A 57,412-nucleotide genomic window follows, 5' to 3' on the forward strand; every position below is an offset into this window, starting at 1 on the left:
GCTTTGTTAAGTTTCTCAAGGCTGACCTTTCCCACTCCAGGTATCTTACCAAGTTCGAGATCATCAACAACCTGTTGTACTTTATCGGGTGGAATCACAAACTGACCATTTGGCTTATTCATGTCTGAAGCGATTTTGGCGAGAAACTTCAATGGTGCGACGCCTGCTGAAGCCGTGAGTTGTAATTCATCCCAGATGTCTTTGCGAATCGCTTCCGCAATCAGAGTTGCAGAGTTTTGACAGTGTGGAGAATCGGTAACGTCTAAATAAGCTTCGTCCAGAGACAGTGGCTCAATCAACGAAGTATAACGAGAGAATATCTCTCGAATCTTAATTGAGGTCTCTTTATAAATCTGCATACGTCCAGGGACTAGCAACAAATTGGGACAAAGCTTAAGCGCTTGTGCAGTTGGCATAGCTGAACGAACCCCAAACTTTCGAGCTTCATAATTGCATGTGCTTATTACGCCTCTCTGGCGCTCGCTGCCACCAACCGCTAGTGCCTTACCGCGATAGTGAGGATTATCTCGCATTTCCACTGCGGCGTAGAAGCAATCCATATCGACATGGATGAATTTTCGTATTTTGTCAGACACCGCCACTCACAACTGTTTATTTATACAGTTCAATTATACGACGAGTTTTCAGGTAATCAAAACAAAAAGACCAGAGCACTACTCTGGTCTTTCATAAAGTATTAAGGTTGACGCAATTATCAAAACCGCAGCAAACCAGATTGAACGCTTACGCAATACGGTCCTTTTCCCACGCTGCTAGCTTCTCAGCACGCGCTTGCTCACGTGCTTCACGCTTCTTACGTGCGTCACATGGCTCTGGGCAGTTACAAACTTTGTCAATACCTACGGCACCTAGTCCACCGCAGCTACCTTTTACTACTTTCTTCTGGATAATATAGCCAATCGACATGGCAGCAATAACCGCTAAGAAAACACCAAACGTAATTAAAAATGTATTCATGTGATTGACCTATTACTTGTTCAGATAAGGTTTAAACGCTTCTGATGCAAACTCTTCAAAACCGTCTTCTGTTTTAACTATGATAAAGGCTGGGATATTGTTTTGATCAGCGATCTCTAGTGCTTTCTCTTCACCCAAAACCATCAGTCCTGTCGCAAGTCCATCCGCTGTCATGGATGACTTATCCAAAATCGTCACCGACACCACTTTATTATGAATCGGCTTACCTGTCGAAGGATCAATGATGTGAGAATAGCGCACACCATCCTTCTCAAAGTAGTTACGATAGTCACCTGACGTGGCAATCGCCATATCTCCAGGTTCAATAATTTCTTGTACATTGCGCTCGTCTACGGTTGGCTTTTCAATCGCAATACGCCATTTCACGCTGTCACGATTAATCCCTTTCAGACGCATTTCACCACCCACTTCAACCATGTAATCTTGAATACCGATACTTTCAAGGTAGTTAGCTAAAACATCAACGCCCCAACCTTTTGCAATAGTAGATAGATCTACATACAGACTACGAAGGTCTTTTCTTAACGTTGTATCGGTTGCAGACAAATGCTTGATGCCAGTTTGCGCCTTACGAGACGCCAGTTCTTCATCACTCGGGACTACTTCTGGACGAGCTTCTGGTCCAAAACCCCACAAGTTAACCAACGGACCTACTGTCACATCAAGTGCGCCTTGTGTCAGTTCATTCAAACGAATAGCTTCGTTAACTACGATAGCGGTTTGTCGTGAAACAGGGAATGGTTCCGTACCATAGTAACGATTGAAGCGACTCAGTTCAGAGTCTTGACGATACGTCGACATCTGATCGTTTACTTCTTCAAGTAATCGATTGATTTCAGCTTGAATGATTTCCGGTTTAGGGGACGTATCAGTCACAATGTACTTAACATTGTAGATTGTGCCCATTGTTGGTCCACTCAAATGAACCTGCTCACGCTGATTACCGCAACCCGACAAAATTACAGTCGCAAACAATACAACCAAAATTAGCTTAAGATGTTTAGCTAGATGAAACATACCTTTACTCACCTACTTTCAAAAGTATTTACGTTTGCCCAAAAAATAAATTTCTAGACAAACGTGAATAGTTTCAGAAACTTAGAAACAGGAAATGTGTTGTCCCTGAAAATACAAATGGCTGACTCACATGAGCCAGCCATGTCGATGCTTCAACGAAGATTAACCACCGAAGTCATCTAGAAGAATGTTTTCATCTTCTACACCAAGATCTTTCAGCATGCCGATAACAGCCGCATTCATCATTGGTGGACCACACATGTAGTATTCACAATCTTCTGGTGCTTCGTGATCTTTGAGGTAGTTCTCATAGATTACGTTGTGGATGAAGCCTGTGTAACCATCCCAGTTATCTTCTGGCATTGGGTCAGATAGAGCAACGTGCCACTGGAAGTTATCGTTCTCAGCCTGTAGGCCGTCGAAATCTTCTACATAGAACATTTCACGTACAGAACGAGCACCATACCAGAAAGACATCTTACGCTTAGACTTCAGACGCTTAAGTTGGTCAAAGATGTGCGAGCGCATTGGAGCCATACCAGCACCGCCACCGATGAATACCATTTCGTTGTCTGTTTCTTTCGCGAAGAACTCACCGAACGGACCTGAAATCGTACACTTGTCACCTTCTTTAAGTGACCAGATGAACGATGACATGATACCCGGTGGTACATCAGGATTATTAGGCGGCGGCGTAGCGATACGCACGTTTAGCATAATAATGCCTTCTTCTTCTGGGTAGTTAGCCATTGAGTATGCACGGATGCATTCTTCATTAACCACTGACTCATAGCGGAACAGGTTAAACTTGTCCCAGTCTTCACGATACTCTTCAGGTACGTCGAAGTCAGAGTACTTAACATGGTGAGCAGGTGCTTCGATCTGGATGTAACCACCAGCACGGAAAGGTACTGATTCGCCATCTGGAATCTGAAGCTTAAGCTCTTTGATGAAGGTTGCTTTGTTATCGTTTGAAATAACACTACATTCCCACTTCTTAACACCGAAGATTTCTTCTGGAAGCTCGATGTCCATGTCCGTCTTCATGTTAACCTGACATGCTAGACGCTCACCTTCACGTGCTTCACCTTTAGTAATATGGTCAAGCTCAGTAGGCAGAATGTCGCCACCACCAGTTTTCACTTTCACGCGGCACTGACCACAAGAGCCACCACCACCACAAGCAGAAGACACGAATACGCCAGCACCAGCTAGAGCACCCAGAAGCTTACCGCCTGGTTGAGTTACGATTGCCTTTTCAGGATCGCCGTTTACAGAGATCGTGATGTCGCCTGTTGGTACTAGCTTAGATTTAGCGAACAAAATCACTAAAACTAGGGCTAGAACAATCAGCGTAAACATCACTACACCAAGAATAATGTCCATTGACTATTCCTTATACCTTACAGTTGAACACCAGAGAAAGACATGAAGCCTAGTGCCATCAGACCTACTGTGATGAACGTGATACCAAGACCACGAAGACCAGGAGGTACATCAGAGTACTTCATCTTCTCACGGATACCCGCTAGCGCAACGATAGCTAGCATCCAACCCACACCAGAACCAAAGCCGTAAACGACTGATTCAGCAAAGTTGTAATCACGCTGTACCATAAATGATACGCCACCAAAGATTGCACAGTTCACCGTGATTAGCGGTAGGAAGATACCTAGTGCGTTATACAAAGGTGGGAAGAAGCGGTCTAGTACCATCTCCAGGATTTGTACTAGTGCTGCGATTACACCGATAAAGGTAATAAAGTTCAAAAAGCTAAGGTCGACACCTGCAACTAGCGCATTTTCTTTTAGAACTAGGTTATACAGTAGATTGTTTACAGGTACTGCGACTGTAAGTACAACGATTACTGCGACACCAAGACCGAAAGAAGTTTTAACTTTCTTTGAAACCGCTAGGAATGTACACATACCCAAGAAGAAAGAAAGCGCCAAGTTTTCGATGAAAATCGACTTAACTAATAAGCTAATATAATGTTCCATGACGCCGTTACTCCTTCGCTTCTACTTGTTCTGGCTTAATAATACGAATTACCCAGATCAGGAAGCCGATAAGGAAGAACGCTGAAGGCGCTAGAAGCATCATACCGTTAGGTTGATACCAACCACCGTTGCTTACCAGCGGTAGAACTTCCATACCGAACAGCTTGCCTGAACCAAATAGTTCACGGAAGAAGCCAACAGTGATTAGAACGAAGCCATAGCCAAGACCGTTACCAATACCGTCGATTAATGATGGGATTGGCTCAGACTTCATAGCGAATGCTTCCGCACGACCCATTACAATACAGTTGGTAATGATAAGGCCAACGAAAACTGAAAGCTGTTTAGATATATCGTAAAGATACGCTTTCAAAATTTGGTCTACCACGATTACCAATGATGCGATGATCGCCATCTGAACGATGATACGTACGCTATTTGGAATATGGTTTCGAATCAGAGATACAAAGAAGTTAGACAGTGCAGTAACGAAAATTACTGCTAAAGTCATTACAAATGCTGTCTCTAACTTAGTGGTTACTGCTAGAGCAGAACACACACCTAGAACTTGAAGTGCAATCGGGTTGTTATCCAACACCGGTGCCATCAGGCTCTTTTTCACATCTTTAGCACTAGACATTAGTTCAGACCTCCGTCACGAACTTTTGCTAGGAATGGACCAAAGCCCATATCACCCAACCAGAAGTCAAACGTACCTTGAACGCCGTTACCTGTCAGTGTTGCGCCAGATAGACCGTCAACACCGTGTTCAGAGCCTTCAGGTGCGCCACCTTTTACGATTTCGATCGCTGGCTTGAAGTTTTCATCAAACAGTTTCTTACCAACAAACTGTGCACGCCAAGACGGGTTCTCAATCTCACCACCCAATCCTGGAGTTTCACCTTGCTCGTAATATGTAATACCGTTCACAGTATTACCATCTGTCTGAACTGCCACGAACGCGTACATCATAGACCATAAACCCGTACCATGTACTGGTAGGATAACGCTGCTCACTTTGCCATTTTGCTTAACTAGATAAACAGTACCTACGTTAGCACGACGAATGATTTTTGCTTGGTCTTGTTCAGCTGTTAGGCGAATTGACTCCGAAGGGTCTTTCGCCGCTTTACGCTGATCGTAGTTGTTTGCATCGCTACCATCTGGAGCTGTATCAACAAACTCACCAGTATCAAAGTTCACAAGACGAGGTTCGATGTACTGACTATAAAGTTCAGCGACTGTGCCATTCTCTTTAATGCCAGCGACTTCGATAATTTTTGACTGTTTGTCTAGTAACGCGTTCGCTCTTTGCTTGTCACGCAGACCAACTGCTGCAAGCGATACAACGATTGAGCACACTAAGCTCAACGCGATAACAACAAACAGCGTCTTTTTAATGCTATCGTTATTACTTGCCATAGCGTGCTTCTCTCCGTTTAACGTTCTTCTCGATCACAAAGTGGTCGAATAGCGGTGCGAACAAGTTAGCAAATAGAATTGCTAGCATCATACCTTCTGGGTATGCAGGGTTCACAACACGGATCATGACACACATAGCGCCAATCAAAATACCGTAAGCCCACTTACCTTTATTAGTGAACGAAGCCGATACTGGATCCGTTGCCATAAAGAACATACCGAATGCAAAACCACCTAGCACTAGGTGCCAATGCCAAGGCATTGCAAACATTGCATTAGTATCTGAGCCAACAACGTTGAATAGCGTCGCCACAGCAACCATACCAACCATAACACCTGCGATAATGCGCCATGAAGCAATGCCCATGTAAACAATCATCGCTGCACCGATCATAAGTGCAAGTGTCGATACTTCACCAATTGAGCCAGGGATGTTACCAATAAACGCGTCCATCCAAGTGATCGTTTGGCCAGTAATGTTGTTGATAAGTGCGCCTTCGCCGCCTTGTGCCCATTGGCTTAGAGCCGTCGCGCCAGAGAAGCCATCTGCTGCAACCCATACCACGTCACCCGAAATTTGTGCTGGATACGCAAAGAATAGGAAAGCACGGCCAGCTAGAGCTGGGTTAAGGAAGTTACGACCTGTACCACCAAAGATCTCTTTTGCAACAACAACACCGAAGGTAATACCTAGAGCAGCTTGCCAAAGAGGAAGAGTTGGTGGAACAATCAGTGCGAACAGAATAGAAGTTACAAAGAAACCTTCGTTAACTTCGTGCTTGCGCACCATACAGAACAAGACTTCCCAGAAACCACCGACAATGAATACTGTCGCGTAGATTGGTAGGAAGTAAGTTGCACCAAGTAGCATCTTGCTGCCCCAACCCGCATCAGTCCCTAGCGTTCCGCCAAGGCCTTGGGTTAGCCAGTAGTGCCAGTTGCCATCGATAACGCTCGCAAGCTCAGCGCCAGCGTAAAGATGGTTAAGTGCCATAATTGCTTGGTTACCCGCGTTGTACATACCCCAGAACATTGCTGGGAATACTGCGAACCAAACCATGATCATGATGCGTTTTAGGTCAACGCTATCACGGACATGCGAGCTGCGCTTCGTGACCAGACCTGGCGTGTAGAATAGCGTTGCCGCTGCTTCGTACAGTGCAAACCACTTTTCATGTTTGCCGCCTGGTTCGAAATGATGCTCGATATCCTCAATGAATTTCTTAAGCATGGATTACCCTTCCTTCTCAATATTGTCTAGGCACTCACGTAGGAGTTGACCATATTCGTACTTACCTGGACAAACAAAGGTGCATAGCGCCAAATCTTCTTCATCTAGTTCAAGAGCACCAAGACGCTGAGCGCTGTCCTGATCACCTGCACATAGATCACGAAGTAATAACGTTGGCTCCATATCTAGAGGCATTACTTTCTCGTAGTTGCCGATTGGAACCATTGCACGATCACTACCGTTAGTCGTAGTTGTCATGTTGAACAACTGACCTTTGAATAGGTGACCTAGGAACGAACGAGTAATTGAGAACTTGTTCTTACCTGGTGTCGCCCAACCAAACAGTTCTTTATCACGACCTTCGCGCAATACAGACACTTGTTGATGGTAACGACCTAGATAAGCGTGTGGACCAGAAGCTTGAGTACCAGACAGTACTGAACCAGAAATGATTCGTACTTCACCAGGCATCAGCTCGTTGTTAGTGACATCATCTAGGCTTGCACCTAGTTGAGTTCTAACTAAACGAGGGTTATTAACTACTGGACCAGCAAGTGAAATCACACGATCTGTATAGATTTCGCCAGTGGTGAAGAGCTTACCGAATGCAATCACATCTTGATAATTAATGCTCCAAGCAACGTTATTCACGCTAACTGGATATAGGAAATGCATGTGAGTGCCAACAAGACCAGCTGGGTGTGGACCATTGAAAACATGCTCTTCGACATTGGATTGATTTGAGCGAGGTAGACTCGTTCCTTTTTTGCAGACGTAAACTTTGCCTTCTGTCAATTTAGACAGAATATCAAGACCTGCAACGAACGCTTCTTTTTGCTCATTGATAACCAATTCAGGCTCAGCCGCAAGTGGATTAGTATCCATTGCAGTTACGAAAATCGCTTGAGTCGTTGAATCGATCGCCGGTACCTTGCTAAACGGACGAGTACGCAACGCAGTCCACATACCTGATTCAACCAGTTGAGTTTTGATCACTTCGCGATCAAGACCTGCTAGTTGGTCAGCTGTGTAGCTATCGAAAGTAACTTGCTCGTCACCTGCCACTTCAATCACAACAGATTGTAGGACACGCTTCGCGCCACGGTTAACTTCAATAACCTTACCGCTTGCTGGAGAAGTGAACTTAACACCAGGATTCTTTTTATCTTCAAAAAGAACCTGACCTTTTTTCACTTCATCACCCACGCGAGCATGCATTGTTGGACGCATACCCACGTACTCTTCGCCAAGCAAGGCGACTTTAGTGATGGACTTACCATCATTAATCACCTGGGATGGAGTTCCTGCGATAGGAAGATCCAAGCCCTTCTTTATTGTAATCATACGCACTTGCACTACTTTTATCGGGAAAAAGATTCTTTAAAATTGCGTAACATATAGACACGACATTGAGTGTCTAACCTTGGTTTTATTAGCACCAAGGCAGCAACATCACTTTAACAATCTCGTCATAGAATCACTGCGAGATTTTTCTGGTGCGGTAGTTTAGCATCATTTGCAAAGGGGATGCCATGATGAATCCCTGCAAAGGGGTCATTATTTCGAAACTTTTGCTATCTCTAGGGTTGCGAATATGTATAACTTTGACCAATCGCACAAAGTCTTATTAACCCTTTTGAAAATAAGCAATTGCCCCATTCATATCCTGAAACATTCTTCACTAACAAAAACACATAACATTATATGTTGACACGCTGTTAATGATTTACCACCAAAGTGGTAGTAAATCCATCAAACACTTACGCAAAAATAACTAAGGTTTATCGTTGACGTGTGTGATTGTTACTGAAGCGCTATGACCTGCACCAAAACTAGAAAGAGTATAGAGCTATTTACCGCCGCCTGCGCAATTAGGACTGTTTGGGGCTAGTTGATTCTCTTTTGTCCACTCTTCTGGTGTATAAGTATGGATTGCTAAGGCATGAACAGGGCCTGCCAATTCATCTGCTAAGACCGTGTTTATTTTTCGGTGCCTTGCAATAAGACGCTCGCCATTAAAGCAATCGCTGACAACAATTACTTTAAAATGACTCTCTGACCCTGGAGGGACATTATGCATATTGCTTTCGTTGCGAACGTCTAAGAATGTGGGGTTGAAAGTCTGATGGAGCTTTTGCTCGATGGTTTGTTGAATCATCTTACTTCCTTGGGCTGTAACTATTTATTTTTATTTAGACGGTAAAGTATATACTTTACTTAATCAAGAATCTTCCCTTAAATCATATTCGCCTTGGCGAAAGTTCCGAGATTTTGTCAAAATACAACCATTGTCACCAAATCACAGCATTATGAAGACTGAATTAAACCTATTTGAGCGCTCATATTCACTATTTCGTTTCCCTAAACTCAACAATGAACAACTTCAAGCTTGGGATGCTGGAGACGAATACCTGATTCAAAATTTTGAAGAGCTAAAACTGCCTACTGGCTCTAACATTCTGATTCTTAACGACAGTTTTGGTGCCCTAAGTTGCTGGTTTTCAGAACAGCATAAGGTGACTACAATCAGTGATTCTTTTATCTCTCATCAGGGCATTAAGCATAATTTAGAGCTTAACCATTGCAAACCCATCGATCTTCGAGCCTCAACCGATGAATGGCCGCAACAGGTAGATATCGTGTTGATGCAGATTCCCCGTAACAATCGTTACTTGACATGGCAACTCAACCAAATCGCCTTAAAGTACAGAGATAACTGCTCGCTCATTGCCGTGAACAAAGCAAAAGAGATCCATAGTTCTACTCTCAAGATTTTTGAAAAATATGCGGGACACACCACAACTTCACTCGCTTGGAAAAAGCATCGTTTGGTGTTTTCAGATCTGAATAGCGTGCATCAAGAGAGTATTGACCCTTATACAACTTGGCCAGTATCAGAGCATAAATTGGTACTTTCTAACTTACCAAATGTATACTCCGGGGAAAGTCTTGATTTGGGTGCGCGGTTTATCCTAGAACATCTTAAGAGCAACACCAAATATCAAGATATCGTGGATTTGGGGTGCGGTAATGGCGTATTGACACTGAAGCTAAAGCAACTCAATCCTCAAGCAAATATCACAGCTATCGACGAAAGCTTTATGGCCGTGAAGTCAGCTCATCACAACCTAACTTTAAACAACCTCGCTCTCGATGGTTGTGAGTTTGTGGCTAATAATTGTTTAGACGGTTTCCAGGCAAATAGTCAAGATTTGGTAGTTTGCAACCCACCTTTCCATCAACAACAAGCGGTGACCGATCACATTGCGTGGCAAATGTTCTGTGATGCTAAGCAAGTTCTTCGAGATACAGGGGAGTTAATGGTTATCGGCAATCGTCATCTAGGCTACGATAAAAAACTAGCACGACTCTTTGGCAAACACAATGTAAAACTTGTCGCATCTAACGCCAAATTTGTTATTTTACAGGCAACTAAGTAAAGTTTGAGTCATTGTTGCTGCTAATAGTCATATAGCTTAACAATAATCGGATAATATTCATCATGAAGCCCAAGCGGACTTCATAACTTTACTCGTCATTTTGAAGAGTGTGAAAAGGAATAATCAATGAGAAAGCTCGTTCTGGCTGCTTCAGTCGTTTTACTTGCTGCATGTGCAAGTCCTCAAAAAGAACAGATTAATTTTGCGCCTACCGCGGCAACCAGCGCTGCCAAGATCGTTGAAGGTAAGGCGATGTCCATCTCTAGCCAAGATGTCCGTACTGCGCAATACGTAGCTTTACTGGATAATGGTCGAGCGAACATCACCCCAGTGCATGCTAGACAGAATGTTCGCATTGGTATCGAGAACGCCCTAGTCAACCAATTCTCTTCAGAGGGTTATCAGGTTACCGTAAACAGCAAAAACACACTAAAAGTTGAGATCCAAGAAGCATTAGTCTCAGTCAAGCACACTGTGATGGAGAATGATATGAACGCAACGGTCATTCTCGAGCTAACAGCAGAGAATGAGCAGGGTAAATTGGTGAAGACCTACACTGGTACCGCAAAGCGCTCTGGGTTAATGAGTGCTTCTAACGAAGAGATCGAAACCGTACTTAACGACACCGTAAACCTTGTTTTAAAAGAAATTTCTAACGATACTGAGCTACAAGATTACATGAAGGAACGTTTCTAATGATTAAAACACTTGTCGCTTCCCTAGCACTGATCGCTACGAGCGTTTTTGCGGGACCAAAAGTAGAAGTCGAAACAAATTTGGGTTCATTCATCGTAGAACTAAACCAAGAGAAGGCACCTATTACGGTAGAAAACTTCTTAACCTATGTTGAAGATGGCAGTTACGTGAACAGTCAATTTCACCGCGTAATTCCGGGATTTATGGCACAAGGTGGTGGTTTTGACAGCAAGTTTAACCGCTTACCTGTTAACGCCCCAATCAAAAATGAAGCCTCAAACGGACTGGATAATGACGCAGCAACCATTGCAATGGCCAGAACTCAAGATCCAAACTCAGCAACACGTCAGTTCTTCATTAACTTCGTTGATAATGATTTCTTGAATTACAGCGTGACAAATCCAGGTTACGCAGTATTTGGCCAAGTTATTGAAGGCTTTGACGTCGTCCAGAAAATGGCACAGAAACCCACACGCAGTGTTCGTGGAATGCGAGATGTTCCTTTAGAGCCTATCGTCATTACAAAAATACAACGTATTACTGAATAATACGCAAAAATGAGAGAGGATTTCCTCTCTCATTTTCCTATCAGCTCACCCCCTAGCAAGGAGCGTACTTGTGGAACATAAAATGACGTGGTTAGACACGGTCAAAAGCTATTGGGACAAACGACTGCTTTGGGTCTTTATGTTGGGGTGCTCAAGTGGCTTTCCATGGGTTCTAATTGGTTCAAATATGTCCGGATGGCTTAAAGATGCAGGTTTAACTCGTGCTGCCATCGGATATTTTGGTTCTGTTTTTGCTGTCTATGCAATCAACTTTTTGTGGGCTCCATTAGTCGACAGGGTAAAGTTACCTGTCTTGCACTCAGCCCTCGGTCAACGTCGTAGTTGGATATTCTTGTGTCAGAGCTCCATTCTGGTTGCTACCTTATTCATTGCAGGTGTTAACCCCGCCAATGACTTGATGTTTACGTCAATGCTCGCTTTGTGTATCGCTATTTCATCGGCAACGCAAGATATTGCAATCGACGCATTTCGTATCGACACCTTCCCAAAATCTGAGTCGAACAAGCTACCACAAGCATCAGCTATGGCTGTGATTGGTTGGTGGACAGGCTACTCGTTACCTGGCTACCTCGCGTTTATCAATGCTGACTCAATGGGATGGAATGGCGTCTACTATGGCATGGCCGGAATCGTTGCTATTTTGATGCTATTTACCCTTCTCGTAGGAGAACCAAAAACCGCACGGGATAAACTGCAAGCTGAAGCCGAGAAGCGCCATGAGAAAGTGGTTGGCAATCCAGTAATTAGCTGGCTATCAGTTACTGTTATTGAGCCTTTTCTCGACTTCTTCCGCCGTAATGGTGTTCAAGTCGCGATTACCCTACTGTTGTTTGTTTTCTTGTTTAAAATCGGCGAGGCCTTCTTAGGTAGAATGTCAATTCCGTTCTACAAAGAGATCGGTTTTAGTAACGAGCAAATCGGCTACTATTCCAAACTCATTGGCTGGGGCGCAACCATCTTATTTACACTATTAGGCAGCATGTTCAATGTGCGTTTTGGTATTGTAAAAGGGTTGATGATTGGTGGTATCGCGATGAGTGCCAGTAACTTGATGTTTGCATGGATCGCGAAGGTTGGTCCGAGTGAGCACCTGTTCTTAGCAACCATTCTAGTGGACAACTTTACCACCGCCTTCTCCACTGTCGCTTTCGTTTCGTTCCTTACCGTACTGACAGGTCAGGCTTTCTCGGCTACACAATACGCCTTGTTGGCTTCTTTGGGTAACTTCGGTAGAACTACCCTGGCTTCATTTAGTGGGGAACTGGTTGATGCGCTAAATGACTGGGCTCTCTTCTTTGTCATTACGTCGTTAATGGTCATTCCAAGTCTTATTATGCTCTATTCATTAAGGCACTATTTTACAGATCTCTTGGATAAAGCACGTAAAAGAGACCAAGAAGAAATTAAAGACGATAAGCTCGTTGAATAGATACATCGTTGAAATAAAAAGAGCCTCAGGATTAATTTGAGGCTCTTTTCTCTGCGTCTTTGTCGGACCTTGAGGCTTAAGGATACATTCCCTTACCAAACATATTAAATACTCTTGCTACGCCCTGGGTGAAAATCATTGGCTCGGTTAGGATCGATAGACACAAACAATCTTGTCCTTCAACGGTCTGAGGCGCATGCTTGGTTTCACCGTCTTCACGAATGAAATCTCCGACATGATATTCGCCGTTTTCATCTTTAAAACTACCGTGTAACACAAGTGTCGATTCGAACCCTTTATGGGTGTGCTGAGGCACCTGAACGCCTTGGTTTATGTAGAGGAGACTTACTCTACATTCCTCGTCCACATCGATTGTTGACGTAAACACCTTGCCGCCGTAGCTACGCCATTCACTCATCCTCTCTACGAGAGGAGCTATCGTTGCCGGTACAGTAAATTCTTTGCCATCTACTTGCACCTTGCCGGGTTTTCTCACCTTGGGCTTCGAGTAGTCAGCATCAAGGGTCATAATATCGTCGAGCATATTAGAAAAAACCAGCTCCAGATCTTTTGAAGATTTTTCATCCTTCGAACTTAAGGACATCATCGCTTCGCCAGCTTCTGTTTCAAACCTCGTCACTTTAGCGCGACATTCTGAGCAAGACTCAATATGTGAGGCGATTGCTGCACCGTGCGCAGAATCTATCTCACCCGTCGCATATAGCTTTAGTAATTCTGAATTAGGGTGGTGACTCATATCAATTTGCCTCCATTGAATGTCGAAGTTTCTCCACTGCTAACCTCAACCTCGATTTAACGGTTCCCAGCGGAATATTGAACATCTCAGCGACTTGTTGGTGCGGTAACTCTTCCAAATAGACTGCTTGCACTACTTCCCTCTGAGCCTTGGGCAACTCATCCAAAAACTTAATTATTTGCTCTTTCAAACGATCAGTTTCCGGAGAATAGTGTTCTACAAAGTCAGGTGGACAATAATCTGTAGGCCAAATGTCATCGGCGTGGACGTGAAGCTCTTTACCTTTTTGCTTGCGGAGCATGTCGAAGCATAAGTTACGAGCAATAGTATAAATCCAAGTCGATAACGAACTTTTCGAGCCGTCAAATAAGTGAGCTTTTTGCCATACTGTCGCCATGGTTTCTTGGACCATTTCAATGGCCACTTGCTCATTACCCATGTGCTTAAAGGTGAATTGCTTCAACCTAGGAGTGAAATAGTTAAACAGGTTAGCGAAGGCACTTTTGTCCCTTTGCTTGACCCGTTCCATACATTCTGCCCATTCTTGCTTACTAAGGGCTTGGGGACTGTCTAATGTCATGCCATGTATCCCTAGAGTTCCAGATAATCCGTCTTTCTACCTAAATACTTACGACAAATTTACAACAATGATCACTACGATTGCACAAATATTTAGTGTCGAGTTACATTATCAACGTCGTCGCTGCGAAACGCTTCTCCCAAAAATGACAAAGTAGCTGAGCAATCCTGCTGTGTTACAAGATGTTCAAAATGATGACATTCGAGTGGTAATACTTCCAGCCACCTCTGGCTTACCCACGTCGCATCATCAAAAAAGCGGTGAAGGTACAGATCGCCAATTTGAGGAAACTTTTCGTAGACATGTTGGAGCCTCTCACCAAGAAATTGGTCTTCATCACTTAAATCGGTTGGAGGCCAACTTTCTATCCAACTGACCTGAGCTTGACGCAAACCGTCTTCTTCAGATTCAACATGTTGAATCTGAAACTTGCGTATCCCAGAAACGGTAACGCCAAGCATTCCATCTTCAAGGCTCTCGAAATCTACAATGCTGACGTAGGTGCCTATAGATGAAACGTTACTAGGGATAGCTCCCGCAGATGCACTGATCAAACAGACGCCAAACCCTGTTTCGTTTTTAAGACACTCCGTTACCATGCGCTTATAACGAGGTTCAAAGATTCTGAGCCTCATTTTTCCCTCGGGTAACACCACGGAGCGCAATGGAAACAACTTTATCTGCGTCATCATAGTTCCTTTTAGTTTTCGATACCCTTTCTACGTTAACTCACTAAATACGATCAGAACCAAAATATGTTAACAACTATCGAAATTTTGTTATCACACAGATCGACAATATTGATTAAATTGTAGGCTATTTATAAAAGTTCCCATCCACCGTTAGTATTTGTGACTACTCTCACAAACTTTAGTAAACGTTTGCGATGTTGCACATTTACTTTGAGATATAAATCGCTATCATGCCCACCCATCGGATGAGTTCGCATGGATTCGCGGCTAATTTCAGTACAACTTAAAGAGTAGTTAACACTATGCGTAAATCACTTTTAGCTCTTGGCGTTGTTGCAGCGGTAGCTTCTGTACCAGCTTCAGCAGAATATCTATACGGTTTTGGTGGCGTTTATCTTGATCATCAGAGCTGGGATCACGGTCCTAACTCTATCCAAGATGGTAACAACGGTAACGGTCGTAACCAGTTTGTTCTTGGTATTGAAGGTGGTGCAGGTTTCACTTGGGGTGAACTGTACGGTTTCTACGATCGCGAAAGTGTTGAAAAAAGTGCCTCTGAGCAAAAGAACTCATTCAAAGGTACTGCGCACGTTTACTTAGGTGATACAGGCGTCTCGCTATACGGTCAGGTTTACCACCACGACAACCCATCACAAAGTGAAACCAACCGTGTTTTAGGTCTTGGTTATACGGCTCTACAAGGTGATAACTGGTTCTTCAAACCGTGGATTGGTGTTCATGACATCACATCTTGGGATGATTTTGGAGTCAACAAAAATGTTAACGGTCGAAATGGCTACATGGCAGGTTGGACAGCGCGCTACGGTTTCGAAGCGTTTGGCCAAAACTTCTCGTTCGTTAACTGGAACGAAATCGAATTTGACCGTAACGATGCGTATGCAGAAAACCAAGGCGGCAAAAACGGCCTTAACGGTGCATTGCTATTCAACTGGCACGCAACAGAGCACCTAACTGCAGCTATCCAATACCGTTACTTCAACAACAAGCTTGGTGTTTACGGTTCTTCTGGTGCAAATCAACAGCACTACGGTGATGCAATCATCTACCGTCTACAATACAACTTCTAATTCTTCGAAGTTAGATAAAATGGCGCTGCGGCGCCATTTTTTGTATCACCAACTCGCTAACATAGCTTTCGAAAACCACAGCTAAATTTGCTATTCTTCTACCCTCTCTTTCCACGATTACATAGCTATTGTGAATATTACTATTTTAGGCCCCGGCGCCATTGGCTCTTTGTACGCTTATAAGCTTCATCAGGCAGGGCATCGAGCTTCGGTTTGGGGGCGTTCACCTCAAGATACCGTAGTCATCGAGCTAGATGGTGGTAGTGCTATCCACTTACCCAATTGCGATGTCACCTCACTTCAAGCGAGTGATCTTGTTATCGTTACATTGAAAGCATGGCAAGTGGAATTGGCTTTAAAGCCACTACTTAAACATTTAAATAGCGATACCATTTTACTCTTTCTTCACAATGGTATGGGCACCGTTGAGCACTTAGAAACCGCCATTAATCACCACCCAGTGTTACTTGGTACTTCTACTCACGGCGCGCTTAAACTATCAAGTTCACAAGTACGCCATACCGGCCTTGGCCAGACCTTTATTGGGGCCTGGAATGACAAAGGTTCACGTTGTTCCTTTATCGCCGACGTTCTCGACCATGCTTTTAAACCAGTAGTTTGGAATTCTGAAATTCAAACTGCACTATGGAGCAAACTTGTTATTAACTGCGCCATAAACCCATTAACAGCTATCAACAACTGTCAAAATGGTGGACTGGCTCATAAAGATTATCAGCAACAGATCGCCATGGTAGTGCGCGAAGCAACTGAGTGTGCAAACAAAGTGGGAGTGACTCTTAAAGCAGAAGAGATGTTGGATACCGTCTACAAAGTCATCCATGCCACTGCGCAAAACTACTCATCCATGCATCAAGACATTTATAATAAAAGACAAAGCGAAATTGATTATATTACCGGCTATGTGGTCTCTATTTCAAAGCGATACGGTATTGCTGTTCCCACCAACCTAGCCCTGTATCATCAAATTAAACAGATCGAATCAAGTTGGAATCAACATGACTAAGAAAATCCTTGTTCCCATAGCGCCAGGCACCGAAGAGATGGAAGCGATTACCATCATTGACATTATGGTGCGTGCAGGTTTCAACGTGACCGTCGCTAGCGCGGCATTTGATGGCGCGCTGACGATGAAAGCGTCACGTGGTGTCACCCTGACTGCGGATTGCAGGCTGGTCGATGTCGCCGATGAAGAGTTCGATGTTATCGCCTTACCAGGCGGTGTAGGCGGCGCCGAAACATTTCGAGACAGCACATTATTAGTCGAAATGGTTCGCCAACACCAATACGACGGCAAACTGGTTGGTGCTATCTGCGCAGCTCCTGCATTGGTTCTGCAACATCATCAGCTTTACCCGAATGCGCTGATGACAGGCCACCCAAGTTTTCAATCACATATCCCAGAAAACCGCTGGCGCAGTAAACGAGTAACAATTGATATCAACCACAACCTTATCACAAGCCAAGGCCCAGGAACCGCCCTCGAATTTGCGATTGAAATTATCATCGCCTTATGTGGTAAAGAAAAAGCCTGGCAAGTGGCTGAGCCAATGATCACCAACCCGACTCTTCACTACCATAAAATGGGTAAATACGATGAGTGAGTTACTCAACATTCGGGCCCAGTTCCCAGCTATTGATGGCGATTTGGTTTATCTGGACAGTGCGGCAACGACACAAAAACCGCAAGCTGTAATCGACTGTATCACTCAGTACTATGGTAACCAAAACGCCAACGTCCATCGTGGTTCCCATTCACTCACCGCGGTTGCAACCGAGCGCTTTGAAGCAGCGAGAGAAACCGTGGCACGCTTTATTAATGCGTCTTCTAGTAAAGAGATCATCTGGACACGAGGAGCAACCGAAGCACTCAATCTTATCGCACAGACTTACGCTCGAAGCACCCTACAACCAGGGGACGAGATTCTGGTTTCTGAGATGGAACATCATGCAAATATTGTCCCGTGGCAAATCGTTGCTGAGCAAACTGGCGCGAAGGTTGTTAAGATTCCAATAACACCAAAATGTCACTTTGATCTTAATGCGTTTGAGGCGCTACTCAGCCCGAGAACGAAAATTGTCGCCACTACGCAAGTCACTAATGTTACTGGAACTGCTCTACCGCTGGATAAGATTGTAACGCTAACCCGGGCTAACACCGATGCCATTATCATAGTCGACGGTGCGCAAGGTATTGTTCATCAGCAAACGGATGTACAAGCGTTGGATGCTGATTTCTACGTCTTTTCAGGACATAAACTGTATGCACCAGCTGGTATTGGGGTGCTGTATGGCAAGCTAGCTCTACTAGAAGCTATGCCGCCTTGGCATGGTGGTGGCAAGATGGTGGAAAAAGTGTCCTTTGAAGGCACCACATTTAGTCAACTACCCGGAAAGTTTGAAGCTGGGACTCCGAATGTGGCAGGAGCCTTAGCACTAGCTTGTGCCATAGACTGGCTATCAAGCTATGACCGCCAACTACTAGAGAGTCACATCAGTGACCTACAACACCAAGCTTTTCAGGGTTTGAGCGCCTTGGAGGATATTCGCATCATCGGTTACCAACCTGGTGCAAGCGTCATCACTTTTGTGATGGATGGCGTTCATCATCAAGATATCGCCACACTGTTAGACCAACAGAACATTGCATTAAGAGCTGGTCATCACTGTGCTCACCCATTAATGGATGCGCTTGGTGTAAAGGGAACAGTTCGAGCATCTTTTGCTATTTACAACACAAAAGAAGATGTAGAGAGATTTCTTACCGCACTAACCAAAGCGGTGGATATGCTGTAGCGATTACGCCCTAAGCTTCAATAACATAGCTTCAATAACATCGCTTCAATAATAAGGTCGACTAACGAATGTGAGTCGACCTTATTTATAATCAATTACTCTGACGCTTTAGACTTAATGACATCAACAATGGCTTTCAAGCCATTACCGCGAGATGGACTAAGATGATTGATGAGGTTTAACTGTGCGAAATACTCATCCAAGTCGAACGCCAATATTTGCTCCGATGTTTTACCATTGAAAGCTGCCAAAACGATAGCGATCAAGCCACGAACGATTCGCGCATCAGAATCTGCCTGAATCTGCCATTTGCCTTCTTGCTGTGTCAGTACTAACCATACTGAGCTTTCGCAGCCAGCAACTAGAACCTGATCCTGCTTGAGAGATTCATCCAATACTGGCAACTTCTTACCCCACTGAATAACCTGTCGATAGCGGTCTTCCCAACCTTTCAATTGAGCCATGGCGTCAACAACATCTTGTGCGTTGATTTCCAATCCAAATGGGTTGTTGTTATCTGATGACATAAGCTGCCTCTATTTCTGCGCGTATTTCTGAATAAGCTTCTCAACGATACGAGACACCGCAACAAAGCCAAATGTCGCTGTCACTACCGTAGCCGCGCCAAAACCACTTGCACAATCCATACGTTTTGGCCCTTCCGCCGTGGACTTCACTCCACAGACAGAACCATCAGCTTGAGGGTATTTAAGCTGCTCCGTAGAAAATACGCAGTCAATGCCAAACTTACGTGCAGGGTTCTTACTAAAGTTGTGATGACGACGCAAAGTGTCTTTGAGTTTCTTAGCTAACGGGTCTTGAATCGTTTTTGTCAGATCCGCCACCATAATTTGTGTTGGATCGGTCTGTCCACCAGCTCCACCAGTGGTCACCACTTTGATTTTGTTGCTACGACAGTAGGCCAATAGCGCTGCCTTAGGTTTAATGCTGTCAATGGCATCCAGTACATAGTCAAAGTCTTTACTGATGTATTCCGAGACATTGTCTGCTGTAATAAAGTCATCAATCAAATTAACTTTGCATTCGGGGTTAATCAATTTTACCCGCTCAGCCATAACTTCAATTTTGCTCTGACCAACAGTACCTGACATCGCATGGATTTGGCGGTTAATGTTGGTCACACAAACGTCATCCATATCGATAAGAGTCAGCTCACCCACGCCAGTTCTTGCAAGCGCTTCAACCGCCCATGAACCCACACCACCAATTCCTACCACACAAATATGCGCCGCACGTAAGATCTCGACCTCACTGTTGCCGTATAGTCTGCGCGTGCCGCCAAATCTTTGATTGTAGCTATCAGAAGCTGGTTGGTTAAGTTCTCGCATGGGTTACCTAACTTGTCTCGGAGAAAAAAGAAAGAGTGCGATTTATACGCACTCTTAGTAAAAAGGTCAACTATGTACGAAACACGCTCTTACTATTTTCTCAATGTTACTTTTTCTCAGGTGGCAATGCCCATGGACTCTCTGTCGCCGAGTTTTCTAGGCCAAGCTTCCAAACTCGACCAAAGTGCTTATAGTGACCAGCCTGTGTACCTGCAAAATCACCCATCCCATGATATAGGTCGAAGTGGTTTCCTTTTACCGCCCCACCGGTATCAAGCACAATCAATAGACGTAATTCATGGGCACCGCTCCACGTACCATCCGCATTCAACAGCGGTACTTCTGCGAGGATTGGTGTTCCCATTGGAAATGCTGAGCGATCACCCGCTACCGACGCCATTGGCAATAATGGAATGCCAGCCGTACCCGTCACCGGTGCGGCATCTTGAGGCTGGAAGAACACATACGAGGTATTTTGCTCTAGTAGCTCTTGCACGGTCTGCTCATCTTGCTGCATCACCCAATCTTTGATGGCTTTAAGCGACATCTTTTCTTTTGGTACTTCACCGCGTTCAATAAGCACACGTCCGATACTCACGTATGCCTTGTTGTTTTTGCCGGCGTAGGCGAAATATTCGAGCGTGTCATCATCTTCAAAATGAACAAAGCCACTACCCTGCACTTCCATAATGAATGGATCAATCAAGTTGCTTGCATAGCCAAGTTCTAAACCTTGACCATTAAGCGCACCACCGTAGATTTCAGCTCGAGTTGGGCAGTCTTGCGAACAATCTGGTAAGGCATAGACCGGATAGCGGAAGGTTTCATCTGGCTTGTGACGCAGTTCCATCACTGGCGAAAAATAGCCTGTAAATAACACATTACCTTTGTTATCGCCGCCACCTAATTGGGCCGCTTGCACACCAAAATTTGCCAGTTGCGCTGGATCGCCACTTTGGATCGCCCACGCCTCTAGTTGCTCATACAAAGGCTGATAGATTTTAGCCATCGACGGCGATTTCTTAATCACTTCATCTGCCTGACTTGCAAAAGAGTTGAAGTTTCTAGGTTGGTTCGACTCGATAACTTCGGTCTTGTTAAGCAGTTTGGTAAATTCGCCATCTTGATATTGCTGAGCGCGGTCAGTTTGTGCGCAGCCAAATACGAGCAATACAGAGGCGAGAGGCAGAATACGTTTGATCAAGTTAGTCATCCCTTATTTGTGGTGCATTCAGGATGGCAAACTCTTTAAAAAAGCGCAATAAAACCGAACGTTATAGTAGGTTGTTTTTGTGTTTTCCTGACAAAACAAAGATGGGATTGTAATGAGTCGGTGATAATTGCCTCAATTCCGTTTTAGCTTCATTAAGAATGTGATAACGATACAAGGTAGGACCAACATAGAATGACAATTCATCACGAGTAAGCTCAAAGTCTGTCGCAACTACTCGGTTATCGATAACCACTTTATCAGGAGTAAGCTCGAAGGAATCTCTAGCAAAAGGAGCCGCATCTCTTTCGTACCAAACACCGTACACGGCCTGTTTTGGATTCGCATGAGATTGATAACGATCATACAAGTCTTGATATAATCCCAATACTGCTAAGCTACCGACTAACGCCAGCACGATTAAGGTTCGTTCCAACCACTTATTGGTTTTTAGTCTAGCTGCCGGTATTGCTTTGATTCCGACTACACCGCTTTGCTTACCGCTACTCATACCAAGCCTTACCATTTATCGACAGCGACATATTGTCACTGCAAATCCAATCATGCAACTCATCACCTAAACTGCGCAAATTAAACCTTGCGCAAAACTGAATAAAAAGTCATTATTTCAACATAAATAAACCAAGAGTAAGCCGCGTGAAGATTCGTAGTACCGCCTTAGTAAAAGGATTTAGGCAGTCCACACCTTATGTTAATGCACACCGTAACAAGACCATGGTCATTATGTTAGGTGGCGAAGCATTTTCCGATAAAAACTTCACCAATATCGTCAGCGACATTGCCTTACTGCACAGTCTCGGTGTCAAACTGGTTCTCGTCCACGGCGCGAGACCACAGATAAACCAATTACTGGAGCAAAATGATTGCCATTGTCCTTACCACAAGGGAACACGTGTTACGACGGAAAAATGTCTCGATTACGTGATGCAAGCGACGGGAAGATTGCAACTCGACATCACCGCTCGCCTGTCTATGAGCCTTAATAATACTCCTATGGCAGGCAATCAACTTAACGTCATCAGTGGCAACTTCGTTATCGCGCAACCTCTTGGAGTCGATAATGGCATCGACTACTGCCACAGTGGACGAGTCCGTCGTATCGATATCCAAGGAATCAACCAAGTACTCGATCAAGGTTCTATTGTACTTCTTGGCCCGGTTGCCGGCTCTGTCACAGGCGAAACTTTTAACCTTCTCTCAGAAGAAGTGGCGACCCAAGTCGCAATAAAATTAAATGCCGATAAATTAATTGGTTTTTGTTCCGAGCAAGGCGTGTTGGATGAAAATGGAAATGCTATTGCAGAACTATTCCCTGCCGAGGTCAATCAACTTATTGAGCAGTTCGAGGATAAAGAACGCGTTAACGAGGGTGAAAGCAGCGGTACGCTACGTTTTTTACGTGGCGCTCAGTCGGCTTGTCGCGCGGGCGTTCCTCGTTGTCACCTTATCAGCTATAAAATTGATGGCGCATTGATACAAGAGCTATTCTCTCTTGACGGTATCGGAACGCAGATAGTCATGGCCAGTGCCGAACAAGTTCGACAGGCAGATATTGATGATATTGGCGGTATTTTTGATTTGATTCGCCCGCTTGAAGAAAAAGGTATTTTAGTTCGTCGTTCGCGCGAGCAACTTGAGCAGGAAATCCATCAGTTTACCATCATAGAAAAAGATGGGTTGATCATTGGCTGTGCGGCACTTTATCCATATCTACATGAAAAGATGGCGGAAATGGCCTGTGTCGCTATTCATCCCGATTATCGTGATGGCAACCGTGGCGTGTTATTACTCAATCACATGAAACAACAATCAAAGATGAAAGGGATAGAGCAGATTTTTGTGCTAACCACTCATAGCTTGCACTGGTTTAGAGAACAAGGATTCTTAGAGATCGGTGTAGAGTCCTTGCCAATGGCAAAACAAGATTTGTACAACCTACAGCGCAAATCAAAGATATTGTCTGTAGCAGTTTAATAATAGCTCGATAGCCGTCGATTTTATGAAATCGATTGCTATCAATAAAATTCACAAATTATTTTACTTCTCAAAGATTACTGTCTAAAATTCGCTCAAATCACAGGCATTTTTGTGATGGGACTCCCAAATACATAGCGCTTTTTGGGGAATGCAAGGATAGCTAGGTGTGCCACGACAACTTTAAGAGTGACATCTATGCGTACAGTTATTTGCAATTCCATTCAGAGCTTCTGGGATATGGCTGAAAACCAGTTCTTAGAAGGACACAATGTCCATTGCGTGTTTCCGGTAACTGACAAGGTAAAATCTCTAATGAAGATTTACCAACAACAGTATCGAATCAACCAAATCACGTATTCAGAAGTCTTTAACTAAAGGCTTTGGGCATCTACCGCCATGGATGGTGGAAAACCACTCACTGTATCCCCTCATTCTATTCTCACGCTTTAGTTCGCTAACCGCTTCGCTAAACCACTATGTCGTAAAGTTTTATGGCGAATACCTCGATTCACGACTCGTTGATCAGCCACCAAGGTGAACTGTTTTTTCGCTCGGGTAATGCCAGTATAGATAAGCTCTTTAGTCAACAAGGGCGAGAAGTCGGCTGGTAAAATCATAAACGTATGAGAAAACTCACTGCCTTGAGACTTATGAATCGTCATCGCATAAGCTGTCTCATGCTCAGGCATACGGCTCGGCAGCACAGACTTAATACTACCATCAGGCAATTCAAAAAATACTTTCAGCCTTGGTGTCTCAGCGCAATGGTCCCACATACAAATGCCTATATCACCGTTAAATAAGCCAAGACCATGAGCATTTCTCGTCACCATCACAGGACGGCCGATATACCACGCCTCGTCACCGCGAGAAATTAGCCCGCGTTGCTTTAGACGTTTTTCGATTCGCTGATTAAGCCCTGAAACTCCAAAATCGCCTTCACGAACCGCACACAACAACCGGCTTTGGGCAAAACTGGAGAGCACCTCTCTCGCCAAACGCTGCTGCCAATATGACAACGTTTCAGCACTTTGCAGTTCTTCTCCTTGCGGATTGGCGCGCACCAATAGCGTCAGGTAATCTTTGTAAGTACGTACTAGCTTATCAACTAACTGTTGATAGCTATCCGCACTTAAGGCTAGCCATTCAATATCATCAAATGTTTTGTTCCAGACCTGATCAAAACCGTAGCTATTTGCCGAGTTAACTTGCTTAGCCAGTTGACCTATGCCAGACCTTGCATCAAAACGATAACTTTTTTGTAGCACGCACAAACTATCAACCAATGCAGAGGCGGATTTTGAGGATTCCACTTTGCCAGCTAATCGGCAATCAAACTGTGTTAACGCTTGAATCAAATCATTTTGCTGACTGCTGTAACCAAACTGAGCAAAGTCACAAATGTCCGACAACACTGCTCCGGCTTCCACTGAGGCTAGCTGGTCTTTGTCTCCAAGAAGAATAAGTCGAGCATGCGCCGGTAACGCATCCAATAGACGATGCATCATCGGCAGATCCACCATAGACGCTTCATCGAGAACCAACACATCTAAATGCAATGGGTTAGCGTTGTTATGTCGAAACTCAACGCGACCGGGGATTGCACCGAGTAAGCGATGTAGCGTGCTCGACTCCGTTGGAATTTGCTGCTTAATTTCTGGCTCCACAGTTAACGAGTCTACCGCTTTACCTATGGATTCCGTCAAACGAGCTGCCGCCTTCCCCGTTGGCGCCACCAGCTTAATTGAAGGTGATTCACCGGCTTGATTCGCCTGATGTACCATCGCAGCTAACAACTTAGTTACCGTCGTAGTTTTGCCAGTACCAGGTCCGCCTGATATCACAGCGAAGCGACGTGTAAGCGCAACTGCGGCTGCCACTTTTTGCCAGTTTAAACACAGAGATAATGGAATAGCATCATCCAAACCTTGAAGTGCTTTTACGTTTGTCGCTTGCGTGACTATATCGTCAACATATTGCCAATCGATAGATTCCGGCTTAACCACATCGAGAAAATCGCAGATAACTTGCTGGCGCATAACCTGATTATTCTGCTCTGCGGGTAGAGCAGACAAAGCGGAATAAAGATAGTGGTACTCACGCGTGAATAGGCGATCTAACATCTTTGCGACGCTTTGCAGCGCATCTCTCCCAATGGAAATCGGTTCAGCCATGGCATGGAGGCGAGTAGCGATCGTCTGTTCAAAGTAGTAATAACGCTGTAGATATAATCTATTTTGCTGCCAAACCAATGGCGTGACCGCCGATGTCATAATGTCGTTTGGAGACAAACAGGTAACCGTAGACGCCTCCGTCATTACCTTTTGCCAATCGACTTGAGTCACCATGCACTCTAGCGACTCAGCAGCTTCACCGTACAAACCGATCAAGCTTGGCATCGGCAGAGAGACTTGCTCATCTGCATCAAGGTTGACGCAAATATGCCCTTGACCTAATTGGTAGCTTGTAACCGCAGCTAACCACATCAACGGATCTCGATGCTGTTGCTCAATGGAAGAGATAAACTTCGCAAACTGAAAATCCAGCGGTCTCAAGACATTTTTTTCCGCTAGATACGTGACCCATTCGGAGAAGTTTTTTAATACCATTGCCATCAGAATCCTAACCCCATTTGCTCATTTGTCTCATCTAATTGCAAAGACTCTCCTGAAATAAGCCCATCTAATGCTTCTATCATGGCTTTGTCGGGCCTAGCACTAAAAATACCGGAGTCAGAGTCGGGCCTAACACCACGTAAAAAGAGATAAAACACGCCGCCAAAATGCTGGTCATAATCGTAATCAGAGATACGGGTTTTCAAGAACCGATGCAGCGCTAGTGCATAAATTTGGTACTGGAGATCATAGCGATGATCAACCATAGCGTTATCGAGTTGATGTTTTTGATAACGCTCTGCTTCATCACCTAAATGGTTAGATTTCCAGTCGAGCACATAGTACTTACCTTGATGTTCGAACACTAAGTCAATAAAACCTTTAAGCATGCCTTTAACGGTGTAAAAGCCCAGTTCGTTCGCCTTAGCGGATAACGCATCGTAGCGTTGTATAACACGGTTTAATGACACCGCATCAAGCACTTCAATCGGCAACAGAAACTCCATTTCCACCAAACGTTGCGTAGAGTCCTTATCCCTTAAGTACAGCGCTTCACCATCTAACGCCGTATTCATGACCTGATCGACAAGTTGCTGAATCACCGGTAACCATTCTGCATCGTATTGCTCTCGCTCGAGAAGCTGTCGAATAACCTCGCTATTTTGTAGTGATGTCGCGGGCTCGGTAAATTCGATTTCTTCAAACACGGTATGTAAAAACGTGCCGGGACGCGCCCCTTTAGGAAAATGAAAAATGGTTTTTTCTGGTTCCAATAACAAGTCGACTTCGTGCTCTTCGGATGAATCGATATCAAGTCCAGATGCTTCAATAAACACCTCACTATCGTTGCTATGATGGCTCTGTTTTACAAGAGCTGAATAACTGGTGATTCGCCAGTCACGATCAATGGCCATTGATTGAGCTTTAGCGACGAGCTCTTCGGTCGGTTGCGCCAACTCTTGATAACGCTCCTCATCAAGTTCTGGTACCTCTGTAATAGCGATAGCTTGAGAAGCATTGGCAAGCTGATTGAGCGCAGAACTTAACTCGCTCACTCCCATTTCTTGACCATTTTGGATTAGATGCCCTATTGCGCTGTGATGAACTCCAGTTGGCTCCTTGGTTGAGCGGCCATTTCTCAGTGGCGCCATCCCGATAAAACAACCATAAACTGCACGAGTTAATGCCACATAGATGAGGCGCAAATCTTCGGCAAGCCGCTCTTTATCGGCTTGTGCCATAGAGGCTGATGATTGACGTAGATCGAGTACCGATGATTGGCTTTCGGCATCATAATACTTGGCTTCCATCGCTTCTCGATAACTCACCACAAACGGCAAATAAACCAAGTCGTATTCCAAACCCTTTGACTTATGAATAGTGATAATCTGAACGAGATTACGCTCTGACTCTAAACGCTGAATATGCTCATCACTAGAGCCTAATCCTTGCTTGGCATCCTCTATCGCTTGCCCCAACCAACGTAGTAATGCACTGTCGCTCTCCATATCTTGTCTTGCTGCTTGCAGCAGTTCGCCCAAGTGGAGATAGTCGGTAAGTAATCGCTCACCACCATCAGTAGACAACAATCGGTTGGAGATTTCTCGCTTAAACAATACTGAACGCAGCATTGGTAAAATACCGCGCGATATCCACTGTTGGCGATAGTCACGAAATTCAGCAACCACTTGTTCCCAGAGGTTTTCATCATTATTGAGGCTGTCCAGTTGAACGGCAGGCAGAGCAAATAGCTGGGAGGCTAACGCACTTTTTAGCATTCTTTCATCGTCTTGATGCCAAACTGCCAGCATCAAACGCAGTAAGTCATCAGCTATTTCGCTGGTAAAAACGCTATCACGGTTGGAAAGATAAACACTAGCGATACCGCGCTCAGCCAAGGCCTGTTTAATCAACTGACCTTCACTACCAGTTCTCACCAACACTGCGATATTGCCCGCTTCAATCGCTTCGTTGTTGTCACCATTAATCAGCGCTGCTTTACCGGTTTGGGACTGGGTTAATACCTGTTTGATGTGCTGAGCGGTGGCAGCTGCCATCGTTGGTACATACTCACTCTTAGCAACGGGGGATTCCGCGTCTTGGAGCCAAAACTGCATTGCCGCTTGATGTTCACCGTTAAACTGCCACTGCATTTTACTCGCTTTAGGGCTAGCATTGACAGCATGAAACGGAATATCATCATCGTAAAGAAAAGCCGAATCTGCCTGTTTAAACAGTGCATTAACGCCAGTGACCATGCTCTCGCTGGAACGCCAATTCGTACCTAACGTATAGTGGTCTTGTACCTGGTTTCGAGCTTGTATATAAGTAAAGATATCAGCGCCACGAAATCCATAGATCGCCTGTTTCGGGTCACCAATCATAAACCAACCACAGTCGGCGTGACTTAAGTACACATGACTAAATATCTGATACTGAAGCGGATCCGTATCTTGGAACTCATCGATCATCGCAACCGGAAATTGTGTTCGGATTTTTTCCGCCAGACTGTCACCAGATTCGCTGTCCAAAGCCGCCGACAAATGGGTCAGCAAATCATCAAATGAGAGCCATTGCTTTTGTTCCTTAGCTAGAGCCAATCGCTGACGACAATGCTGAATAGCCAATGCCAACAACGAGGTTTTGAGCTCAGGTGGCTGTGCTAAGAAGGCTTCAATCTCAGTAAAGATCGTCATCGTTGGCGCGTCGCCTTTTGGCGTTTTTTCTGTAAGAACGTTTTGAGCAAATTTTTCTAATTGCGTTGGTAGGTAGTAGTCCAATGTTTCTTGTTTAGACCAATCAGTAATCGCCTCAACCCAAGTCGGCAGTGACTTTTTAGTGTAACTGCGTTTGTTTACATCCGATTGACTCACACATCCAACAATGTCGTCAGCGACCGCTTGCCATTCCGATTTAAGGGTTCGGATTCGCTGTAAATTCTGTGCATGAAGCTGGGTAATATCACTGCAAGCATCGACATTTGTTAGCGACAGCGCCGGACCTGTCAGGTAACTGGTAATGACTTGGAGTAGATCATTTGGCGTCGCCCATAGCTTTCGGACTTCACTTGCAAGCTCCAACCCCAGAGGATAAAACTGACTGCGCCAAAAATCTGCGACCACTTGAGCTTTTAGTCGGCTTTCGTCGGTGATGAATTCATTATTAAATCGAGATCCAGACTCAAACGCATTTTGTGTCAGCATTCTTTGGCAAAAACCGTGGATGGTGTACACCGCCGCTTCGTCCATTTGACGTTCTGCCTGAAGCAAAGTATCTACCGCAAAGCGATGATCTGTGATGTCATCTAGAAGAGGTTTAATGACCGGGTCGTCACTATCACCGCGCGCAAAAGCAATTCTAGCCTGATGAATTCGAGCGCGAATACGATCTCTAAGCTCAGCCGTTGCCGCTTCAGTAAACGTTACGACTAAGATCTGGTCAACAGTTAGTGGCTGTTTATGACGACTTTGGTCGCTGCCATGACCGAGAAGTAGGCGCAAATAAAGGCCCGCAATGGTAAATGTTTTACCAGTACCCGCTGACGCTTCTATTAATCTTGCACCGTGCAATGGAAACTGCATGGTGTCTAACGCTATTGGTTCATGGCTCTGTGACATGGTGTTTAAACTCAACTGTGTGATCCAACGCTTAATTCTTTAATTCTATCAATAAGATGAAACTATCATTTATACAGGGTGCGATCGCATTCACGGAATTCATTATCTGCTCCCACTACTATGCGCCCTAGAAACTGGTCCCTCTGACCTACTTGGCCGCACAGCAATCTCCCTACACACTATAAAAATACTGGCGGCCGCCCCCTTTCTTGCTCACGCAGCCTTCCCAAATTCACGAAACTTCCCCTATTCTTGAGAATAGTACTCTTCAGCATTCATACTTAGGGTTCTTGGGGCTTCTAGCACGAGCTGCGAGACTAACTTGAGATCATTGGCAAGCACTTCACTCCATTCAGGCCAGACTCTAGAAATATAAGGATTCTCGCGTTCTCCCGTTTGCATATAACCACCGATAAATCGAGCTTCCATTTTACTCAACATCTTTTCATCGTTCGGAGTCCAGCTGCCTCGACTATAGTTTGCCTCGATACCTGCTAATGCCGATTCAGGGAAATAGGCTAGAGGTTTATCCAAACCACCAAGAAACAACTCAAGTAATTGCTTCATATACTGTTCTGCTTGAACACTATCAAGTTGAGGATAGACACGATGTACTACCCCTTCTTTTTTGTCGTAGGCCAGCATATGGGTCGCTGCTGGTTGACCTGCGAGGGTCAGTGCTAGATGGTCAATCCACACACTTAAATAGTCACTAGAACGCAAACGCCCACTACGGTATCTAAGCAAGCCTGAGGCATAAATACCCGTGACCCAACCTTGTAATTTAATGGTGATCGAACCCAAGGTTAATTGCAGGTTTATTTCGGTATCGTCCAGTGCTTTATTCGACAGCGGTCTCACGGCCTTAGCGAGTTCTTCGGTTTGCGCCACGTTCGATGCAAATTCCAAATCACCGAAGTGATTGATAGGTAGATAGCCTTGCGCCTTCTGTTCGGATTTAAATGCCGTTATTAAGTCAGTGCCGTCTTCTGATTTAGTAAAGAAATCAAGTAGCTCTTTTCGCAATACAAAGCTCTCTAATCCATTAAGCGCAAAGGGTTCATCGTCTTCGGTTGTAAACTGCTGTGAATCAAAACTGACTTCAAGCCTGCGGTTGAATAGATATTGAACGGGCAACCGCCAAAAACGCTGCAACTCGGTAAGTTCCAGCTCAACAACACTGCCGACGGCACGTTCAATAGGCTCAAGCGTAAATGGCTCTGAACCGTCAAACCTCACATTACTTAGCTGCTGCAAAGCAGCGGGTAGCCACTCGGAGGCATAACTTTGATAGCTGTGTGCGGACTTAAAATGAGAAGCACTAAACGGCACCATCGCGTATTCCTGAACCAAACTGTTGCGAAGTTTGGCTCCAGACTCATCCACGCTTAACTCACTATCTCCTTGCAAGCAGTAGTTTTGCTCACAATATTCCACCAGCTCTGATACTAATACCGAAGGTACTCGCTCAGTGTTGTCCTGAATAGAGCGCCCAACGTAGCTAATATAAAGCTGTTGCTGTGCCGATAATAAGGCTTCCAAAAATAGATAGCGGTCATCATCTCGACGAGAGCGATCTCCCGGTTTGGTGCGACCTGTCATTAAGTCAAAACTTTCAGGTGGAACACTTCTCGGGTAAACACCGTCATTCATACCAAGCAAACACACAGCTTTAAATGGTATCGAGCGCATTGGCATTAAGGTACAGAAGTTGACTTGCCCAGCAAGGAAGCGCTGACTGACTCGTGATCCCGATAGCTTATCGATAAAATATTGGCGTACAATGCGAGGTGCAAGTGGTTCGCTATAGCAAGCATCTTGAAGCTGTTCTTTGAGACCAGAAAACGTGTCACGAATCGCTTTTACAACCACTTCACCTTCTAGATCAACATCAAAGAAATCATCCAACAAGGCATTTATGTTGGTTTGCCATGTATCTATTGGTGCGGATTTGGCAAGCAATCCACGATACTTGGTAATGGTATCGATAAACTGTGCCAGTTTGCCTGCACTTTCGGCTTGCATACCTTGAGTCTGCTCATAAGGCGCAATGGTGCCATGCTCAAACTCAAACAAGCCAGCTTGTTCACTAATAGCATACCCGGCCAGCATTCGAGAAATACCGAACATCCATGAGTTTTGCTCAAATTCAGGTAAGTCGAACTCACTGGCAGTGTGGTTATCCAAACCCCAACGTATCTGAGCCTCTTCGACCCAAAGTTTTAATGTAGCAAATTCACTGTCACTGATATTGAATCGCTGCAAAATAGCAGGTACCTCAAGCAATTCAAGTAACTCACTACTGGAACAACGCAACTCAGGTAACTGCAATAATAGGTTAAAAGCATTCAATAAAGGGCTTTCTTTGTCTGCCGTTCGGTCCGAGATCGAAAATGGAATGTAGCGCTCACCGGAAGCATTACCAAATACCGCCTGAATCGCAGGGCTATAGGCGTTGATATCGGCTACCATGACAATCACATCACGCGGCTTGAGATCGGGGTTACGATCAAACATCGCTAGCAAGTTATCATGCAACACTTCCACTTCACGCATTGGACTGTGGCAAACGTGTAAAGATAGTGAATGATCTTGAGGCAAAATGGTTGGCTTATGTTGAGAACTTAGCAATAGCTGATCATCTTGGTGTTCTTCTAAGTTCAAAATATCCGCTTGGATATTTTCCAACAGCGTAGTTCGCTGTATATCAACAAATGCTTCTATCTCGTTTGACTCTAGCTGTGAGAGGAGATAGAGATTATCTCTACCTAGCTTACCCATAGATGCCAGTAAGCTGTTGCCAACTTCAGAGATATGCAGTTCATCTTCGATATTTTGCTCGATGGAGCCTTTAAGCTGCTCCACCATCGACATATCGCCAGAATGCGCCACATCGACAATTTGTTGTAAATGCTTGCGCTTATTGGCGGCAAGCTTGGACAGATATTTTCTGTCACGCACTTCACCCCAGTAATAACGACAAGGGTTGGTGAACATCAGATGCACATCAATATGCTGCCCGAGCGCCTTAAGGCCGTCCAAGTATCTCGGGGGCAAAGAAGAAATGCCGAAAACAAATAAGCGCTTGGGCAGCCTATCTAGACCATGCGATTTCACATCCACATTGTGTGTTAAGGCATCAATAAAGTGTTCATAGAGGTTAGCACGGTGGTAAGGTGACTGACCTAACGCTACCGTATGATCATACAACGCCTGCCATAGTTTAGGTTGCCAAGGCTGCTGATCTTCCAGTTCAACGACAGGTTCCCCCGCTTCCCATGCCGCTATCCACTCTGGTCGATAAACCAAGTAGCCGTCATAGATATCGGCGATTTTTTCAGCCAATTGATAGCGTTTCGAGGCATCGGCATCATCGGAAAGGTACTGAGCGAGCGGAGCAAAGTCTGGGTCATTGAGATGAAGCGGTAACAGATGCATGATTTTCCATGTCATCGCTTCTTTATTGAATGCACTGCGCTTGGGCACCTCATCCAACACTTGAACAAATCGATCCCAAATAAACGTCGCGGGAAGTGGAAAGTCGATATTGGCAGCAATGCCAAATTCTTGTGCCAGCGCCATTTTCAGCCATTGTGACATACCTGGGCTTTGCACAAGAATCTGTTCTTTTTCGAATGGATTATCTAGTGGGTCAATCTTGATTAATTGCACCAGTAGAGATTTCAATACATCGATTTGATTTGAGTGATAAACGGTGAACACGTTGCCGCGCGCCTTTAACTAATTGTCCTCACTCAAGATTAACACATTAACTTCAGTTCTAATATTTACTTGAAGTCCTACGCTGTTTGATGTGAAGGTTTAGGTAGATAAGCCATTAAGTAACGTACCGCTACGTAGCTTACAACAATCGTTGCCACAATTAACTCAATATTGGCTAGCACTCGAACTTGCTGAATCGCACTCTCTGATATTCCGTGAGCGCCCATCCAAGCTACCAATTTGTACAAGGCTGTTGCACCTATAACCATTGGGAAAGTAAATGCTGCATAGCCTGGGCTAAATGGTAAACGAAGCAATTTAATGAACGCTAAATAGATAATCATCGTCATCAGTACTGCAATACCGAATAGCAGTGCAAGTATCACTGGTGAAGGCTCTGCTGCCACGGTTAGGTAACCGGCAAGTGAGAGACTCGCTGGCGCTGCCATAATCGCTAATGTTGGTTTAGCTGCGTCTGGAATTTCGTGAGTGAAAATCAAACGATAAATCATGGTAGGAAGCATCACTGCGTACACACCTAGACCAAAGTACAAAGCACCATTTGCTACCCATTGCAGATTTGGATTACCAGAGAACGCCACATCCGCAACCACAATACCAACAGGTGGTACAAACCAGCTTGGCACCATATGGTGTAATTCGAAATCACGACTGCGGTGATAAACAAAGCTTGCTAGGAACACGATATGTAAGCCTACAGCAACTAGCCAGATACCATCACCGAGTCTTGGTAAAAACTGACCAACTGAGTGAGAGACCACCATAGTGGCCATTGCAAACGTAGGAACAACACTGCCCACAACAGGGTGTGCTAGGTCTTCTCTTAATAGGTGGTTATGAAATAAAAATTTGTAAGCCAAAATCACAAGTAATACACTCGCGATGGCCGCGCCCATCCACTGTGCGCCATGATGCAGTTCCAGTGCATTTTCCCAACACCAGCCAAGACTCGCGATACCTAAAGCCAATCCTGCCATTGGTGTAGGTGCGCCTTTAACTCTGTAGTGTGCTTTTTTCACGGTCGCAATCATTATTAGCTGCCTCAATTAATGTGTTGCGCTTATTCTAACTCTGCCTTATGTTTAGGTATATCTATTAAAACTCAACTAACGTTCAGATTAACTAAACATGACCCCACATATCTCGCTTAAGCAACTTAAAGTCTTCGTAGCCGTCACTCAGCATCAAACTCTCACTGCTGCGTCGGAAACACTGTTTCTCTCAAAAGCGGCGGTGAGTATGTCGTTAAGTGAACTAGAAAAGCAAATCGGCCATGCTCTTTTTGATCGGGTAAATAACCGTTTAGTGATCAATCAAGAGGGTCAGAAGTTACTCCCTCTCGCCGATGAACTGCTTAGTCGAAGTCGCGACATAGAATCTCTATTTAGCGATGAGCAAAGTTATCGCGGGCAACTACGCATTGGCGCCAGTGATACCGTTGGTAATCAATTAGCGCCGTTTTTATTGAGTGATTTTCGCCAGCAACACCAACATAAAGCGCAACAGTTGTTTATTTCCAATACCGCGTTGATCTGCCAAAAGCTCATCGATTATGAGTTAGATATTGGCTTGGTTGAAGGTAAAACGCTGCATCCCGAACTTAATAGCACTCAGTTTAGTGAAGATGAAATGTGTATCGTCTCCTCGGTCAATCACCCTCTAGCAACTAGTGATATGAATGATTTGTCCTTGCTTGAAAACAGCGATTGGATATTGAGAGAACCAGGTTCCGGCACAAGAGAGTTTTTCTTAAGAACGGTTGCACCAAGAATAGAGGTATGGCACGAAGCATTCGAGCTGAATACCACAGAAGCGATCATTAACTGCGTATCGGCGGGATTAGGTCTCGCATGTTTATCTAAACTTGCCGCACAAACAGCGATTAATGACGGTCGTATCAAACAACTTCCCGTTGCGCTGGATATGAAGCGACGGTTCTGGGTATTAGTTCATAAAGAGAAATATCAGAGCCCGCTGCTTAAGAACTTTATCGATTTTTGTCAGGTGTGGGATAAAGCCTAGTCTTGCATGAATAGGAAATAGGCAATCAGTTCTCACTTTTGACCCGCCGACTGGACAAGCGGATCTCGCATCTGTATAAACAGACAGTATTACACGTTTCAAAATTAACATATTAGAGGATTGACCATGGCTGTAATCGTCAAGTACGTGGTGGAACGCAACGGAGAAGAAAAGATGACTTTTACCTCTAAAGCTGAAGCTGACGCTTATGACAAAATGTTGGATATGGCAGACGAGTTATTCTCACTGCTAGGCGAAAGTGAGCTCATTGAAGATGAAGCAAAACAGGAAGAGCTATCCCTTTTCCTTGCTCAACGTAAAGAAGAAGTGCTTTATGCTCTGGGTGCTAAACGCAAACCGACACCAAAGAAACCAAAAGTGGTTGAGCCTGTGGAAGAGGATGATAGCGAGGCTGCAGCATAAATCGCTTACCTTAGTATTCCCGTTCTCATCAATAAACCAGCAACGGCCAATCAGGACCTGCTGGTTTTTTTGTCTCTAGTATCGACTATTTCTTATTAGACAAAACTATCGCTAAAAAGACAAAGGGTATCGTTTTACAGACTTTTGCCATTTTTGCCCTTTCATCACATCCTGTCACTCTATAAGATGATTGCCAACAAATTACACCAAGTCGCTGCAGTTTGGCGCGACTTTTGGACAATTCTATACATGGAGAACGAGAGTCATGGCAGCATATTCAATTGCTTTCGGCAGCGCAACCAAAAACCGCGACGGTAAAATCATCGAAGCGTTTTTCCCACACCCACGTCTAAATCCAAGTGACGCACTGGTCTCAGCCATTGCTGAAGTAGCAGGTTACACAGACGGTAACCAAGCGATTGAAGTAACTACAGAGCAAAGCGCTGCATTAGCGACAGCATTCGCATCAAACGACGATGTACAAAATGCATCCTTCGCAGAAAAAGCAGCAAACTCTTCTCAACCATTAGTTATCGTTATTCTTGCCACTGACGAGAAGCCACAATCTGTCGCAGAGGGCTTCTTGAAGCTACAACTGATTTCTAACCGCTTGGTTCAACCACACGGTACAGTGCTAGACGGCATCTTTGGTCTACTTCATAACATCGCGTGGACTAACCAAGGTGCTATCGACCTTCCAGAGCTGGCTGACCGCCAAATCGAAGCTCGCCTTGCAGGCGAAACGCTAACGGTTGATTGCGTCGATAAGTTCCCTAAAATGGTGGACTACGTAGTTCCAACTGGCGTTCGTATCGCCGACACTTCTCGTGTACGTCTTGGCGCACATGTTGGTGAAGGTACAACGGTTATGCATGAAGGTTTCATCAACTTTAACGCAGGCACGACAGGCGTTAGCATGGTTGAAGGCCGAATTTCTGCTGGCGTTGTTGTTGGTAACGGCTCTGATATTGGTGGTGGTGCATCTATCATGGGCACACTGTCAGGCGGCGGCACGGTTGTAGTGTCTATTGGTGAGAACTCACTACTGGGCGCAAATGCGGGTCTCGGATTCCCGCTTGGTGATCGCTGTACTGTTGAGTCTGGCCTGTATGTTACTGCGGGTTCTAAAGTACGTATGCTTGATGCTTCTGGTCAAGAAGTAGAAATCGTCAAAGCACGTGACCTTGCAGGTAAGCCAGACTTACTATTCCGTCGCAACTCTGTGACTGGTCAAATCGAATGTCTAACTAATAAGACTGCGGTTGAGTTAAACAGCGAGCTACACAGCAATAACTAGTCGGTAGCAATATCACGATGTTCAAAAAAGAGCCTCAGCATAATGCTGAGGCTCTTTTTATATATCCAAATCTTTATTGTCGATACTTACTGGGACTTGTTTGTTAATCAAATTGACTAACATAATAGAACGCGCCTCACCGTCAGCCTCTTGGAAAATGGCTTCAATGCCCGCAAACTGACCACCAATCACTCTCACGCATTCCCCTTTGTCAGGAAGGTCAGCGCAATCTGGCTCATCACAATGAACCATCGATCTTAATTCAAAAATCAGATCACCATTGATCTCTTTTGGTTGAGCACCAAAACGAATGAAATCAACCACACCTCGTGTCGAGCGAACGGTAGTGAAAGAAGGTCCTACCTCATAATCAAACTTCACGAATACATAGGATGGAAAGAGCGGCTCTTTCACATTCTGTCGTTTGCCACGCAATATTTTTTCTACCGAGATCTCTGGGTAGTAGCACTCTAAGCCTTGATTTTCGAGATGCATTTTCGCGCGAGCTTGTTCTCCGCGCTTACAATAAAGCAAATACCAACGTTTCATTTTCACTGCATAATGTTTCTAATTACCTACATCGTATCACTAAATTTGCGGTCTTTCTCTAAAGTTCAATTAATGAATCGAATAGTAAAGAGGAATATTCCTAATAATTGCGAGTTAACAAAAAATGAAATGTTAGTTTGCAGCACATTTTTCTCGTACCATTCCTGAAAAATTTACTTACATTTCATTGTGTTAAACATTTTATTCACAATATCTATTAATTAATGCTATTGCAGTTATTAATTTGGTCATGTATACAAGTTGGCACATTATATTCTTTGATAACTAAAATTAGTAAAACTTATGACAGCACAGCACAACATCCTAGGCCACCCACGAGGCCTGTTTCTATTGTTCGGTACCGAACTATGGGAACGTTTTTCCTATTACGCAATGCGTGCCATCCTAGTTCTGTTCTTAACTGATGCTACTATGAATGGCGGTATGGGCTGGTCCACTAAAGATGCTCTAGATCTCTATGGTATCTATACTGGACTTGTTTACATCACTCCGCTTATCGGTGGTTACATTGCCGATAACTTCCTAGGTCAACGAAAATCTATCATCATTGGTGGTGTATTGATGGCAGCGGGTCAATTCACTCTGGCTGCTGCGGCATCAGGCGAGCCTAATGCGCACTTATTTTATGGTGGTTTGGCACTTCTTATCGCTGGTAACGGTATGTTTAAGCCAAACATTTCAACCATGGTTGGTGACCTTTACGAAGAAGGCGACAACCGTCGTGATGGTGCCTTCACTATCTTCTATATGGGTATCAACTTAGGTGCATTACTAGCGGGTATCGTTGTGGGTTCAGCAACCGATTCATTCGGTTGGTCAGCAGGTTTTGTGGTTGCTGGTATCGGTATGGTGCTCAGCTTAATCATGCAGCTTACTATGGCGAAATCTTGGTTAGGTGAAATCGGTAACGTGCCTGCGGCTGCTCGTGCAAAAGCACTGAACAACTCAAAAACAAAGGCGCCATTAACTAAAGAAGAGATCGATCGCCTTAAAGTTATCCTTATCATGGGTCTATTTGTTATCGTTTTCTGGGCTGGTTTTGAACAAGCCGGTGGCCTGATGAACATCTACACGCAGCAATATACAGACCGTATGATTGGTGACTTTGAAGTACCAGCAGCTTGGTTCCAATCGCTAAACCCGTTCTTCATTATTACTCTTGCTCCTGTTTTAGCGGCAGTTTGGGTGAAACTTGGTAAACGTGAACCTAACTCTCCAGTTAAATTTGCTCTAGCACTATTCTTCCTAGCACTTGGCTTCCTTTGTATGGTTGGTGCGGTGATGGAGCAAGGCGGCGACACTGCAGTTAAAACCTCTATGCTTTGGTTAGTGGGTGCGTTCTTCTTCCACACACTAGGTGAGCTTTGCCTATCTCCGATCGGTCTATCACTTGTAACGAAATTAGCACCGCTTCGCCTCGCATCACTTATGATGGGTGCATGGTTTGGTTTCAATGCGATTGCAAACTATGTGGCTGGCCTTATTGGTTCACACGTTGGTGAACTAGGTGCAATGGCTATCTTTGGCGGCATTGCCGCAACGGCCGTCATTTGTGGTGTTATTTTACTCGTGTTCTCAAGTACCTTAGTAAAATGGATGCACGGTGCCGAGTCTAACGGCATTAGCAAGGCTCAAGAAGTAGAAGAGCAACAAGCACAACTCGCTTAATAAACGAATAAGCTTAATAACTAAAAAGGGTCAGACATTGAATGTCTGACCCTTTTTTAATTAAGACAAGCCATTAAGCAGACTGAACCAATTCAACCATCATGTCGATGTGTTCCTGCGAATCGTTAAGACAGCAAATATAACGATAACTTTCGCCACCCGCTTCGATGAAGGTTTCTTTCGCCTCCACCGCGATTTCTTCCAGTGTTTCTAAACAATCCACCGAGAATGCCGGTGTGATAATATCCAGCGATTTAATGCCTTTATCTGGCATTTGCTTTAACGTCTGTTCCGTATACGGTTGTAACCATTCCTCACGACCAAAAATGGACTGATAGCTCATTCCTATTTGCGACGAATCTAGGCCTAACTCTTCACCCAGAAGCTTCGTCGTCGCTTCACAATGCAGAGGATAGACGTCACCGTTATCAGCGTAGCGTTTTGGAATGCCATGATATGAGCACAACAAGTAATCCGCGCGCCCGTGCTGCTCCCAATGCGCTCGCACCGAATTGGCTAGCGCTTTGATATATCTGGCGTTGTCATGATAGTCGCGTACCAATGAAATGCTAGGAAGCGTTGAGATAGATTTACAAGCCTTGGCAATACCATCAAATGCAGCCGCAGTCGTCGTCCCTGAGTACTGAGGATAAAGTGGCAGTACCACGACCTTATCAACCCCTTGGTCTAGTAATCTTGAGAGCCCATCTTTAAGAGAAGGATTGCCGTAGCTCATACCGAGTTCAACCGGCATATTTAGAGCTTGCGCCAGTTTGTCGGCTTGTTGACGGGAGTACACCATCAAGGGTGAGCCCTGCTCCATCCATACTGATTGATACAGTTTAGCGACTTTAGGCGAACGAATAGGCAAGATGACGCCGTGCAAAATAGGGCACCAAAGCCAACGATTCATATCCACAACGCGGTGATCATGCAAGAATTCTTGTAAGAACGCTTTCACTCCTTTTGCTGTAGGTTCATCAGGCGTACCTAAGTTAACCAGCAAAACTCCTGTTTTTAGCGAACCGCTCATAGACTTCCTTTTAGTTGTTATTTGATTTCTAAACGGATTATATACTCTAGCTGACCATCCATGGATCAAAAAAAACGACCTAATAAGGTCGTTTTTTTACTTGATTCACAATTGCGAATTAAGACAGAGCTTTTTCGATATCTGCGCTTACGTCAGCAACTTGCTTAGTACCGTCAAATTTCAGGTACTTAGTGTTACCCGCTTCTGCTTCTTTACCATAGTAAGCAATCAGCGGCGCAGTTTGATCGTGGTAAACGCCTAGACGAGCACGTACTGTCTCTTCTTTGTCGTCATCACGAACTACTAGGTCTTCACCTGTTACGTCGTCTTTACCTTCCACTTTAGGTGGGTTGTAAACAACGTGGTATGTACGACCAGATGCTAGGTGAGCACGACGACCCGCCATACGCTCAACAATCACATCATCAGCAACGTCAAACTCGATAACGTAGTCTACGTCTACACCCATCTCTTTCAGGCCATCAGCTTGAGGGATAGTGCGAGGGAAACCATCTAGTAAGAAACCTTTTTCACAGTCGTCTTGAGCAATACGCTCTTTGATTAGACCAAGAATGATATCGTCTGATACTAGCTGACCTGCATCGATAACCGCTTTGGCTTTCTTACCAAGCTCAGTGCCTGCTTTGATTGCTGCACGTAGCATGTCACCAGTAGAGATTTGAGGGATACCGTACTTCTCCATGATGAATTGAGCTTGTGTGCCTTTACCAGCACCTGGAGCACCTAAAAGAATGATGCGCATGACTTGTCCTCTTATACTTAAAAAGATTTTATACCGAAGCTCACAGCGAAAGGCTTCACCTTAGTGGCTGCTTTACGATAAGTTTCGGTATAAAGATGAATTCTGAATGTATAAACATTGCTCAACAAAGATCTGAATGTTTATGCGTGCGGCGCATTCTAACACAGAAATCTTTTGCTTGGCGCGAAATACGACTAAAGAATAGCCAACAAGCATCTAAAGTTCGCTAACTCTGTGTTAAACCACACTTTAAAATGAATGAGCCCAATACTATTGGGCTCATTTTTATGCTTTAAGTCACAAAATAAATCTAAGGTTATTAGACTTTAGACAAAAGCTTATTCACTGCACCTAGGAATTGAGATGGATCTGTCATAGAGCCACGCTCAGCCAGCATTGCTTGCCCTAGTAATACTTCAACCCAGCGACCAAACGCATCTTCATCCGCTTCGTCTGCCATGCGCTTAACCAACTCATGCTCAGGGTTAATTTCAAAGATGTACTTAACTTCAGGCACTTCCTGACCAGCTGCTTCAAGCAACTTCGCCATCTGTGTGCCCATTTCGAAGTCATCGGTAACCACAACAGCTGGAGTAGTCGCAAGCTTGAACGTGGTGCGAACTTCCTTAACGCGATCACCTAGGTAAGCTTGAGTGCGCTCGACCACAGACTTGAACTCTTCCTCTGTCTCTTTTTGCTTCTCTTTTTCCGCTTCGTCTTCAAACTTACTTAAATCAAGACCCGATTTAGTAATGGATTGGAACTGCTTACCGTCAAACTCGTTTAGGTAGTTCATCAGCCATTCGTCGATGCGGTCATACATCAGAATAACTTCAATGCCTTTCGCTTTAAATTGCTCCAAGTGTGGGCTGTTTTTTGCCGCCGCGTAACTATCTGCGGTTAGGTAATAGATCTTGTCTTGGTCTTCTTTCATGCGCTCAACATAAGACGCAAGAGGCACAGTTTGCTCAGCAGAATCCACCTCCGTCGACGCAAAACGAAGCAGGCCAGCGACCTTCTCCTTATTTGCCATGTCTTCCGCTGGGCCTTCTTTCAGTACTAGGCCAAACTCCTTCCAGAACGATTGATATTTCTCTTCATCATTCTTAGCCATGCGTTCAAGCATAGTTAGCACGCGTTTGGTACATGCGCCACGCAACGATTGAGTAACTTTGTTATCTTGAAGAATTTCACGCGAAACGTTTAGTGGTAGGTCATTTGAATCAATTAGACCACGGACAAAACGCAAATAAGATGGCATGAACTGTTCTGCGTCATCCATAATAAACACACGTTGTACATACAGCTTAAGTCCGCTCTTATGATCGCGATTCATCATATCCCAAGGCGCTTTAGCTGGAATATATAGCAAGCTAGTGTAGTCATTCTTGCCTTCTACGCGGTTGTGACTCCATAGCAGAGGGTCAGCAAAGTCATGAGACACATGCTTATAGAACTCTTGATACTCTTCATCGGTAATATCAGATTTGTTGCGAGTCCAAAGTGCTTGCGCTTTGTTGATCTGTTCCCACTTACCTTGTTCTGTCTCTTTACCTTCTTCATCACGCTCAAGCGTCCAAATAGATACTGGAATGCCGATGTGGTCTGAATATTTGCTGATTACATCACGAAGACGCCATTCAGATAGGAACTCTTTACCTTCTTCACGCATGTGAAGAATGATATCCGTACCACGTGTTTCTTTAGTGATGTCTTCGATGGTGTAGTCGCCTTCACCAGCAGAGTGCCATTGCACCGCTTGGTCAGCGGCCGTGCCCGCTGCGCGCGTGCGTACGGTCACCGCGTCTGCCACAATAAACGCTGAGTAGAAGCCAACACCGAATTGACCGATTAGTTGTGAGTCTTTACTTTGCTCATCTGACAATTTAGCAAAGAACTCTTTTGTACCTGATTTTGCAATAGTGCCTAAGTGTTCGATCACATCATCGCGCGTCATACCGATACCATTATCGGAAACGGTTAATGTGTTGCTCTCTGCATCAAACGACAACTTAACGCCTAAGTCTGCGTCACCTTGATATAAGTCAGCGTTAGATAGCGCCTGAAAGCGCAGCTTATCGGCTGCATCGGACGCGTTCGAGATTAACTCTCTTAGAAAGATCTCTTTATTTGAATACAGAGAGTGAATCATTAAGTGAAGAAGTTGTTTTACCTCTGACTGAAAGCCACGGGTTTCTTTATTGTTAGTTTCAGCGGTGCTCATGCTATCTCCATTACACATTTAATATCGAGTTTCGACATTTTCTGGAACTCGTTATTGCTATGATTAATCTGCTAAAGAAATGAGGATGAAGATTGTAAATTCAAGGTCAAAAAACATAAAAGTGCTGTTTTTTTGATTGGTTTTTATTATCCTACTGCTCCTGACTATAAAAAAATCCTAAAATCCTATAATTGGCCCTGCAATTATTCAGTGCCAAAGTATCAGTATCTGTCGCGTTGCGGCACTAAAAAGAAGAATGCAATGAGTAACATAGGCACTAAGTTTATACTCGGTCAAAAGTACATTTTTGACCCTAATAGCAACTCTTTAGTCGATCAAACCAATAACGATGAAGTAGTCCGTCTTGGTAGTAATGAAAGTCGCATTTTACTTCTACTCGCTGAAAGACCGAATGAAGTCGTGACCCGTAACGACCTTCATGAATTTGTTTGGAGAGATCAAGGCTTTGAGGTCGATGACTCAAGCTTGACTCAAGCTATTTCTACGCTCCGCAAGATGCTGAAAGATCCAACAAAGTCACCTCAATTTGTAAAGACGGTGCCTAAGCGTGGCTATCAGCTTATATCTAGTGTTGAGCGCTCTGTGCCTGTCGCTTCATCAGAAGCCATAAACGAAGCCCCTGTTGTTGATCTTGCCAAAGAACTGCAAGAGCCAAACTCTGCGTCAACAGTTCCTCACTCAGAGCCAGTGATCCCACCAGCTCCAAAAGAAAAGACACCGCCAACCGTTTGGGCAATGGTCGTAGTGGCAATTTTGCTACCTATTCTTGTGCTTATGGTAACCAACCCAGCGCAATCAAGCTTTAAAGAGCTTGGTATGGTCGAAAGCGTTAAGATTGTGACGCCTGAAAACCACCCTGACGTCTCTAGCTGGCAACCAAAAATTGAGCAATGTGTTGCTAAGTATATTGAAACGCATACCGACGACATGTTGCCTCTAGAAGTGATTGTAACAGGCGATCAGAGTGATCAAATTGCACTGAACTTTATTCATAGTGTCGAATTCTCTGGTGAAAATAGCACAATGCGTATTTTTACTGAGCAATCAGACTTAAGCAAAGTGTGCAAGTAAGGAGTGTCCTGATGAAAATGAAATACGCTGCTATTTTACTTGCTCTATCTACTGCTCTAAGTGCTTGGCTTTACTGGGGAAGTGATTTAAAAATCGAGCAAGTTCTAACGTCCAATGAATGGCAGTCCAACATGGTAGGTATCATTGCTGCCCGTGACTATCCAGATACCGATATCGGCCCGTTAAGCCGATTAGAAATGTCGGCCAACGTAAAATATTTGCCAGGTGGTGAATATATCCGCGAATCTTCAATGCGCTTGTACGGTAACGATCCAGAAAAACACACCTTGATTAAGATTTCTGAGAAAGGCGCTTGGACTATCAGTGACAACTACTTACTGATTTCACCTCGAGAGTTCAAAGACACTGCGACGGCACAATCGGACGAGTTTACTCATGAGCAACTTGCGATGATTAAGCAGTTCCTAAAAATGGAAGCCCAGCAAAGTCGACGTATTGATATCGTTAACGAAAAAACATTATTGTTGACTAGTTTAAACCAAGGTTCATCTATCTTGTTCTCTAACTAAGTCAGAGTTTAAATATCATAAAGGAGGCAGTCTGCCTCCTTTATTTTTTGTAGCTAAAAAGTGTGAGACCATAAAAAAACCAGAGCTGAAGCTCTGGTTTTTTGTTTGTCATCTGAGGTGACGCTTAGCCTAGTAGGCTCAATGCTGCGTTTGGCGCTTGCTTCGCTTGTGCCAAAATCGAACTTGAAGCTTGCGATAGAATTTGATTCTTCGTCATCGCTGTCGTCTCTTTCGCAAAGTCCGTGTCTTTGATACGGCTCTTCGACGCGTTCACATTCTCATTGATGTTGTCTAGGTTGTTGATAGCGTGATTGAAGCGGTTTTGGAAAGCACCAAGCTCAGCACGGTGGCTATCCACATACTTCATCGCAGAATCCAGAATCGCCACGGATTCTTGAGCGCCACCTACTGACGTGACATCAATATCGTTAACCGTTGCTGCTGCCGCTGCACCTGACATGTCTAGCTCACCTGAACCCGCTAGCGTACCACCGAAGCTTAATGAAGCGCTGTCGATGTCTTTATTGTTGCTCGCAAATACTTGTAGTGCGCCATCTTCATCTACAGACGCTTGCACTAGGTCAGTTTGACCATTGATGTACGTCGCTAGCTGCTCAATGTCGTCGCCTTGTTTCGCGTTAATCGTCAGCGTTGTCATCGCATTACCCGCGCTGTCATTCATATCGATAGTCAGTGTTGAGTTTGCTGCCACTGACCAATCTTTATCTTTTGCATTCGCTGCTTGGTAAACCGAACCACCCATGCCGCTGTTGTCTGAGCGCATGTCTTTCAGGCTTAGCATCACCGCTTCACCATTGTTTGAACCGATTTGGAATGACTGGGTACCGTAAGTACCGTTCAGTAGACGGTTACCACCGAATGCTGTGGTTTCAGCGATACGGTTTAGTTCGTTGTTCAGTGCCGTCACTTCTTCTTGAATCGCCACACGCTCTGCTTTTGAGTTTGAGCCGTTTGCCGATTGCAGTGATAGGTCACGCATACGTTGCAGGATGTTCGTTGTCTCATTCATCGCGCCTTCAGCAGTTTGGGCGATAGAGATACCATCGTTCGCGTTGCGCACTGCCACATCAAGACCACGGCTTTGAACGTTCAAACGGTTCGAAATTTGTAGACCCGCTGCGTCGTCTTTCGCACTGTTGATTTTATGACCCGAAGACAAACGCTCCATTGACGTTGCTTGCGCTTGACTTGCGCTGTTTAGGTAACGCTGAGCGGTCATCGCTGATACGTTAGTATTTACATTCACTGCCATGTTGTTTCTCCAATTGATTTTCCGGTGTAGCGGTTTCCGACGTCTCGGAAAACCAAGTAGTTCTCTCAAAGTTACTATCTTTATCGTCTTCAAAATGAAAGACTTGAGAAGTTTATTTATGGAAAGTTACTTTTTTTATGCGGTTGGACATGAATTGTGATAAGAAACATAAAAAGTGAAGTTTTGTAGGAAAAAGAACTAAAGTTATCTGCCAAGCCGTCGTACGACCTATTTTGCTATTAGCTCTGCAAAAGAGTAAGTGCTAGGTTAGGAGTCTGTTTTGCTTGAGCCAAAATCGTAGTGCTAACCTGTTGAAGGATTTGTTGCTTTAACATTTCGGTTGTTTCTTTCGCATAGTCAGTATCTTTAATACGGCTGTTCGAAGACGATAAATTCTCTTCCATATTTGCCAGATTATTAATGGTATGACCTAGCCTATTTTGGTACGCACCCAACTCAGCCCTATGACCATCCACATACTTTAAAGCTTGATCGATCACCGACACCGACATTTGCGCACCTCCTACTGCTTCGATAGACAAATTATCCACCGTCACAATACCTTGAGTCGCAATATCTAAAGCCTGAGCAAAGCTCCCAGAAAATGTCACGCTGCTGGTGACTTGCTGGGAGTCTGCAAACAATTGTAACTGCCCCTGCTCGTTTACTGAGGCTGAAATCGTATCTGTTTGCCCGTTAATGTAAGTTGCAACCTGTTCAATATCATCGCCAACTTTAAGCTCTATCGTGTCAGTCTGAGTTCTACCTTGAGCATCTTGATAACTGAAACTCAAGCTACGATTACTTGAATCCACCAGCCACGATTCAGAAACGCCATTATTGGCACGATAAGCAACGCCGCCCATTTCCAGTTGGTCAGAACGCATATTTTTTAGTTCAACTTGAATGGCCTCACCTGCCTGCGCACCTATTTGGAACGTGGCCTTACCAAAGCTTCCATTGAGCAATCTTTTACCACCGAATGAGGTGGTTTCTGCGATTCGATTTAGTTCATCATTAAGGGCGGTAAACTCTTCTTGCAGCGCCTTTCGATCTTGAGCCGAATTGGAACCATTGGCAGATTGCAGCGAGAGATCTCGCATTCGTTGTAGGATTGATGTGGTTTCATTCATCGCGCCTTCCGCAGTTTGCATGATGGAAATACCATCATTTGCATTACGCTGCGCTACGCCTAAACCACTTATTTGAGCTTCTAATCGATTAGAAATTTGTAGGCCAGCTGCATCATCCTTAGCACTATTAATACGATAACCAGATGACAGGCGCTCTAACGACTGATTCAACGCCTGAGACGCTTTATTCAGTTGATTCTGCGCCATCATTGCACTGACATTGGTATTAACAGTAATCGACATACAAGTTCCGAAAACAAGAGGGTTAGTTTGGTATCGACTAAATGAGAAAAAACTGAAGGGAAAAAAAATTGTGAGAAGGTTCCTAGTACAAACGCCTAGGAACCAAGATATGGATTATGCTGCGATATTTAGTGAGGCAAGCATCTCTTGCGACGGCGCAAAGAAATACGCCCCTGTGACCGCTTTGGTAAAGCGTAACAACTGGTCAGTTTTACCATCGGTTGCACCGTACATGCTTTCAAGCATCGCATCGAAGTTATGTACCGTATGACAATAAGCAATGAACAGTAAGCCATGAGCGCCACTTACCGTACCATACGGTAAGCTGTGACGAACAATTTTAAGTCCTTTGCCTTCCTCTTTGATGTCTACACGCCCCACGTGAGATGCGGCAGGGACATCATCCAGCTCTATAGAATCAGGCTTGGTACGACCAATTACTTTTTCTTGTGCTGCAACATTAAGGCGGTTCCACGCTGGCAGATTATGTTCAAAACGTTGCACCATCACGTAACTTCCAGAAGCAAACTCACCATCAGCAACTAATGCGACTTCACCACGCTGCTCACCTTTCGGGTTTTCAGTGCCATCAATAAAGTCGGTCATATCACGAGCATCCATAAAGCGATAGCCGTAGGTCTCATCCACAACAGTTACGTCCTCAGCAATCTGACCCATGAGTTTACGCAACACATAAAAATGCAGGTCATGACGCTTAGAGTGACAATGCACTAATACATCTACCTCAGTCGATGGAGCGTGAATATCACCTTCACCTAGTTCTGGGAACGCTTTCAGTTCTGGCGGCATCGCCTGTTCAAACTGTGTCCAGAATGAGTGAGAGAATGCTACTGATGAAGTCAGTTCAGCACCAGGTTGAGACTCATTAAGCTCTTTTACTAACTGTGGTAATGCTTGCAGTGCACTTAGCACTTGCTGAGGGTTTTGATTCACTTTTAACTGCATGTACAACGCAAATGGTTCAGCATCAGGCGTTATCGCACTTTGTGGTAATGACATTGATCTTTCCTCTGTTTTTGCACAGTGTATTTTTAACTAGTTACTCGTAGTATGACCTTGATCAGTAACTGTATTGATTTTTCTTGGCATCGCTAAGCAATCTATCACATAGCGACTATTTACCAAATAAATAGCAAACCAGCACAGCAATACCAGTGTCATCGCGTTGGTCCAGGTAAACTGCCAGTGCTGTAAGCTGACTAAGTAGACTGTATGTCCTAGCTGCATTAGCACCACGAGAATAGAAGTGCCTCTTAAATAGCTAACAGAGCGATTGATTTTGTCTGTATCCGCTTTACGCAATCCCATTAGCCACATTCCTACAACAATCGGTAGCCCCATGGCCAATCCGAGGTAAAGCATAGTGTGGTTTGGGTAAACATACTCGAGAATTTGACTTCCTTCTTGGCGACTCGCACCAGCAACAATAAATACCACCCAAGCACGTGTCAGGAACGCCCACCCTAACCAGAGCCAAATTGGCGCTTTGAGGATTCCGTGCTGGTCATATTGTTCTATGCCATAGCGCATAATACGTCTCAAATTCTAACTAATATCAAACTATATGGTGTTAATGGCGCAATGATTCAAGTTCAAACTCTTGGTTATGATAAAATGCAGCAAATTTTGAGTTAGGATGAGTATGAAAACCAACAAAAGTGCGCCTTCTGTAGAAACGCAGCAAGAAGCGATGCGCATAGCGAAATCAACCCAAAAGCCTGGTCAAACAAAAGAACAGACTAAATTGATCGCTCAAGGAATTGAAAAAGGCATCGCGCAATTTAAAAAACAGCAGAAAGAAAAAAAACGTCAGGCAGATAAAGCGCTAAAAAAACAGAAAAGAGATAAGCAGCAACGTGACCACGTTGAATCAGACAATCAAACACAAGACATTCAAGTTCAGGAGGTAGGCTCTACCCGTTTACCTTGGATGTTGTTGGTATTTAGCTGGATAGGTTTTATTGCTTATGTTGCTCTTAACTAAACGTAGTCTCGGTGCTATCACCGCACTGATTGTGCTGCAAGGCTGCTCAACACCAGCCAATCAACTTTCATCACCGCAAGCTGAACGTGTTGAGGTAAGACTGGATGCCACTATGGATGTCTCGTCTTGCGCTTGGAAAGGCGACATCACTGGTTCAGAAGGACGCTGGTATAGCTCGATTTTTTATGGCAATGATGCACTGGCCCGTGGCGCAATGAATGACATAAAGAATCATGCAAGTGAGTTGGAAGCAGATACTGTACTTTTGCTATCCCCTCTCGACTTTCAAACATCGGTAACCTTGATAGGTAGCGCGTACCGATGTAAAAAATAAAGCCAGAGTCTTCACTCTGGCCTCATTTATCATCCATATGCACGCGGCTGATACTTAATTCACACTCAACAACGATATGCTGCTTAAACGCCAAGAGTTGACTCGATGTCATTTTGGCGTTCAATCACCCATTGGCTGTCGAATGGTCCCCAGTCAGATAACTGGTAATAACCATCATTGTGTCTACGCCCATCTTGAACAAACATGAGCTCAATGCCGATACCAGGTAGCGCCTTGATTACATCTTGAATTGTTCGGCGAGGCCACCCCGTTTTTTCGATAAGTTTTGGCACATTCGGTCTCTCGATGCTCTCAACAAGCAATGCGAGATAGAGACGACGTGCAAAAACAGGACTCAGTTCCATTGACACCTCCTATTTATGTGCATTTCCAATATATTGGATTTCAACAAGATGGTGTTGCGCTTGATCAATTTCTCGATAATCCGCGCGATATCAACAATTCAGATTTTGTAACTTTTCATCAATATCGGTTAATTTAGCTGGCTTTTCTGTTGTTTTTGCGCCATCTGTTCAGAACAAACAGATCAGACCAAGTGTGACAAAGAACAAGTTTTTGTTTATAAGGAGAGTTCTTGATAGGATGCTTGAAAACAAAATTGCCGAGTCGGCAAGTCAATTATAGAAAGGAAGTCATTATGTCGATCACCATGTTTGGGATCCCTAACTGCGACACAATTAAAAAAGCTAAAAAGTGGCTCGAAGCTAATGACGTGGAGTACACATTTCACGACTATCGTAAAAATGGTATTTCAGAGCAAATGGTTCGCGAGTTTTGTGATGCTCTAGGTTGGGAACAAGTACTAAACAAACGCGGCACGACATACCGCCAGCTCTCACAAGAGCAAAAAGACACACTTAATGAAGACTCTGCGATCTCACTTCTTGTTGAGCATCCTGCCATGATTAAACGTCCTATTGTCGATATTGACGGCAGCAAACACATTGGCTTCAAAGCGGATCAATACCAACAGATTTTCAACGCATAATTCGAATTAACGATAAGTACAAGGATCATCAAGGATGACAGACAGCCCCGTATTGGCACTCGCAAAAGATTTAATTAGTCGCGAATCAGTAACACCGGAAGATGCAGATTGCCAAAAGGTAATGATTGAACGCCTAGAAAAACTCGGTTTTGAGATCGAAGTGATGGTGTTTGAAGACACCACCAACTTCTGGGCTCGCAAAGGTAGTGAAGCGCCGCTATTCGCCTTTGCTGGCCATACCGATGTTGTACCAGCTGGACCAAAAGAACAATGGCATACCCCACCATTTGAACCAACAATCATTGATGGTCATCTTCATGGACGTGGTGCAGCAGATATGAAAGGCTCGCTAGCCTGTATGATTGTTGCGGTAGAACGATTTATAGAACAGAACCCAAACCACACGGGCTCCATTGCTTTCTTGATCACCTCTGATGAAGAAGGCCCATTTATTAACGGGACTACCCGAGTGGTCGATACCTTGATGGAGCGTAACGAGCTGATCGACATGTGTATTGTAGGAGAACCTTCAAGTACGCTAGCGGTTGGCGATGTGGTTAAAAATGGCCGTCGTGGTTCTATCACTGGTGATTTGAAAGTAAAAGGCATACAAGGTCATGTTGCTTACCCTCACCTAGCAAACAACCCAGTGCATCAAGCGCTTCCGGCATTGGCAGAGCTTGCTGCAACAAAGTGGGATGAAGGTAACGACTTCTTTCCTCCAACCAGCTTCCAGATCCCCAATCTACATTCTGGCACCGGTGCAACTAATGTGATTCCTGGTGAATTCGATGTGCAGTTCAACTTCCGTTTCAGTACTGAACTGACCGACGAAGACATCAAACAACGCGTACATTCGACACTTGACCTTCATGGGTTGGATTACGAGTTAAAATGGACATTAAGTGGTCATCCGTTCTTAACGGATAAAGGTGAATTACTGGATGCAGTAGTCGATGCCGTGGAAGAGGTCAACCATAAGAAACCTGAGCTTCTAACGACGGGTGGTACATCCGACGGCCGCTTTATTGCACGCATGGGCACTCAAGTAGTAGAGCTTGGTCCTGTTAACGCAACCATTCACAAGGTAAACGAATGTGTAAACATTGCTGACCTTGAAAAGCTCACCGATATGTACGAGAAAACTCTGTTTAATCTTTTGGGTAAATAGATATGGATAGAAAGCAGCTTGTTGGTCAAAGTGAATGTGAGCTAGTTCCACTTCAAGTTGGAAACAGAGCGTTTCTTGTGCATCAGCAAGTTAGGCAAGATTTGCACGCTCTGATTCAAGCTGCTTCATCCGAAGGATTTCAACTGTATATCGCCAGTGGATTTCGAAGTTTCGAGCGTCAACTTGGTATTTGGAACAACAAAATGTCAGGGGGTAAACCAATTCTAGACGATGATAGCCACCCCATGGATACTACCGCACTGTCTGATGAGCAAAAGGTTCTATCAATTTTGCGTTGGAGTGCTTTACCCGGTGCAAGCCGCCACCACTGGGGTACCGATTTTGATGTCTATGCCGGTAACTTGTTACCTGTTGACACTTCTCTCGCCTTAGAGCCTTGGGAATATACACAAGGTCATCAAGTACCCTTCTATCAATGGCTAAAAAACAATGCTAGCCGGTATGGTTTCCGCTTTCCTTATCAGCAAGATCGTGGCGGAGTAGCCTTTGAACCTTGGCATATCAGCCACCATGCCACGGCAGAACAATGTCTTAGCCAACTTTCCATCACATTGCTTCAAGAAACTTTAGAGCAATCAGAGATTTTGGGACAACGTGCCATACTTTCTCAACTTGATTACATCTACAATCAATATATAACAAATATACAACGTTGAGAGTGAAGTATGATTGAATGGCTATTTAACCCGTGGGTTATCATTATTGTTGTTGTAGCCGTTGTGATTGGCAACATTGCAGCACTGAAACACACCGCCAATATGAAGTTCAACCAAGAAGATAACGTCCGTTCACGTAAACATGAACTTGACCGCCTCAATGAGTTAGATAAACAAAAATATGGCGATGATGACGAAGACATAAAAAAAGGACCTTAACGGTCCTTTTTTGTTTTAGTCTTTCTTGATCACTGTCGATATCAACGGTTCTAGGGAGCGGAGCAGGTTCTCTGCTACTGGCTTACCGTCTTTATCCGTAACATTAATCGAAGTACGGTTCCCTAAATCACCGAATAGGAAGGTGTATTCGCCCGGTTCTAGATCAATTGGTTTCAAGCCAACGTCATTCCAGAACGCGTCATCCGGTGCAGCGTATTTGGCTTTTGCAGTACCTTGAGACTGGTTACGCTCTTCAATGGTGAAGCCCATCTTAGGCAGCAGCTCTGGGATCTCTTGCCACATTACATTATACGGTGTACGTGCAATGATGACTGGCAGACCACTTCTGTCCGTACCCATGCTAATCGGGATAGACTTGACCAACTCTTGAGCTCGACGAGCGGCTTCTTCACGAAGGTCTCTGTCATAGCGAGCAGTTACCAAATTGGTCATCAATGTGTTGTAACGCTCTTCGTTAACACGAGTTACTGGCTTATCTTTTCCACCCTCACGCCAATCGATCAGCTTCATTTTGAAACCATAACGATTGTTTGCTTCGAAACGGCTTATCTCGTAACGGCTACCAATCTCAACGTCCTCATCTTCAGAAACCCAAGACACCCAGTCGGTTTCGATAAAGTCATCGGTTTCTTTTCGTGCTTTGACGTTGATTTCAGCTAGCATGGTCTTGACTGTTGACCATACTTTATCCATCTCATCTTTTTGTAGCAGCCACAGTGTTACGTCGGAGCCTTGTCTTTCTACTCGAGCACCAGGGATAAGCTCTAAAACTTGTTGAGGCGGACGAATATCAACCTCACGGCCAATGCCACCCGAGTAATCCCCTTTAGGAATTTCATAATTTGGATAGAACTGAGGCGTGGCATCTTCCGGTAGCGTCCAACTTTCTAGCGGTGGCGCATCTAGGTAGTTAAAGTCATCTTTTGCTTCGCGACGAGTGTTAGGGTCACTCGAACAAGCGGCTAAAACAATAACAGCTAACGACGATACCGCTAGCTGACGAGAAAATTTCATTGATACTCCCTTAATAAGAGGAGCGATAGTTCACTCCTCTTAATGTTCTATTAGTAAATACAAGCTTCTGTTAGAGCTTGAGCAACAATAGGTTTTGCTTGCTCGGATAGTTCAACAAGAGGTAAACGTAAATCTCCGTTGTCAATCAAACCCATTTTATGCGCAGCCCACTTCACAGGAATCGGGCTAGATTCTACAAACAGATTTTTATGCAAAGGCATAAGACGTTGATTGATGATTTCAGCTTCTTCGAATTTACCTTCTAGAGCCAGCTTCATCATTTTTGCCATGTCTGCCGCTGCAATGTTGTTCGTTACGGAAATCACACCAGTGCCGCCTTGCTTGATGAAATCAAGCCCTGTCGAATCATCACCACTTAGTAAGATAAAATCTTCGCCACAAAGTTCACGATGAATTTGAACTCGTGATAAATCACCGGTCGCATCTTTAAGTGCAACAATATTTGAAATCTCAGATAAACGTGCAACCGTCTCTGGTAGTAGATCCACACCTGTACGACCAGGTACGTTGTACAAGATTTGTGGAATGTCTGTCTCTTCGGAAATCGCTTTATAATGCTGATACATGCCTTCTTGCGTTGGCTTGTTGTAATACGGTGTCACACTCAGACAACCCGCAATACCAACATTATTAAATAACCGACTAAATGTAATCGCTTCGTGCGTCGCATTTGCACCTGTACCAGCAATAATTGGTAGACGACCTTCAGCAAACTCAACCGTCTTCGCGACGACCTTGACATGTTCTTCAACAGTTAGTGTTGCAGACTCACCTGTTGTACCGACAGCAACAATACCGTCTGTACCAGCTTCAATATGATACTCAACTAGCTTTCGTAAGCTAACGAAGTCCACTTCGCCGTCTGGAGTGAATGGGGTTAATAAGGCAACAATACTTCCTGAAAACATGGTGATCTCCCTAAATTGATACTTCTTGCATGGTACTGTAATGCTATTGATAAACACAAGAGATTAAAAACGATCCCCGCAAGAAGTGAATGAATAATTATCAGATTTCAGATATGAGGCACGTATAAGGTGCGCTATTACTATTTCGAGGTGTCATCAACAGGTCAATTTTCTGGCTGATAAACTTATTCCCCTTAAATTTGTCGGTATTCGGTTACATCTATCACAAGAGCTTTACCGTTAGCTGTGCTACCATATCATCAAATAAGGACTTTAGAGTGACACCATGAATCAGTATTTAGTGATTACCGCCGTTGGTACTGACCGCCCAGGGATTTGTAATGAAGTCGTACATCTGGTCGCACAAGCCGGATGTAACATCATCGACAGTCGCATTGCCATGTTTGGTAATGAATTTACTCTCATAATGCTGATATCCGGCACCCCCAGTTACATCACAAGAGTTGAGACTACCTTGCCACTTTTAGGGCAAGAACATGATCTCATTACGATGATGAAACGTACATCCAAACACGACGCCTTACCGAATCAATATACTGTTGAAGTGTTTATTGAATCAGAAGACCGCATTGGACTCACTGAACAATTTACCCAGTTTTTCGCCGATAAACAGATCGGTCTGGCTTCATTAAGCGCGCAAACTATTGTCAAAGAGCGTGCGGGCACAGAAGTCGATCAATTCCAGATCGCTCTAACTGCTAACGTAGAAGAAAATTGCAATTTGATGCAGTTACAAGAAGAGTTCGACTCTTTGTGTCAACGCTTATCAGTAAAAGGCTCGCTGAACTTCATCAGCGGTAGTAAATAAAACAATAACACCATTCAGCTTCAAAGGAATTTCAATGAACACGTTGACTGCGGGTGCACCAGCTCCAAACTTTTCTTTGCTCGACCAAGACGGCAACACCGTCACACTACAAGACTTCAAAGGTAAGAAAGTCCTGTTTTACTTTTACCCTAAAGCTATGACACCGGGTTGCACCGTGCAAGCTCAGGGGCTACGTGACGTTAAAGCCGAGCTTGACGCTCACAACGTTGTGGTATTGGGTGTCAGTATTGACCCAGTAAAACGTCTAGGTAAATTTATTGAGCGTGATGAACTTAACTTTACGCTTCTCTCAGATGAAGACCATGCCGTTGCAGACCAATTCGGTGTTTGGGGCGAGAAGGGATTTATGGGCAAAGTCTATGATGGCTTGCACCGTATCAGCTTCTTAATCAATGAAGAAGGTGTGATTGAGCATGTATTTAATAAGTTCAAGACTAAAACTCACCACGAAGTAGTGCTTGATTACTTGAACGACAAAGCATCTTAATACACCTTGTAGTTCGGGACATTCAATTCAAAAAAGCCTCGCTTGTTTAGCGAGGCTTTTTTACTCTTTTCAGATAGCTAAGTGGCTTGCTGAGTGCCATCATCATGACTTGGTAGTGCATTCCAAACCGCTTTAACTAGCGTTGCCAATGGTATGGCAAAGAACACTCCCCAGAAGCCCCATAATCCACCAAATACCAAGACCGCAACGATAATTGCTACCGGGTGTAAATTCACCGCTTCAGAGAAGAGTACTGGTACAAGAACATTACCATCCAACGCTTGGATAATACCGTATGCTACAAGTAACCAGTAAAATTGTGGTGCTAAGCCCCATTGGAACAGACCCACCATAGCAACGGGAACCGTAACGGCTGCTGCACCGATATAAGGGATAAGTACTGAGAAACCAACCAACACGGCCAACAAGACCGAATAACGAAGATCTAGAATAGCAAAAGTGACATAACTTACTGTACCAACAATCAAGATCTCCAATACCTTACCACGAATGTAGTTAGAAATTTGCTGGTTCATCTCGATCCATACTTTATTCGCTAGACGACGGTTACGAGGTAAAACGCCGCTCGCCATGCTGACCATCTCTTCTTTATCTTTTAATAAGAAGAAAACCAGTAACGGTACTAAAATCAAATATACCGCTAGCGCCGCTAAACTAACGAGCGATGCCAGTGAGCCTTTCACTACATTTTCACCTAAAACGAGAACTTTATCTTTTACGTTACCCATAATGCTTTCGACTAAATGAATCTCAGCGAGATCAGGATATCGTTCAGGTATCGTTGCAACAAACTGCTGCATGCCGTTATACATATTTGGAATATCATTCAGCAAGTTTCCAACCTGATTCCAAATTGTTGGTACTAAACCAAAAATTGCTAACAGCATTAAACTGATAAAGAGGAGGATGACCGCTACTACTGATAGGGTTCTCGGCACACCAAGTGCGCATAGTTTACTAACCGGCCACTCTAATAAGTACGCCAAAACAATCGCCACCAATAGCGGAGCAATCAAATTACCGAAGAAGTAGATGGTAATAAATCCAAATAACAGAATTACTACCAAGCTCACTGCATCTGGGTCTGAAAAACGTCGCTTATACCAACGACGGACCATATCTAGCATCAATTAATCA

The 57,412-nt window shown here is 44.3% G+C and carries 58 protein-coding genes (2 of these 58 running past the window's edge); 24 read left to right on the top strand and 34 right to left on the bottom strand.

Going from position 1 to position 57,412, the window contains the following annotated elements:
* The 10 genes from dinB to bolA all read right to left on the bottom strand — a co-directional run.
* A protein-coding gene (dinB, locus tag MMA19_RS18520; RefSeq protein ID WP_198558170.1) for a DNA polymerase IV crosses the window boundary here: on the bottom strand, positions 1–596 show its 5' portion. The gene continues 475 nt to the left of window position 1, outside the view; only the first 596 of its 1,071 coding nucleotides appear in the window; it begins with the start codon at positions 594–596; the stop codon falls past the left edge of the window.
* Between the two features lie 148 nt (positions 597–744).
* On the bottom strand, positions 745–978 hold the full coding sequence (nqrM, locus tag MMA19_RS18525; protein WP_006075179.1) for a (Na+)-NQR maturation NqrM: 234 nt from the start codon (positions 976–978) through the stop codon (positions 745–747).
* A gap of 12 nt (positions 979–990) precedes the next feature.
* On the bottom strand, positions 991–2,016 hold the full coding sequence (locus tag MMA19_RS18530) for an FAD:protein FMN transferase (protein ID WP_240206925.1): 1,026 nt from the start codon (positions 2,014–2,016) through the stop codon (positions 991–993).
* 162 nt (positions 2,017–2,178) lie between these two features.
* Positions 2,179–3,402: an NADH:ubiquinone reductase (Na(+)-transporting) subunit F gene (nqrF, locus tag MMA19_RS18535; RefSeq protein WP_006075181.1), complete on the bottom strand. Its 1,224-nt coding sequence runs from the start codon at positions 3,400–3,402 to the stop codon at positions 2,179–2,181.
* A 17-nt stretch (positions 3,403–3,419) separates the two neighbouring features.
* Positions 3,420–4,016 carry an NADH:ubiquinone reductase (Na(+)-transporting) subunit E gene (nqrE, locus tag MMA19_RS18540; RefSeq protein WP_006075182.1) on the bottom strand — a complete coding sequence of 199 codons (597 nt, stop codon included), beginning with the start codon at positions 4,014–4,016 and terminating at the stop codon, positions 3,420–3,422.
* A gap of 7 nt (positions 4,017–4,023) precedes the next feature.
* The gene (locus tag MMA19_RS18545) at positions 4,024–4,656 is read right to left on the bottom strand and encodes an NADH:ubiquinone reductase (Na(+)-transporting) subunit D (protein WP_006075183.1); all 633 of its coding nucleotides are present in this window, start codon (positions 4,654–4,656) and stop codon (positions 4,024–4,026) included.
* Entirely contained in the window at positions 4,656–5,438 is a 783-nt protein-coding gene (locus MMA19_RS18550) for a Na(+)-translocating NADH-quinone reductase subunit C (RefSeq protein ID WP_063604111.1), read from the bottom strand. The genes MMA19_RS18545 and MMA19_RS18550 overlap by 1 nt, the downstream gene beginning before the upstream one ends.
* The gene (locus tag MMA19_RS18555) at positions 5,428–6,669 is read right to left on the bottom strand and encodes an NADH:ubiquinone reductase (Na(+)-transporting) subunit B (protein ID WP_240206927.1); all 1,242 of its coding nucleotides are present in this window, start codon (positions 6,667–6,669) and stop codon (positions 5,428–5,430) included. Before MMA19_RS18555 ends, MMA19_RS18550 begins: the two co-directional genes overlap by 11 nt.
* Before the next feature lie 3 nt (positions 6,670–6,672).
* Positions 6,673–8,013 (bottom strand): Na(+)-translocating NADH-quinone reductase subunit A, encoded by a 1,341-nt coding sequence (locus MMA19_RS18560; protein WP_006075187.1) that lies wholly within the window; start codon positions 8,011–8,013, stop codon positions 6,673–6,675.
* A 505-nt stretch (positions 8,014–8,518) separates the two neighbouring features.
* Positions 8,519–8,827 carry a transcriptional regulator BolA gene (bolA, locus tag MMA19_RS18565; protein WP_006075188.1) on the bottom strand — a complete coding sequence of 103 codons (309 nt, stop codon included), beginning with the start codon at positions 8,825–8,827 and terminating at the stop codon, positions 8,519–8,521.
* Between the two features lie 151 nt (positions 8,828–8,978).
* Here bolA and MMA19_RS18570 point away from each other — a divergent pair, with 151 nt between their 5' ends.
* The 4 genes from MMA19_RS18570 to MMA19_RS18585 all read left to right on the top strand — a co-directional run bounded on the left by MMA19_RS18570 (position 8,979) and on the right by MMA19_RS18585 (position 12,803).
* Entirely contained in the window at positions 8,979–10,109 is a 1,131-nt protein-coding gene (locus tag MMA19_RS18570; RefSeq protein WP_124940147.1) for a methyltransferase, read from the top strand.
* Positions 10,110–10,235: 126 nt separating this feature from the next.
* Positions 10,236–10,805 carry a YajG family lipoprotein gene (locus MMA19_RS18575; RefSeq protein ID WP_006075190.1) on the top strand — a complete coding sequence of 190 codons (570 nt, stop codon included), beginning with the start codon at positions 10,236–10,238 and terminating at the stop codon, positions 10,803–10,805.
* On the top strand, positions 10,805–11,353 hold the full coding sequence (locus MMA19_RS18580; RefSeq protein ID WP_124940148.1) for a peptidylprolyl isomerase: 549 nt from the start codon (positions 10,805–10,807) through the stop codon (positions 11,351–11,353). Before MMA19_RS18575 ends, MMA19_RS18580 begins: the two co-directional genes overlap by 1 nt.
* Positions 11,354–11,435: 82 nt before the next feature.
* A complete protein-coding gene (locus MMA19_RS18585) occupies positions 11,436–12,803 on the top strand; it encodes an MFS transporter (RefSeq protein WP_240206995.1) in 1,368 nt (455 codons plus the stop codon).
* A gap of 76 nt (positions 12,804–12,879) precedes the next feature.
* On the opposite strand, the gene MMA19_RS18590 is transcribed toward MMA19_RS18585, so the two are convergent.
* The 3 genes from MMA19_RS18590 to MMA19_RS18600 form a co-directional block, all read right to left on the bottom strand.
* Positions 12,880–13,560 (bottom strand): ChrR family anti-sigma-E factor, encoded by a 681-nt coding sequence (locus tag MMA19_RS18590; RefSeq protein WP_240206929.1) that lies wholly within the window; start codon positions 13,558–13,560, stop codon positions 12,880–12,882.
* Position 13,561: 1 nt separating this feature from the next.
* Positions 13,562–14,140, bottom strand: coding sequence for an RNA polymerase sigma factor (locus tag MMA19_RS18595; RefSeq protein ID WP_006075194.1), 579 nt, complete (start codon positions 14,138–14,140; stop codon positions 13,562–13,564).
* Between the two features lie 92 nt (positions 14,141–14,232).
* A complete protein-coding gene (locus MMA19_RS18600) occupies positions 14,233–14,829 on the bottom strand; it encodes an LON peptidase substrate-binding domain-containing protein (RefSeq protein ID WP_240206931.1) in 597 nt (198 codons plus the stop codon).
* Positions 14,830–15,134: 305 nt separating this feature from the next.
* Here MMA19_RS18600 and MMA19_RS18605 point away from each other — a divergent pair, with 305 nt between their 5' ends.
* From MMA19_RS18605 to csdA, 4 genes are all read left to right on the top strand, one after another.
* Positions 15,135–15,920 (top strand): outer membrane protein OmpK, encoded by a 786-nt coding sequence (locus tag MMA19_RS18605; RefSeq protein ID WP_062458116.1) that lies wholly within the window; start codon positions 15,135–15,137, stop codon positions 15,918–15,920.
* A gap of 130 nt (positions 15,921–16,050) precedes the next feature.
* The gene (panE, locus tag MMA19_RS18610; protein ID WP_124940151.1) at positions 16,051–16,944 is read left to right on the top strand and encodes a 2-dehydropantoate 2-reductase; all 894 of its coding nucleotides are present in this window, start codon (positions 16,051–16,053) and stop codon (positions 16,942–16,944) included.
* Positions 16,937–17,542, top strand: a complete 606-nt coding sequence (locus MMA19_RS18615) for a DJ-1 family glyoxalase III (RefSeq protein WP_006071112.1) — start codon at positions 16,937–16,939, stop codon at positions 17,540–17,542. The genes panE and MMA19_RS18615 overlap by 8 nt, the downstream gene beginning before the upstream one ends.
* Positions 17,535–18,734, top strand: coding sequence for a cysteine desulfurase CsdA (gene csdA / locus MMA19_RS18620; protein ID WP_240206933.1), 1,200 nt, complete (start codon positions 17,535–17,537; stop codon positions 18,732–18,734). The genes MMA19_RS18615 and csdA overlap by 8 nt, the downstream gene beginning before the upstream one ends.
* Positions 18,735–18,829: 95 nt before the next feature.
* On the opposite strand, the gene csdE is transcribed toward csdA, so the two are convergent.
* The 4 genes from csdE to MMA19_RS18640 form a co-directional block, all read right to left on the bottom strand.
* Complete coding sequence (csdE, locus tag MMA19_RS18625; protein WP_031494092.1) at positions 18,830–19,261, bottom strand: cysteine desulfurase sulfur acceptor subunit CsdE; 432 nt, start codon at positions 19,259–19,261, stop codon at positions 18,830–18,832.
* A 9-nt stretch (positions 19,262–19,270) separates the two neighbouring features.
* The gene (gene tcdA / locus MMA19_RS18630; RefSeq protein WP_006071107.1) at positions 19,271–20,083 is read right to left on the bottom strand and encodes a tRNA cyclic N6-threonylcarbamoyladenosine(37) synthase TcdA; all 813 of its coding nucleotides are present in this window, start codon (positions 20,081–20,083) and stop codon (positions 19,271–19,273) included.
* A 106-nt stretch (positions 20,084–20,189) separates the two neighbouring features.
* Positions 20,190–21,287, bottom strand: coding sequence for a murein transglycosylase A (mltA, locus tag MMA19_RS18635; RefSeq protein WP_038222258.1), 1,098 nt, complete (start codon positions 21,285–21,287; stop codon positions 20,190–20,192).
* 70 nt (positions 21,288–21,357) lie between these two features.
* A complete protein-coding gene (locus MMA19_RS18640) occupies positions 21,358–21,804 on the bottom strand; it encodes a DUF2850 domain-containing protein (protein ID WP_240206934.1) in 447 nt (148 codons plus the stop codon).
* 146 nt (positions 21,805–21,950) lie between these two features.
* On the opposite strand from MMA19_RS18640, the gene argA reads away from it, so the two are divergent.
* Both argA and MMA19_RS18650 read left to right on the top strand, forming a co-directional pair.
* Complete coding sequence (gene argA, locus MMA19_RS18645) at positions 21,951–23,288, top strand: amino-acid N-acetyltransferase (protein ID WP_038222242.1); 1,338 nt, start codon at positions 21,951–21,953, stop codon at positions 23,286–23,288.
* A gap of 198 nt (positions 23,289–23,486) precedes the next feature.
* Positions 23,487–23,666: a hypothetical protein gene (locus MMA19_RS18650; RefSeq protein ID WP_006071100.1), complete on the top strand. Its 180-nt coding sequence runs from the start codon at positions 23,487–23,489 to the stop codon at positions 23,664–23,666.
* A 71-nt stretch (positions 23,667–23,737) separates the two neighbouring features.
* On the opposite strand, the gene recD is transcribed toward MMA19_RS18650, so the two are convergent.
* The 4 genes from recD to MMA19_RS18670 all read right to left on the bottom strand — a co-directional run bounded on the left by recD (position 23,738) and on the right by MMA19_RS18670 (position 34,298).
* Entirely contained in the window at positions 23,738–25,906 is a 2,169-nt protein-coding gene (recD, locus tag MMA19_RS18655; protein ID WP_240206936.1) for an exodeoxyribonuclease V subunit alpha, read from the bottom strand.
* Complete coding sequence (gene recB / locus MMA19_RS18660) at positions 25,906–29,523, bottom strand: exodeoxyribonuclease V subunit beta (RefSeq protein ID WP_240206996.1); 3,618 nt, start codon at positions 29,521–29,523, stop codon at positions 25,906–25,908. The genes recD and recB overlap by 1 nt, the downstream gene beginning before the upstream one ends.
* Positions 29,524–29,769: 246 nt before the next feature.
* A complete protein-coding gene (recC, locus tag MMA19_RS18665) occupies positions 29,770–33,246 on the bottom strand; it encodes an exodeoxyribonuclease V subunit gamma (RefSeq protein WP_240206938.1) in 3,477 nt (1,158 codons plus the stop codon).
* A 77-nt stretch (positions 33,247–33,323) separates the two neighbouring features.
* Positions 33,324–34,298 carry a TDT family transporter gene (locus MMA19_RS18670; RefSeq protein WP_006071095.1) on the bottom strand — a complete coding sequence of 325 codons (975 nt, stop codon included), beginning with the start codon at positions 34,296–34,298 and terminating at the stop codon, positions 33,324–33,326.
* 97 nt (positions 34,299–34,395) lie between these two features.
* On the opposite strand from MMA19_RS18670, the gene MMA19_RS18675 reads away from it, so the two are divergent.
* The 3 genes from MMA19_RS18675 (at position 34,396) to dapD (ending at position 37,009) form a co-directional block, all read left to right on the top strand.
* Entirely contained in the window at positions 34,396–35,289 is an 894-nt protein-coding gene (locus MMA19_RS18675) for a LysR family transcriptional regulator (protein ID WP_006071093.1), read from the top strand.
* 126 nt (positions 35,290–35,415) lie between these two features.
* Positions 35,416–35,712, top strand: a complete 297-nt coding sequence (locus MMA19_RS18680) for a YebG family protein (protein WP_006071091.1) — start codon at positions 35,416–35,418, stop codon at positions 35,710–35,712.
* A 265-nt stretch (positions 35,713–35,977) separates the two neighbouring features.
* Complete coding sequence (gene dapD, locus MMA19_RS18685) at positions 35,978–37,009, top strand: 2,3,4,5-tetrahydropyridine-2,6-dicarboxylate N-succinyltransferase (protein ID WP_240206940.1); 1,032 nt, start codon at positions 35,978–35,980, stop codon at positions 37,007–37,009.
* Positions 37,010–37,066: 57 nt separating this feature from the next.
* Here the strand turns inward: dapD and rfaH are convergent, their stop codons facing one another.
* Positions 37,067–37,558, bottom strand: a complete 492-nt coding sequence (gene rfaH, locus MMA19_RS18690) for a transcription/translation regulatory transformer protein RfaH (RefSeq protein WP_006071087.1) — start codon at positions 37,556–37,558, stop codon at positions 37,067–37,069.
* A 303-nt stretch (positions 37,559–37,861) separates the two neighbouring features.
* Here rfaH and MMA19_RS18695 point away from each other — a divergent pair, with 303 nt between their 5' ends.
* The gene (locus MMA19_RS18695; RefSeq protein WP_006071085.1) at positions 37,862–39,247 is read left to right on the top strand and encodes a peptide MFS transporter; all 1,386 of its coding nucleotides are present in this window, start codon (positions 37,862–37,864) and stop codon (positions 39,245–39,247) included.
* A 73-nt stretch (positions 39,248–39,320) separates the two neighbouring features.
* Here the strand turns inward: MMA19_RS18695 and hemH are convergent, their stop codons facing one another.
* The 3 genes from hemH to htpG form a co-directional block, all read right to left on the bottom strand.
* Positions 39,321–40,280, bottom strand: coding sequence for a ferrochelatase (hemH, locus tag MMA19_RS18700; RefSeq protein WP_240206942.1), 960 nt, complete (start codon positions 40,278–40,280; stop codon positions 39,321–39,323).
* Between the two features lie 118 nt (positions 40,281–40,398).
* Positions 40,399–41,043 (bottom strand): adenylate kinase, encoded by a 645-nt coding sequence (gene adk / locus MMA19_RS18705; protein WP_006071083.1) that lies wholly within the window; start codon positions 41,041–41,043, stop codon positions 40,399–40,401.
* A 319-nt stretch (positions 41,044–41,362) separates the two neighbouring features.
* On the bottom strand, positions 41,363–43,267 hold the full coding sequence (gene htpG / locus MMA19_RS18710; RefSeq protein WP_240206944.1) for a molecular chaperone HtpG: 1,905 nt from the start codon (positions 43,265–43,267) through the stop codon (positions 41,363–41,365).
* Positions 43,268–43,528: 261 nt separating this feature from the next.
* Between htpG and MMA19_RS18715 the strand changes: the two genes are divergently transcribed.
* Together MMA19_RS18715 and MMA19_RS18720 are read left to right on the top strand one after the other, a co-directional pair.
* Positions 43,529–44,359: a transcriptional regulator gene (locus tag MMA19_RS18715; RefSeq protein ID WP_006071078.1), complete on the top strand. Its 831-nt coding sequence runs from the start codon at positions 43,529–43,531 to the stop codon at positions 44,357–44,359.
* A gap of 11 nt (positions 44,360–44,370) precedes the next feature.
* Positions 44,371–44,889: a regulatory protein ToxS gene (locus tag MMA19_RS18720; protein WP_006071076.1), complete on the top strand. Its 519-nt coding sequence runs from the start codon at positions 44,371–44,373 to the stop codon at positions 44,887–44,889.
* A gap of 124 nt (positions 44,890–45,013) precedes the next feature.
* On the opposite strand, the gene MMA19_RS18725 is transcribed toward MMA19_RS18720, so the two are convergent.
* The 4 genes from MMA19_RS18725 to MMA19_RS18740 all read right to left on the bottom strand — a co-directional run bounded on the left by MMA19_RS18725 (position 45,014) and on the right by MMA19_RS18740 (position 49,089).
* Complete coding sequence (locus tag MMA19_RS18725; protein WP_006069952.1) at positions 45,014–46,162, bottom strand: flagellin; 1,149 nt, start codon at positions 46,160–46,162, stop codon at positions 45,014–45,016.
* A gap of 239 nt (positions 46,163–46,401) precedes the next feature.
* Positions 46,402–47,538 carry a flagellin gene (locus tag MMA19_RS18730; protein ID WP_240206945.1) on the bottom strand — a complete coding sequence of 379 codons (1,137 nt, stop codon included), beginning with the start codon at positions 47,536–47,538 and terminating at the stop codon, positions 46,402–46,404.
* A 114-nt stretch (positions 47,539–47,652) separates the two neighbouring features.
* Entirely contained in the window at positions 47,653–48,558 is a 906-nt protein-coding gene (locus tag MMA19_RS18735) for a Dyp-type peroxidase (protein ID WP_006071073.1), read from the bottom strand.
* Between the two features lie 36 nt (positions 48,559–48,594).
* Entirely contained in the window at positions 48,595–49,089 is a 495-nt protein-coding gene (locus MMA19_RS18740; RefSeq protein WP_198558185.1) for a DUF2919 domain-containing protein, read from the bottom strand.
* A gap of 112 nt (positions 49,090–49,201) precedes the next feature.
* Between MMA19_RS18740 and MMA19_RS18745 the strand changes: the two genes are divergently transcribed.
* A complete protein-coding gene (locus MMA19_RS18745) occupies positions 49,202–49,543 on the top strand; it encodes a DUF2956 domain-containing protein (protein ID WP_240206946.1) in 342 nt (113 codons plus the stop codon).
* Positions 49,527–49,877 carry a DUF4156 domain-containing protein gene (locus MMA19_RS18750; RefSeq protein ID WP_006071068.1) on the top strand — a complete coding sequence of 117 codons (351 nt, stop codon included), beginning with the start codon at positions 49,527–49,529 and terminating at the stop codon, positions 49,875–49,877. The genes MMA19_RS18745 and MMA19_RS18750 overlap by 17 nt, the downstream gene beginning before the upstream one ends.
* Positions 49,878–49,960: 83 nt before the next feature.
* Here the strand turns inward: MMA19_RS18750 and MMA19_RS18755 are convergent, their stop codons facing one another.
* Positions 49,961–50,242, bottom strand: a complete 282-nt coding sequence (locus MMA19_RS18755) for a helix-turn-helix domain-containing protein (protein WP_006071066.1) — start codon at positions 50,240–50,242, stop codon at positions 49,961–49,963.
* 293 nt (positions 50,243–50,535) lie between these two features.
* Between MMA19_RS18755 and MMA19_RS18760 the strand changes: the two genes are divergently transcribed.
* From MMA19_RS18760 to MMA19_RS18775, 4 genes are read left to right on the top strand one after another with little or no spacing between them, the layout of a single operon-like run.
* Positions 50,536–50,886, top strand: a complete 351-nt coding sequence (locus MMA19_RS18760; RefSeq protein WP_006071064.1) for an ArsC family reductase — start codon at positions 50,536–50,538, stop codon at positions 50,884–50,886.
* Positions 50,887–50,920: 34 nt separating this feature from the next.
* Complete coding sequence (dapE, locus tag MMA19_RS18765; RefSeq protein ID WP_240206947.1) at positions 50,921–52,057, top strand: succinyl-diaminopimelate desuccinylase; 1,137 nt, start codon at positions 50,921–50,923, stop codon at positions 52,055–52,057.
* 2 nt (positions 52,058–52,059) lie between these two features.
* Entirely contained in the window at positions 52,060–52,734 is a 675-nt protein-coding gene (locus MMA19_RS18770) for a M15 family metallopeptidase (protein WP_240206948.1), read from the top strand.
* Between the two features lie 9 nt (positions 52,735–52,743).
* The gene (locus MMA19_RS18775; protein ID WP_006071058.1) at positions 52,744–52,953 is read left to right on the top strand and encodes a DUF2897 family protein; all 210 of its coding nucleotides are present in this window, start codon (positions 52,744–52,746) and stop codon (positions 52,951–52,953) included.
* Between the two features lie 15 nt (positions 52,954–52,968).
* Here the strand turns inward: MMA19_RS18775 and bamC are convergent, their stop codons facing one another.
* Positions 52,969–53,988, bottom strand: coding sequence for an outer membrane protein assembly factor BamC (bamC, locus tag MMA19_RS18780; protein WP_006071057.1), 1,020 nt, complete (start codon positions 53,986–53,988; stop codon positions 52,969–52,971).
* A 50-nt stretch (positions 53,989–54,038) separates the two neighbouring features.
* Positions 54,039–54,917, bottom strand: a complete 879-nt coding sequence (dapA, locus tag MMA19_RS18785; RefSeq protein WP_038227841.1) for a 4-hydroxy-tetrahydrodipicolinate synthase — start codon at positions 54,915–54,917, stop codon at positions 54,039–54,041.
* Positions 54,918–55,203: 286 nt separating this feature from the next.
* Here dapA and MMA19_RS18790 point away from each other — a divergent pair, with 286 nt between their 5' ends.
* Positions 55,204–55,746 carry a glycine cleavage system protein R gene (locus tag MMA19_RS18790; RefSeq protein WP_006071054.1) on the top strand — a complete coding sequence of 181 codons (543 nt, stop codon included), beginning with the start codon at positions 55,204–55,206 and terminating at the stop codon, positions 55,744–55,746.
* A gap of 34 nt (positions 55,747–55,780) precedes the next feature.
* Positions 55,781–56,254, top strand: coding sequence for a thioredoxin-dependent thiol peroxidase (gene bcp, locus MMA19_RS18795; RefSeq protein ID WP_240206949.1), 474 nt, complete (start codon positions 55,781–55,783; stop codon positions 56,252–56,254).
* Between the two features lie 77 nt (positions 56,255–56,331).
* Here the strand turns inward: bcp and MMA19_RS18800 are convergent, their stop codons facing one another.
* Positions 56,332–57,402 (bottom strand): AI-2E family transporter, encoded by a 1,071-nt coding sequence (locus MMA19_RS18800; RefSeq protein ID WP_240206950.1) that lies wholly within the window; start codon positions 57,400–57,402, stop codon positions 56,332–56,334.
* Between the two features lie 3 nt (positions 57,403–57,405).
* Positions 57,406–57,412: the end of a sulfurtransferase TusA family protein gene (locus MMA19_RS18805; RefSeq protein ID WP_038167498.1), read on the bottom strand. The gene runs 221 nt beyond the window's last position; only the last 7 of its 228 coding nucleotides appear in the window; its start codon lies off the right edge, out of view — the gene reads right to left on this strand; the stop codon is at positions 57,406–57,408.

This window comes from Vibrio sp. CyArs1, from assembly GCF_022432925.1.
In the GTDB taxonomy this organism is placed as follows: domain Bacteria; phylum Pseudomonadota; class Gammaproteobacteria; order Enterobacterales; family Vibrionaceae; genus Vibrio; species Vibrio mediterranei.

Bases quoted from the DNA above. Each gene is read 5' to 3' on its own strand.
- MMA19_RS18775 (WP_006071058.1), top strand. From the start codon at position 52,744: ATGATTGAATGGCTATTTAACCCGTGGGTTATCATTATTGTTGTTGTA.
- MMA19_RS18760 (WP_006071064.1), top strand. From the start codon at position 50,536: ATGTCGATCACCATGTTTGGGATCCCTAACTGCGACACAATTAAAAAA.
- MMA19_RS18545 (WP_006075183.1), bottom strand. From the start codon at position 4,656: ATGTCTAGTGCTAAAGATGTGAAAAAGAGCCTGATGGCACCGGTGTTG.
- MMA19_RS18695 (WP_006071085.1), top strand. From the start codon at position 37,862: ATGACAGCACAGCACAACATCCTAGGCCACCCACGAGGCCTGTTTCTA.
- nqrF (WP_006075181.1), bottom strand. From the start codon at position 3,402: ATGGACATTATTCTTGGTGTAGTGATGTTTACGCTGATTGTTCTAGCC.
- tcdA (WP_006071107.1), bottom strand. From the start codon at position 20,083: ATGCGAGAACTTAACCAACCAGCTTCTGATAGCTACAATCAAAGATTT.
- MMA19_RS18670 (WP_006071095.1), bottom strand. From the start codon at position 34,298: ATGATTGCGACCGTGAAAAAAGCACACTACAGAGTTAAAGGCGCACCT.
- MMA19_RS18605 (WP_062458116.1), top strand. From the start codon at position 15,135: ATGCGTAAATCACTTTTAGCTCTTGGCGTTGTTGCAGCGGTAGCTTCT.
- nqrE (WP_006075182.1), bottom strand. From the start codon at position 4,016: ATGGAACATTATATTAGCTTATTAGTTAAGTCGATTTTCATCGAAAAC.
- MMA19_RS18560 (WP_006075187.1), bottom strand. From the start codon at position 8,013: ATGATTACAATAAAGAAGGGCTTGGATCTTCCTATCGCAGGAACTCCA.
- MMA19_RS18745 (WP_240206946.1), top strand. From the start codon at position 49,202: ATGAAAACCAACAAAAGTGCGCCTTCTGTAGAAACGCAGCAAGAAGCG.
- dapD (WP_240206940.1), top strand. From the start codon at position 35,978: ATGGCAGCATATTCAATTGCTTTCGGCAGCGCAACCAAAAACCGCGAC.
- htpG (WP_240206944.1), bottom strand. From the start codon at position 43,267: ATGAGCACCGCTGAAACTAACAATAAAGAAACCCGTGGCTTTCAGTCA.
- bamC (WP_006071057.1), bottom strand. From the start codon at position 53,988: ATGAAATTTTCTCGTCAGCTAGCGGTATCGTCGTTAGCTGTTATTGTT.
- MMA19_RS18570 (WP_124940147.1), top strand. From the start codon at position 8,979: ATGAAGACTGAATTAAACCTATTTGAGCGCTCATATTCACTATTTCGT.
- hemH (WP_240206942.1), bottom strand. From the start codon at position 40,280: ATGAGCGGTTCGCTAAAAACAGGAGTTTTGCTGGTTAACTTAGGTACG.
- MMA19_RS18615 (WP_006071112.1), top strand. From the start codon at position 16,937: ATGACTAAGAAAATCCTTGTTCCCATAGCGCCAGGCACCGAAGAGATG.
- MMA19_RS18585 (WP_240206995.1), top strand. From the start codon at position 11,436: ATGACGTGGTTAGACACGGTCAAAAGCTATTGGGACAAACGACTGCTT.
- MMA19_RS18750 (WP_006071068.1), top strand. From the start codon at position 49,527: ATGTTGCTCTTAACTAAACGTAGTCTCGGTGCTATCACCGCACTGATT.
- bcp (WP_240206949.1), top strand. From the start codon at position 55,781: ATGAACACGTTGACTGCGGGTGCACCAGCTCCAAACTTTTCTTTGCTC.
- MMA19_RS18680 (WP_006071091.1), top strand. From the start codon at position 35,416: ATGGCTGTAATCGTCAAGTACGTGGTGGAACGCAACGGAGAAGAAAAG.
- nqrM (WP_006075179.1), bottom strand. From the start codon at position 978: ATGAATACATTTTTAATTACGTTTGGTGTTTTCTTAGCGGTTATTGCT.
- rfaH (WP_006071087.1), bottom strand. From the start codon at position 37,558: ATGAAACGTTGGTATTTGCTTTATTGTAAGCGCGGAGAACAAGCTCGC.
- MMA19_RS18600 (WP_240206931.1), bottom strand. From the start codon at position 14,829: ATGACGCAGATAAAGTTGTTTCCATTGCGCTCCGTGGTGTTACCCGAG.
- MMA19_RS18580 (WP_124940148.1), top strand. From the start codon at position 10,805: ATGATTAAAACACTTGTCGCTTCCCTAGCACTGATCGCTACGAGCGTT.
- MMA19_RS18770 (WP_240206948.1), top strand. From the start codon at position 52,060: ATGGATAGAAAGCAGCTTGTTGGTCAAAGTGAATGTGAGCTAGTTCCA.
- MMA19_RS18640 (WP_240206934.1), bottom strand. From the start codon at position 21,804: ATGAGTAGCGGTAAGCAAAGCGGTGTAGTCGGAATCAAAGCAATACCG.
- MMA19_RS18725 (WP_006069952.1), bottom strand. From the start codon at position 46,162: ATGGCAGTGAATGTAAATACTAACGTATCAGCGATGACCGCTCAGCGT.
- recB (WP_240206996.1), bottom strand. From the start codon at position 29,523: ATGTCACAGAGCCATGAACCAATAGCGTTAGACACCATGCAGTTTCCA.
- MMA19_RS18755 (WP_006071066.1), bottom strand. From the start codon at position 50,242: ATGGAACTGAGTCCTGTTTTTGCACGTCGTCTCTATCTCGCATTGCTT.
- MMA19_RS18715 (WP_006071078.1), top strand. From the start codon at position 43,529: ATGAGTAACATAGGCACTAAGTTTATACTCGGTCAAAAGTACATTTTT.
- MMA19_RS18675 (WP_006071093.1), top strand. From the start codon at position 34,396: ATGACCCCACATATCTCGCTTAAGCAACTTAAAGTCTTCGTAGCCGTC.
- dapE (WP_240206947.1), top strand. From the start codon at position 50,921: ATGACAGACAGCCCCGTATTGGCACTCGCAAAAGATTTAATTAGTCGC.
- MMA19_RS18595 (WP_006075194.1), bottom strand. From the start codon at position 14,140: ATGACATTAGACAGTCCCCAAGCCCTTAGTAAGCAAGAATGGGCAGAA.
- MMA19_RS18575 (WP_006075190.1), top strand. From the start codon at position 10,236: ATGAGAAAGCTCGTTCTGGCTGCTTCAGTCGTTTTACTTGCTGCATGT.
- MMA19_RS18735 (WP_006071073.1), bottom strand. From the start codon at position 48,558: ATGTCATTACCACAAAGTGCGATAACGCCTGATGCTGAACCATTTGCG.
- adk (WP_006071083.1), bottom strand. From the start codon at position 41,043: ATGCGCATCATTCTTTTAGGTGCTCCAGGTGCTGGTAAAGGCACACAA.
- csdE (WP_031494092.1), bottom strand. From the start codon at position 19,261: ATGTCATCAGATAACAACAACCCATTTGGATTGGAAATCAACGCACAA.
- MMA19_RS18555 (WP_240206927.1), bottom strand. From the start codon at position 6,669: ATGCTTAAGAAATTCATTGAGGATATCGAGCATCATTTCGAACCAGGC.
- recD (WP_240206936.1), bottom strand. From the start codon at position 25,906: ATGGCAATGGTATTAAAAAACTTCTCCGAATGGGTCACGTATCTAGCG.
- MMA19_RS18740 (WP_198558185.1), bottom strand. From the start codon at position 49,089: ATGCGCTATGGCATAGAACAATATGACCAGCACGGAATCCTCAAAGCG.
- MMA19_RS18590 (WP_240206929.1), bottom strand. From the start codon at position 13,560: ATGAGTCACCACCCTAATTCAGAATTACTAAAGCTATATGCGACGGGT.
- MMA19_RS18730 (WP_240206945.1), bottom strand. From the start codon at position 47,538: ATGTCGATTACTGTTAATACCAATGTCAGTGCAATGATGGCGCAGAAT.
- MMA19_RS18550 (WP_063604111.1), bottom strand. From the start codon at position 5,438: ATGGCAAGTAATAACGATAGCATTAAAAAGACGCTGTTTGTTGTTATC.
- MMA19_RS18650 (WP_006071100.1), top strand. From the start codon at position 23,487: ATGCGTACAGTTATTTGCAATTCCATTCAGAGCTTCTGGGATATGGCT.
- csdA (WP_240206933.1), top strand. From the start codon at position 17,535: ATGAGTGAGTTACTCAACATTCGGGCCCAGTTCCCAGCTATTGATGGC.
- dapA (WP_038227841.1), bottom strand. From the start codon at position 54,917: ATGTTTTCAGGAAGTATTGTTGCCTTATTAACCCCATTCACTCCAGAC.
- bolA (WP_006075188.1), bottom strand. From the start codon at position 8,827: ATGATTCAACAAACCATCGAGCAAAAGCTCCATCAGACTTTCAACCCC.
- MMA19_RS18530 (WP_240206925.1), bottom strand. From the start codon at position 2,016: ATGTTTCATCTAGCTAAACATCTTAAGCTAATTTTGGTTGTATTGTTT.
- MMA19_RS18720 (WP_006071076.1), top strand. From the start codon at position 44,371: ATGAAAATGAAATACGCTGCTATTTTACTTGCTCTATCTACTGCTCTA.
- MMA19_RS18800 (WP_240206950.1), bottom strand. From the start codon at position 57,402: ATGCTAGATATGGTCCGTCGTTGGTATAAGCGACGTTTTTCAGACCCA.
- MMA19_RS18790 (WP_006071054.1), top strand. From the start codon at position 55,204: ATGAATCAGTATTTAGTGATTACCGCCGTTGGTACTGACCGCCCAGGG.